We start from the raw sequence: 49,273 nt of genomic DNA, 5'->3' as shown, positions 1-49,273 counted from the left end.
GATCGAAACGGTCCTGCGCAGGCCAGCAGGTAGTAGCGCCACATCCGATGGAATTCAGGGTTTAGATGTTGCGAAAGTTCGGGCCAGGCCTGCTCGAAGTTGGCCCACCAAACCATCAAGGTGCGGTCGTAGTCGGCGCCGAAGTTGTCCCAGTCTTCGAGCACAAACCAGGGCTCCCAGCCCCTGCACAACTGCATCGCTGAAGGCAGTCGCCCATTTGGAAAGATATAGGCGTCGATCCAGGGATCAAACCAATCGCAGGTTTCGGTGCTGCCGATAGTTTGCAACAGGCAGATGCCGTCTTCCTGGAGTACGGCATCGATTCCCGAGAAGAAAGTATGGTCGTTGTGGCGCCCCACGTGTTCCATCATTCCTACCGATACCACCCGATCGAAGGGGCCCCGCTCTCGGATTAACGCTGCGCGGTAGTCGGCCAGGTGAACTTCAACCGGCAGGCCTTTGTTCAGCTGTTGGCAGGCATCAGCCTGCTGCTTCGATACGGTCACCCCCAGCACCGATACTCCGTAGTGCTCGGCGGCGAAACGGGCCAGGCCGCCCCAGCCGCAACCCAGGTCGAGCAGCCGCTGGCCTGGAGCCAGTTCCAGTTTTTCGCAGATCAGCCGCAGCTTGTGCTCCTGGGCTTCCTCCAGGGTCTGGGCCTGTTGCCAATAGGCGCAGCTGTAGATCCGGCGCCCATCGAGCATGGCTGTGTATACCCGCGGGTCGACGTCGTAGTGACGGCGTCCCACTTGGTGAGATCGCCGCGTTGACTGCCGGTTCATTACGGCGTTACCTAGGGCCTGGAGGCGGCGCCGCAGCGGGGCGGTGGCGCTTAGTCCGAACACGGCTTGTTGGCTATTGTCCTGCGAAAGCAACCGTGTGAACAGGCCATCGAGCTGGTCGCAGTTCCAGCGTCCCTGCACGTAGCCCTCACCAAGAGCCAGGCTGCCGCGCCGGATCAGGTCTCCGTAAAGAGCCGGATCTTGAACCTGCATATCCCAGGGACGGGGACCGTTGAGCTCGATGTCAGCAGCCTCGAAGTGGCGCCGGATCCGGGCCGGAGCGTGATGGGTCTGGGCTTGGGCTTGAGGGGTAAGGGCGGTTAGGGCCATGCGGCGGTAGGAAACCAACCTCAGACCATCACGCTGGGCAGGGCCCGGACGGGCCCCCCGCTGATTTGCGCCGACGCTGCCAACGATTCGCTGCAGCTTTGCTGGGTAGACGACCTCACTCAACCTTGATTTGCACGCTGGCGGCCTGGGTCTCGGGCGTTTTGGGGATCTCTACCTCAAGCAGCCCGTCATGGAAGTGGGCCCTAAGTTTATTGGGATCCACATTTGTGGGCAGTGTGAAGCTGCGGATGAAATTTCCATAGGAGCGCTCTACACGATGGAAGCGTAAACCCTTCTCCTCTTGTTCCTGACGTCGTTCACCTTGCAGGGTTAACACGCCATTTTCGAGGGTCACTTTCACATCGTCTTTACACACTCCTGGAACTTCAGCCTTGATCTGGAAGCCATTGTCGTTTTCACTGATGTCCACGCGAGGGAACCATTCGCCGTTGGCAAGGTGTTCGGATGAGCGTGCCAAGTCGGATTGCCGAACGTATGGCGTTCCCATGGAACGGCTGTAGCGCTCAAAGATGTCTTCGATATCCCGCAGAGGTTCCCATTTGATCAAGGCCATTGGAATTCTGATTGAAAGGTGCATCTCAAGCTATGGGTGCCTATTAATGTCATGTGCTGTAGCGGCAGGAGTGCGACATCCTGCTGCAATTTTTGGGCAGTTGCACATCACACCAAGGAGGCTCTCTCTCAGGAATGTTTTTCTAAAGACGCTTCCGTCTCGTTGGTCTTTGCTATGACAGTCCCCGCCGTCACAACCCAGTGCTACGCCGAACGGGTAGCGGTTCTGCAGGTTCTGCTGGGGGAAATACTGTTTAACTGCAACGCGTCAGAGTGTTCAGCTGAGCTGGCTAGCTACTTCGAGCAGGAGGCGAGGCGGCTGGGTGCTTCCATCTGGGCAATGCATGCTGAGGTGGAACTGGACTGAAAGGCCCTTTGTCAGGAAAAAGATTTGAAAACGGAGAGGGCGGGATTCGAACCCGCGGAAGCTTTCACTTCGCTGGTTTTCAAGACCAGAGCCATCAACCACTCGACCACCTCTCCAGAGGGTCGGTGCGGCAATGCCACACCGAGTCCCATCTTAATTGGTCAGTTGTTGCTTGGTTTGGCCAGGGGCAATAAGCACTTGTCTGAATCGCAGCCAGCTGGGCCTGCCTCCACCAGCTCACCGCGGTCATAGCGCTGTAGTGCTTCAAAGAAGCAGGTGGTGCTGCGCCGGGATGCCACCTCAGCGTTGAGGCGTAGGTAGGTAGCGTGGTCGATTGGCTCAAATGGCAGGCGCGGAAAGGTGGCGTTGGCATCAAAGCGGGCCAGTAGGGCAGCAGAGATGTAGCCCTCGCCTTGATCGATCGCCTGGTATATGGCATCTGCTAGTGGTTCTATTTCGTTTTCGCGGAACTCCACCGTGGCTGAGGTGTTGTGGGCTGTGTAGTGCTTCTGCACCTGCATGTAGAAGTCAAATTGAGCTAAGGCTGAGAAGTTGTTGATCTCCACCGCGTCGGCACCGGGGATGTTGGCCCAGCTCACTTCGGTGGGAATTTCCACCAGCCACTCGGTGCAGCGGGGATCAAACGGATCATCCAGCAGGCGGCCCTGTTCGTCCTTATCGCTTTGCGAGGGCACGATCGTGTAGCCGTAATCCATGCAGGCCAGCGCCACCGGATCGTTCTTGCGGAAGGTGATGCGGCGGATGAAGCGCTGGGCCTTGGGGGGGTGCCAACCAGGGGATGCTCCGGTGAGCAGGCTCTTGGTGCCGGCGGGCTGCACGGTGGTGCAGCGGTTGGGGCGGCGCAGGCCGTGGCGATCGCAGTAGTCCCAAACCGCCGTATTGACGATCTGCTTCCAGCGGCCCAGGAATTCGGCCTCCTTTGCCTTGAAGCCCAGGCCTTCGGCCGTGTTGGGACGGCCCGCTTCCCACCAGGTGAGCCAGGGAGTGCCAAAAGCGTGCACAAAGAAGTCAAACAGGCCGGTGAAGCTCACGCCCACGATCGGATCCCAGGCGCGGCTTTGGCGGTAGCGCTCCACCTCGAAGCGATGGTTGAGCAGGCAGGCCACGGCTAGGCCGGCGGCACGGAAGGACTCCTCCTGGGCGACTAGATCGGCGGGGTCGATCTGGTTGAGGTGGATTTCAGCCAGATTGCAGTGGAAGTCGGCGCCGAGGATCTCACCGCAGGGGTTGAGGCCGTAGCGGCCCAGGCGGTGCTCCAGCTCGGCGGCGCTGATCTCGGGGTGGTGGGTGGTGAGCCAGAGGCCCGCTTGCTCCCGGCCTTGGTCGCAGTAGATGCCGATGAACTCTGTGCGCAGCTCTGGGGTGGTCAGCAGGTCGGCGTTGGAGCGGGCGATGGCTTCGGGGGCGAACTGGATCGCGCCCTCACCGCTCTGGAACTGCTTAACAACCGCCTCCAGCACCGTGGCCCGGTCGGGCCGGTTGTGGAAGACCCGGGTGTGGTTGGCCATGCGCAGCGAATCCCTTTCCGGATCGATGCTCCAGTTGCCTTCGCTGTCCTGCTGCCAGAGGTTCTCCTTAGCTCCGGCTGCGGAGTTGTCGTCGGCGCAGAACTGGCGCATGCCGGCGCTGCGGCGGATGTTGCCGGCCACGATCGTGACGGCAGCCTCATCGATCAGCAGGCAGCACTCCACCGAGGTGAGCTGGCGGCCTTGGGCCTTGTTGAGGATCTGGGCCACGCGGCCATAGAGGTCCTTGAGTTTCACCGGGTTGGCCATGCCACCGAAGCCCTTGAGGGTTTCGCCCACGGGCCGCACGTCGGAGAGATCGACGCTGATCTCGATCGGGCTGGCGGGGTCAAAGCGCTCGTCGCTGCAGAGGTTGAGCAGCAACTGATAGCTGTCCACCCAGCCGCGGCGGGTGTCACCCACCTTGATAGCAACCCGGTTGGCCTCGATGCTATGGCTGGTGTGCTCCTGGCGTTGGCCAGCCGGAGTGGCACCGATATCGGTCACAGCGGCGATGCTGAGCTGGTTGCGCACCGCCGGCAAGCGGCCGATCAGGTGCGGCTCAATGATGGCGCCAGTGCCACAGCCCATCATCGCCAGGTCCATCATCAGACCGAAGGCTTCCCAGTCCACCAGGTTGGTGGAGGTGCAGTTGTAAGCGCCAGAGAAATTGTGCTGCTGCTCGATCCATTCAGTGCCGCCGATCCACAGCCAGCGCCCTGAAGGCAGAGCTTTCTGCTGCTGCTGCATGCGGCGCATCAGCTCCACCTCCGCCTCGCTGAGGTTGCCCAGCTTGCTAAGGCCGCCGAGGTTGCGCTCAGCCACCTGGTGCCAGCTTTCCCGGCCGGTCTCGGTCTTGCGGCTGTAGGTCCGGTAGAACACCGGGTTGGCAGCAGGGGCGGTGGCTGGGAAATCGAGGGCCTCGCCCGCCGGTTTGCCGCTGGCGGCGGCAAAAGCCTTTTCAGCCGCTGCAGTTTCGGCGTTCTGATTGGCGGCTGTAGGGGGCGTGGCTGAGAGCGTCACAGGCAGTACGGCCCAAGGTGAGCCGAACCATAACGCCACAGGTGGTGTGTGCAACATATGGGGCACACCAGTGGCAGTGCGCCGCCCAGTAAGACTGCGCCACAATGGATTTGGAAATCTTGAATTTCGATGCAGCGCATTCCGGAGCCGGAGCTGATGGACGAGGCAGGCCAGGTGCTGGCCTATGCCCAGGCCGATTTCGCCGCCTCCGATGCGGCGATGGTGGAGCGGCTGGCCCAGCTCTGCGGTGATGAACCCGGCACGGCCCTGCTGGATCTGGGCTGCGGCCCGGGCAACATCAGCTTGCTCCTGGCCGCTCGCTGGCCTGCAGCAAAGGTCCTAGGGCTCGACGGGGCGCCACGGATGCTGGCGGTGGCGCGGGAGCGCCTGGCGGGAGCGCCGCCGCAGCTGGCGGCGCGGCTGCGCTTTGAGGAGGCGCTGCTGCCCTTGGCAGCACCCGGATCCATGGCCGCCGGCTTCTCGGCGGTGGTGTGCAACAGCCTGTTGCACCACCTGCATGATCCGGCGGTGCTCTGGCAGGCCGTGGCCCAGCTCGGCGCCCCTGGGGCGTTTGTTTATGTCCAAGACCTGCGGCGCCCCGCCAGCCCCGAGGCGGTGGAGGCGCTGGTGGTCTCCCGGATGGAGGGAGCGCCGGAGCTGCTGCGCCACGACTACCGCGCCTCCCTGCATGCGGCCTTTAGTCCAGAGGAGGTGCAGCAGCAGCTGCAGCAGGCCGGGCTCGCTGCCCAGCTCCAGGTGGCGCCGCGGCAGGAGCGCTACCTGGAGGTTTGGGGCCGGCTTGACTAAGCGGCCTGGCAGGCTGAGTTGATGATCAGTAGCAGCAACATCACTCCAGAAATGGCGGCACTGGCGGAGGCCGTGTCCCGCCGTCGCAATTTCGCGATCATTTCCCACCCGGACGCTGGCAAGACCACTCTTACTGAGAAACTCTTGCTCTACGGCGGCGCGATACAACAGGCCGGCGCCGTGAAGGCCAAGGGGGAGCAGCGCAAGGTGACCTCCGACTGGATGGAGCTGGAGAAGCAGCGGGGCATCTCGATCACTTCAACGGTGCTGCAGTTCGACTATGCGGGCAGCACGATCAACCTGCTCGACACCCCCGGCCACCAGGACTTCTCAGAAGACACCTATCGCACCCTGGCTGCCGCCGACAACGCGGTGATGCTGGAAGATGCGGCCAAGGGCCTGGAGCCCCAGACGCGCAAATTGTTTGAGGTGTGCCGCATGCGGCGCATCCCGATCTTCACCTTCATTAACAAGATGGATCGGCCGGGGCGTGAGCCCCTGGAGCTGCTCGATGAGATCGAGCAGGAGCTGGGCCTGGCCTGCTGGCCGGTGAATTGGCCGATCGGCAGCGGCGACCGCTTTCGCGGCGTGATCGATCGCCGCAGCCATGACGTGATCCTGTTTCAGCGCGCCGAGCGCGGCCGCCAGAGCGAGGAAAAGCTGCTCACGGTGCAGGAGGCTCGCGATGCGGGGGCCGTGGAGCCGGAGCTCCTGGCTCAGGCCCTGGAGGAACTGGAGTTGCTGGAGGGGGCTGGCGCCGACCTCGACATGGAGCTGGTGCACGCCGGTGAGCTCTCGCCTGTTTTCTTTGGTTCGGCGATGACCAACTTCGGCGTGCGGCCGTTTCTTGATGCCTTTTTGGAGCTAGCCCAAAAGCCGGTGGGCCGAGCCAGCAATGCCGGTGAGATCGATCCGATCGGCCCCGGTTTCAGCGGCTTTGTGTTCAAGCTGCAGGCCAACATGGATCCGCGCCACCGCGACCGGGTGGCCTTTGTGAGGGTGTGCAGCGGCAAGTTTGAAAAGGACATGACGGTGCAGCACGCCCGCACCGGCAAGGCCATTCGCCTGTCGCGGCCCCAGAAGTTGTTTGGTCAGGACCGGGAGGTGGTGGAGGACGCCTACCCCGGCGATGTGATCGGCCTCAATAACCCGGGCATGTTCGCCATTGGCGACACCCTTTATCTAGGCCAGAAGGTGGAATACGAAGGGATTCCTTGCTTCTCGCCGGAGATCTTTGCCTGGTTGCGCAACCCCAACCCATCGACGTTCAAGAGTTTCCGCAAGGGCGTTAATGAGCTGCGCGAGGAGGGGGCGGTGCAGATCCTCTACGACACAGATGAAAGCAAGCGCGATCCGATTCTGGCGGCGGTGGGCCAACTGCAACTGGAGGTGGTGCAATACAGGCTTGAGCACGAATACGGCGTGCAGACGCGGCTTGAACCTATAGGTTTTGTGGTGGCTCGCTGGGTGGCGGGCGGCTGGCCAGCATTGGAGCAGGTGGGGCGGATCTTTAATTGCAAGACGGTGCGAGATGCCTGGAATCGGCCGGTGCTGCTGTTCAAGAACAGCTGGAACCTGGGTCAGCTAGCGGAGGAGCACCCGGAGCTGGAGCTGAGCGCCGTGGCGCCGGTGGTGAGCGGGGTTGAACCGATCGCGCTCTAGAGCTGAGCAAGCCCACGGACAGGGATTGGCCGCGCCAGACTCATATGCAACGAACCATCACAGTGATGCCCAAGCCACTTTGGCTGGTGCGTCCCCGCCCAGACGGGGGCTGCGATTACGTGAGCTTCCTGCCCGCCCAGGGACCCATTGGTGCTACCACGGTGGAAATGCGAGAGGGTAGTCACATGCCACCCCAGCTACCCCTGCTCAAACACCGCAAGCGCCTGGGGGCCGCGGAGGCAGAGAGTTGCCTCCTTCGGCTCAAATCTGAAGCCGGATTTCGTTCCAGCGAGCCCCTGTTTTAGTTAGGCCTCGATACGCTTTAACAAGGGAGGCTTTGTGATCCCCTCCGTGCCGCGCCGCGGCTTGTCATGACCCAACGCTCCGACCAGACATCCCCGGCGGCCGACCCCTCCGGTCCCTACGAAAGGTTGGGTGTGGCTGCGGATGCTGGCTTCGACGAAGTGCAGGCCGCCAAATTGGCACGACTCGATGAGGTTGGCGATGACACCATGGCGCGCTCCCGCATCGAGGCTGCCTACGACGCGGTGCTGATGGAGCGCCTCAAGGAACGCCAACAGGGCCGCGTCAGCAGTGCGGCCAAGACCGCTTCTCAGCGGGAACAACTGGCGCCACCGCCGCCCAAGTTGGCGGTGCCGGCTCTGTCCCAGTTGCAGTTGCCCCGGGTTTCTGCACCGCAGCTCAGGCTGCCTGGCCTGGCTTTGGCGACAGGGCGTGAGCTTTGGTTTCCAACGGCCACTGCCGGGGTCTTACTGCTGATGCTTCTACTTGCTCCAGGCTTTCCCCCGGACCTTGTGCTTGCCCTGGCTACCGCCATGGCAGTGATCAACCTCCAGTGGCGCAACCGTCGCTTTCTGGCGGCAGTGGGCTGGGGCTTCGGTCTTTTGTGTGTCGGATTGCTGCTGGGAGCGATCTTGGCAGGTATCCTCTCTAGCTCCTTGCCCTTGAGCCTGCCCCAGGTGCAAAGCGTGCCTGCCCTTCTGCTGTTGCTGCTTGGAGCTCTGCTGATCGCATGATTGCTTGATCTCTTGCCGTTTAGCCGCCAGTCTCCCCTTAACCAGCTGGCGCAAACTCCGCGATCAATTCCGTAAGTTCCGCTGCTTCCACGGTATAGATCTCATTGCAGAAGTGGCAGATCAGTTCGGCTTGGCCGTCTTCTACAAGCATGGAGCTAAGTTCGTCCCGTCCTAGCAGCTTCAAGGCGCTGACGCTGCGCTCCCTATTGCAGGGGCAGTGGAACAGCACTGGCGTGCAAGCCTCAGCATCGCCTAGGGGCTTGGGGTCGAGGTCGGGGAATATATCTACGAGCAGGTTGTGTAGCTGGCCCTCGCAGTCGGCCAGTCGCTGGCTGAAGTGCTGCACCTCGCGGCAGCGCTCCTCAAGCAGAGCTACCAGGGCCGGTTCCCGTGCGGCTTTGGGAAGTACCTGCACCAGCACACCACCACTGCAGCGCACGCCACTGCTATCGAGCTGCTCGCCTACGAAAACCGCTGAGGGGGTCTGTTCCGAGTGCAGCAGGTAGGAGGCAAGGTCCTCGCCGATGCCGCCGCTGACCAGTTCCACGGTGGAGCTGAAGGGTTGACCTTCGCCCAGGTCGCGAACCACGTGCAGATAGCCGGTGCCGCAAGCGGTTTTGAAGTCAAAGTGGGCCATGCCATCTGGATCTTTCAGCAGTTCGAGCTCCAGAGCTGGATAGCCCACGTAACCGCGCACTGTGCCGTTGCGGCCCGCATCCACCATCAGGCCCTTCAAGGGGCCATCGGAGGCGATGCGCAAGTTGACGCGGCCATGGGCCACCTTCATTGAGCTGGCTAGCAGCAACCCAGCCGTCATGGCGCGGCCTAGCAGGGCACCGGCAAGAAAAGAGAGGCCATGACGCTGCCTGGCGGTACGGCTGGCCTGGGTGGTGCTGACCGCCACCATGCGAATGCCGCCGGCGGCGGCTGTGGCCCGGAGAAGTTGGTCGCTCAAGGATTGTTTCCCTGGGGTGTTGCCATCGTTGAAGCCATCGTAGGCAGCGCGCTGAGGAGTTCCAACTGGCCCCGCTCCAGTCGCCAGCCGCCCTCGATTACGCCGCGAAATAGCTCAGGCTCGTGGGTGACCACCAGCACAGCTCTTTCCTGGGCCAGGGCCGCCAACAGCTCCAGGATTTCGCCCCGCACTGCCCAGTCGAGGCCTGCGGTGGGTTCATCCAGCAGTAGCACCCGGGGGTTGCGCAGCAGCTGCACGGCCAGGGCCAGGCGCCTTTGCTGGCCGCCGCTCAGCTGCTCCGGGGCCTGCTGCAGTGACAGCCCGTCGAGCCCCACCAGCTTTAGGGCCCCCTGGGCCTCTTCTGCCGTGAGCCGGCGGTGACCGAGCTTTAGCTCCTGCCCCACGCTGAGGCCGAGGAAATGGCGCTCCGGAAACTGAAAAACCAAGCCGCATAGCCAGCGCAGCTGGCGACCATTGAGCTGCTCCCCTTCCCACAGCACTTGGCCTCCCGATGGCTCGGCCAGGCCGCTGATCACCTCCAGCAAGGTGGTTTTGCCACTGCCACTGCGACCGGCCACCAGGCAAGCGCGGCCCACGGCCAGGGTGAGGCTGACACCGCAGAGCACCGGCGCCACCGCCGTGGCCGGTTGGTAGCTGACGTTGCGGAGCTCAAGCATGACCCCAGCATGCCGGCGGGCGTGTTTGATTGAGCCAGTTCTGTGCTGCAGCCAATCCGCCATGGAGGTGCGCTTTCGCGAATTCAATCCCTTCAACTGCTGGATCTGGATGCGTTTCCCCCACCCGGTGGGTTCGGGCGAACGCGGTTACCTGGAAACCGCTTTCGATAGTTGGTTTTTCTTGGGCAAGCTGGGTGGCTTCAACGCCGAAAACCTGCAGGTCCACGAGGAGGGCGCGGAGCTGGGTTGGATGGCTTACAGCCACGAGGCTGCTGCCGGCGCCCTGCCAGCCCTGATGCACAACATGGGCCCAATGGAATACCAGGAGGAGTGGGCGCGCTGCTGGGTGGACCTCGGCACCAGTGATGCCTTCGCCCTCGACGTGTTGATCAATGCCTTGGGCCAGCTCAACAACGACGTGCTCGAGATCGAAGAGTTGTTGGTTGGCGGCCTCAACGAAGACTGGCCGATAGAAGAGCAGCCCGATGCCCTCTTCCCTGGCCTCGATGAGCTTGAGGACGAAGAAGATGATGAAGCTGACAAAGATTACGAAGACCCCCAGCCCCGCGACTAGGAAGCAGCGTGACCCGGGACCTGCGCCGTCTGCTAATTACTCCCGGTCGCTTGCTCGCCGGCCCCAGTGCTGGTGCTGAGCTGGAGCTGGATCGCCAGGAGCTCCACTACCTCACCCGGGTGCTGCGCCTGCGCCCTAGCGATCGCTTTGCGGTAGTGGATGGGGCAGGCAGTCTCTGGACTGCTCTTTTGGGTCATGCCGATCAGGCTCTGCTGGAGCAGGACCCCAGCTCCCCCCTGGCGTTTGAGCCTCCAGCGGCGCCGCCACTGCAGCTAGCGGTGGCCCTGCCGAAGCGCGATGCCGACGTGTTGCTGCGCATGGCCTGTGAACTAGGTATCGATCGGTTTTTACCTTTGCAAGCCGAGCGCAGCTTCGCCGCCGACCCCCTGAAGCCGCAGCGGGCACAGGCCATCCTGCGAGAGGCGTTGGAGCAGTGCGAGCGCCTCTGGCAACCCCAGCTGGATTCGCTGCGGCCAGCTTCCGAGTTGTTGGGGGCGGGGCCGCCTGGTGGCTCATGTCGGGGGCTGCTTTGCACCACCAGGCGCCAGGGTATGCCCCTGCTCGCCCAGGCGCTGACCCGCCTAGCAGCCCTGCCTGGTGCCTCCGAACCGCTCACTGTGGCGATTGGCCCGGAGGGAGGCTGGACTCCAGCGGAGGAAGCATTGGCACTGGCCCAGGGCTGGCAGCCCGTGAGCCTGGGCAGCACGATCCTGCGCTGCAGCACCGCTGCAGTAACGGCCGCAGGCCTACTAAGCCATTGGCGGGCCCAGCTGCCCTAGTTGCGGAACATGCCGGAGGCCATCGCCTTGTAGCTCGCCAGGTTGGCGCCGGCTAGGCGACGGCGGCTGGGCAGGGCGTTGGCCGGGTTGAGGCAGTCGGGGGCGAAGGTGGCGTTGCTGGGTGGGGGCAGGGCCTCCTGGGCGGCCCGCAATTCGGCGGCGATCGCTTCAGCAGTGGTGGGTGCCGAGCCTGCTGGAGCTGGGCTCGCTGGCGTTGCGGCGGCTGTCGCTGTGGCCGGACTGGAGGGCCCAATGCCTACTTGGAAAGTTGCCGCCTGGCTGGCTTCCGATTCGCTGGGATCGGGCTTGGCCTCGGCGATCGCCACCTGCGCTGGTGTGGCACCTTCGCTGCCGAGGTCTAAGAAAAAGGAAGCCTTGCGGTTGAACACCATCACGGCAGCAGCGTCGTATGGGGATTATCCGCTGCTGCCCAGCCCAGATGCCGCAGCCGTCGCGCTGTGAAACACACTTCATTAGCCCCGCTGCCGCTCAGTGCTGATATCTGCCCCGGCCCTTGTCGTGCCGGCCCTGCTCTCTCCCGCAATTGTCGCCCCCCAGACCTGGAGCCACTGGCTGGTGGCCTTGGTGCTCAATTTCCTGCTGATCTCCCTGGCCCAGCGCCTGCCCCTGCTAACCCGTGCCGGCTGGGTGCATGCGGGCATTCTTGGCAGCCTGCTGTGGGGGTGCCTGGGCCTGCGGGGCTGGCTGGCGGTGGTGCTTTATCTGGCCCTGGGCTCCCTGGTGACGCGCCTGGGCTTTCGCACCAAGCAGGCGCGGGGATTGGCGGAGGCGCGGGGCGGGTTGCGAGGTCCGGAGAACGTTTGGGGCTCTGCCGCCACTGGCGCCCTGCTGGCTGGCTCCGCCGCCCTGGCGCCGGCAGCGGCACCGCTGCTGCTGGTTGGTTTTGCAGCCAGCTTCGCCGCCAAGTTGGCCGACACATTCGGCAGTGAAATCGGCAAGCGCTGGGGGCGCCACACGCTGCTGATCACCACCTTGCGTCCCGTGCCCCCCGGCACTGAAGGGGCGATCAGCTTGGAGGGCACCGCCGCCAGCCTGGCGGGCAGTGCACTGATGGCGGCCCTGATGCTGGCCCTGGGGCTGCTGGCTGGCAGTGGCGCCTGGCTGCTGGTGACCCTGGTGGGACTGGCAGCCACCTTGATCGAAAGCCTGATTGGAGCCAGCGTCCAACAGCGTTGGAGCTGGCTCAGCAACGAGCTGGTGAACGGGCTTCAGACGGCGATTGCGGCGCTGCTGGCGATGGCCTTCGCCTGAAGCCAGGCCAGTAGGGCTTCGCCACGCTGCCGGGCTTGGCGGCTGCTGAGCTTGAGCTCAAGGGCCAGCTCGCACCAGCCCAGACCCTCGATCCAGTGACCCAGCAGCAACCGCTGCTCGATGCCGCCGAGCCGGAATAGTTGGTTCTGCAACCAGCGGGCCTTTAAAACCTTTTCGCCAGCCACTGAATCGTCGCCTGAATCATCGCCTGGACCATCGCCCGGATCGTCGCCGGCGCTGGTTGCGGCTGCGGAACCGGCTGCCAGCTGGTCGAGCAGGGTGCCCGCCTGCTCGCCTTCGCCGCTGAGCGGGGCATCGAGACTGCGCACCTGCAGGGCCCGCTGCACTGCGGCGGACTCCTCGAGTTGGGCGGTGCTGCAACCGAGCTCTGAGGCCAGCTCTGCGGCGGCAAGCGGTGCCAGGCCCTGGCCGCGGCGCTGCTCCTGTAGCCGCCGGGCCCGTTGCTGCAGCTCCCGCAGCCGCCGGGGGGTATGCAGGGGCTGGCCGTGGTCGCGGACGTCGTGGAGCATGGCGCCACGGATGTAGGGCACCGCATAGCTGCTGAGATTGCAGGTTTGGCGCAGGTCGAAGGCCTCCACGGCCCGGATCAGCCCCAGGCAGCCTGCAGACACCAGCTCATCAAAAGATTGACCCGTGCGCTGGCTCTGGCGCTGGGCCACCATGCGCACCAGGGCCAGGTTGTGCTCCACCAGGGCGTTGCGCCACCAAAGCTTGGTTGCGGCGTCGGGGCTGGCGGCCATGGCCTCAAGCCAGCTGCGGTTGCGGGTGTGCAGCTGGGCTGGATCGGCTTGGCCGCTGCGGCGCTGGCGGGCAGATGTTTTTGGGCAGGAGGTGGCCATGGGGCGGAGGCGTCGGTGTTTTTACCGTCGCCGCGGTGCCCATGCGGCTGGCTCCCCCAGGGCGGTGAAGCGCTCTCACCCGAATGGGTGATAAGACACCGCCGCTCAGTAGCTCAAGGGGGTGGGCTCTTGGCGCAGCTGCAGATCGGCCCAGTCCAGAAGGGCCGGCCAGGAGCGCACCCGCTCAAACACTTGGCGATGGCCCTCGCTGTTGAGGTGCAGGCCGTCGTTGCTCAGCCATAGGGGCCAGTCGGAATCGGCCAGCAGCCCCTCCAGCAAGGGCAGGAACGGCACATTCGCCTCCAGACAGGCCTCTTCCAGCAGGGCCTCGTAGCGACGGATGTCTGCCAGGGAATACCAGAGCACCCCGGCGTAGGGCATGGCTCTCTCCTCCACCGGGGTGAGGCCGATCACATGCACCGCAGCGATCTCCTTGGCCTTGTGCAGCAGCTGCTGCAAGCCAAACAAAAAGCCTTCGGCATCCAGCTGGGGTCGCCCATCAGGCCGTCCCACCCGGGCGGTGTCGTTGAGGCCTATGCCGAGCAGGACCCCCTGCGGCAGCTGGCGCCGTAGCTCACCGCGGCAGCTAACCTCGCCGCTCAGGCGAATTGCCAGTCGCTCCAGGCCATCGCCACGCACGCCGAGGTTGTAGAGCACCGGGCCGCCCGGCAGTTCCATCCAGTGGCGCCGCAGCCGCTCGCACCAGCCCCCCTCAAGGGGATCGCCCCAGCCAAAAACGCCGCTATCGCCAAGTGCCACCAGCTTCCTGGGGAAGGCCATCACCATGGGGAGTCTCCAGCAGCCACTGGCGTGCGCGGTCGCTGAGATCTTCCCCCAGCAAGGTCAGCAGCGCATAGGCCAGCACCAGGGCCAGCAGTTGGTCGCCGGCAAACGAACTCAGGGCTTCCAGCAGCTGGCTGCCCAGGCCCGTGGCCCCCACCAGCCCCACCACCACCGATTCGCGCAAAATCACATCAGCCCGGTAGGCGCCATAGGCCAAGTAGGGCCTGGCCAGGCCGCTGAAGCGGCCGTAGAGCAGGGCCAGGCGCGGACCCACCCCTGCGGCCAGCAGAGCCTGCTCCTGGTTGCTGCCACTGGTTTCGGCGGCTTCTAGGAGCAGGCGTCCGAGAACGCCCAGGTTGTGGAAGCCCAGGGCAAGGGCGCCTGTGAGCACTCCGGGCTGGAGCACAAACAGCAGCAACAGGGCCGTCAGCGGTGGCGGCCATAGTCGGCCCAGGGCCCACAGCCCCCGCACCAGCGCGCCCGCTGCCGGCCAGGGCGTCGCAAGCAGCAGTAGCAGGGGCGCCAACCCCACAGCTAGGGCCGCAGCAACCAAGGTGAGCACAAGGGTGTTGCCGATCAGGCTCGGCCAGGGCAGGGAGGCCACGGCCCCCCAGTCGGCGGCGCCCAGCGGTGGCAGGCCCTGCCACTGCAGCAGGGCGGCGGGCTGCACCTCGAGGCGCCAGGCCACCAGCGCCAGCACGGGCAGCAGGACCATTGCCACAGCCACCATCTCCTGGCCCTGGCTGCCCACCCCCCGCTGGCTCAGTCCCAGCCGTGCCGGCATGGCCCAGCGCCGCCGCAGCCAGCCCATCAGGGCTTCCAGCAGCAGCATCACCGCCAGCAAAGCCCACAGGCCGCTCCAAAGCTCGTTGAAGGCCAGAGATTGCAGGGTGAGGCGCAGCTCGGTGCCCAGCCCGCCCAGGCCAAATACCCCCAGCAGGGTGGCGCTGCGCAAGGCGCATTCGAGCCTGTAGCCGCTGTAGCTGATCACCTGGGGCAGCAGGGGCGGCCCTAGGGCCGTGAATAGGGCGGTTGGCGCGGGGCTGCCGCCGCAGCGCAGGGCCTCCAGGCTGGCGGTGGGCAGGGCATCCAGCAGGTCGCTGACCACCCGGGCTACCAGCGCTCCAAAGGGAATGGCGATTGCCACTACCGCCACCACTGGTTGCAGTCCGACCACCTGCAGCAGCAGCAGCCCCCAGAGCAGTTCGTGAATCGAGCGCGGTATGGCTAGTAGGCGGCGTATCCAGCTGGCTGGAGCGGCGCTGCCGTAGCAGGTGCGCCACACCATTCTTGAACTAGCGATTCCCAGCACCAAGCCCAGCACCAGGCTGCCGGCCCAGCCCAGCAGGGCCATGCCGGCTGTGATGGCAAGGCCGCCCAGCACCGAGCCCAGCACTATTGGATCAAGGGAAGGCCGCAGGGCCGCGGCAGCAAATTGGCCCACCAGCTCCCAGCCACCGCCATGGCTGATCCCCGGCAGCAACGCCAGCAGCGGCAGCACAACTAGGGCGGGCAGCAACACCCACAACGGCGCCGCTGGTTTCATGCCCCTGGGGTCCCGGCGTAAAGCTCCTCGAGCTGGCCTGGCTCAAGGCTGGCCATGGGTTGGTCAAAGACAAGGCGGCCGGCCCGCAGCCCCAGCACCCGATCGAAACCAGCCAGCAAATCGGGACGGTGCAAGCTAAGCAGCAAGGCCCGAGGCGGGCTGGCAAGATCTAGGAGCAGCGTTAAAAGTTCGCCGGCCAGACGGGGATCAAGGCTGGCCACGGGTTCATCGGCCAGCAGTAGCAGGGGCTCCTGTCGCAGTAGTCGGGCTAGGGCAACCCGCTGGCGCTGGCCGCCGGAGAGGGCGGAGACGGGCTGGTTGAGCAGGGCTGGATCGAGATCAAGCCGCTGCAACATCGTTGTGCAGGCCTTGGTCTCTAGGGGCATCAGCAGATTGAGCAGGGCCCGCGGCCAGCCCCAGACCGCTAGCCGGGCGGCGTTGAGGTTTTGCTGCACGGTGAGCTCCTCGATCAGGCGTAGGTCTTGCCAGAGGGTGCCGATCCGGGCCTGCTGCCGTCGCCGGGCCCGTCCGCTGCGGGCCCGGGCCTCCCCCTGCCAAAACACCCTGCCCTGCTGCGGGGTCAGCAAGCCATTGGCCACGGCAAGCAAGGTGCTTTTGCCAGCACCGCTGGGACCCAGCAGGGCAATCCGTTCACCGGCATCTACCTGCAGCGACACCCCAGCAAGGCGGGGCAGGCTGCGGCCCTTGACGGTGATGTCTTGGAGTTCGAGCAGTACAGACATCGCCCTTCAGGCCAGGGTGAGGCGGTAAACGATCAGCGCCAGGATCAGCGCCACTAAGGACACCTCGATCAAGTCAGGGCCGCGGGGATTCATTGACGTTTTAGTTGCGCCGCCGCTCCAGGCTGGCAGCCGATGGCAAGGCAAGGGCCAGGGCGAACACGGGAATTTCGATCAGCAGTTGGCCGTTGCCGAAGGTGATGAAGGCCAGATCCAGAAGGGCGATGCTGCGCAGAAACAGGGACCAGGCCTCATCGCCTTCATTGTTGGCACGGCTCCAAAGCACAAAGCCGGCCAGCAGCAAAACCAGATCAATCAACCAGACCACGGATCTGAGGCGCTGGAGAAAATTGATTCTGAATGCTGCTGGAGCCAAACGCCCGCCTGTGTCAGCGAATTTTGCCGATTTGCCGCCCCACCTGTTCGATCGCCTTGTATTGATTGTTGTTGGCCGGCACGAACCGCTCGGCGCCGAACAGATCCAGAATCTGGGCCTGGCGTGGGTTGGCGCTATCGAGTCCCACGAAGGCTTTTTCCAGTTTGGCGGTGAACCCCGGGCCGAACTGCTTGTCTAGGTCAGGCTGCACCACCCAGGTGTAGTTGGCATAGCCGGGGGTTCGCCAGATCGGGATCACCTGGTCGGTGGTGACCTTGCCCTCGCGTAGACGACTCAACCACACTTCCTCGTTCACCACGCCAGCCTCGTAGGTGCCGCTCTTCACTAGATCGACTAGGGCGTCGTGGCTGCCGCTGAAGCCCGGTGCTCCGCCGGCGAAGTCGCTGAGCTGCACCCCGGCTTCGTTGAGATAAAACTGGGGCATCAGCCGGCCGGAGGTGGAGCTCTCCGAGCCGAAGGTGAAGCGTTTGCCCTTGAGCTCACGCAGCCCGTTCACGGTGCTGATCGGCTTAATGCCGCTGCGGGGGTTGGCAATGAACACGCTATGGAAGGAACGGTCGATGTCGCGCTGAGCCAGAGCCCGGGCGCCGGGCTTCTGTAGCCAGGCCTGCACGCCTGTAAGGCCACCAAACCAAACCAGGTCTAGATCGCCGGTACGAAAGGCGGTCACGGCTGCTGTGTAGTCGCTAACGGGGATGAACTTCACCGGTACCTGCAGCTGCTCGCCGAGCTCATCAACAACCAGGCCGTAGAGCCGGTTGAGTTTTTCGGGGTTCTGGTCGGGAATGGCGCTGATGCGCAGCACCCGCTTGGCGTTGGGCTGCAGCGGCTGCGCCGCTGTGTCAGGAGCCGATGCCTGGCGATCGGCGGGGTTGGTACAGGCCGTTGGCAGCAGGCCCAGCAGCAGCAGGCCGGCGAGCGCAACGGCCCAGCGTTCTCGAGTGATCAAAGCTTGCAGAAAATATCCACCAAAGATTCTCCTACAAGGTGGGCTTTAGAGATTGGTCAGAAAGCGCTGCAGGCGCTCCAAGCCATCCTCAATCGTGGCAGGGCCAACAGCGCAGGAAAGCCGAATGCAGCGGTCGTCGCCGAAGGCAACCCCTGGCACCACGGCCAGGCCCACTTCATCGAGCAGCCGGTTGCACAGGGTCATTGAATCGAGGCCGAAGCCGCTGACATCGGGGAAGGCATAGAACGCCCCCTCTGGGGGCAGCAATTGCAATCCTTCGATGGCCATCAGCCCCGCGCTGAGCAGGCTGCGGCGCTCGTTGAACTGGGCCGCCATGGCGTGCACGCAGTCGCGGGGCGCTTCGATGGCGGCCAGGGCGCCGAACTGGGCAAAACTGCAAACGTTGCTCGTGCTCTGGCTCTGCAGGGCACTGGCTGCGGCCACCACCGGCTGGGGGCCGGCCAGCCAGCCAAGGCGCCAGCCGGTCATGGCCCAGCCCTTGGCGAAGCCATTCACCGTGAAGACGCGATCGGCTAGGTCTGGCGCTACGGCGGCAAAGCTGTGGTGGACGTGGCCGGGGGCCAGCAGGAATTCGTAGATCTCATCGCACACCACTGCCAACTGGGGATGGCGACGCAGCACTTCGGCAATCGCCTCCAGTTCCGGCCGGCTCAGCACCATGCCGGTGGGATTGCCGGGGCTGTTGAGCACAAGCAACTTGCTGGCTGGAGTGATGGCTGCCTCCAGTTGGGCCGGATCGAGGCGGAAGCCCTGGGCGGCTGAGCTGGGCAGCATGGTCACCGAGGCGCCGGCGAGCTTGGCGATCTCTGGATAGCTGAGCCAGTAGGGCGCCGGCAGCAGCAGCTCGTCGCCTGGCTCCAGCAGCACCTGAAACAGGTTGTAGAGCGCCTGCTTGCCGCCGTTGGTGACCAGCACCTGTTGGGCGGTGGTGGCTATGCCGTTTTCAGTGCTGAGCTTGGCGGCTATGGCATCGCGCAGGGCAGGCTCGCCGGCGGCTGGGCCGTAGCGGGTGTGGCCTGCCTCTAGAGCAGCGGTGGCGGCCTGGCGGATGAAGGCCGGGGTGTCGAAATCAGGTTCGCCGGCGCTGAGGCTGCAGATGTCCTGACCATCGGCCTTGAGGGCCTTGGCTCGGGCGGCAATGGCCAGGGTGAGGGAGGGCTGGAGAGCCCGGGCCCGGGCAGAGAGGGCCGGAGTGGTGGTGGGCGCGGCGGTCATCCCTGTGTCCGGCATCAGGACGCGCGGCATCAGCACTAGCTGGCATCCTGCCTTACGGATTTGCCTCGTACGGTTCAAGGGGGCACGAAATGACCAGCTAGTTACACGTTGATGGTTTTACCGTGACGACATCTACCCCTGCATCGCCCGAGTCCCTGGGTCAGTTGCTGCTCGATTGCGCAGCCTGTCGCCGCTGTGATCTTGCCGCGGAGAGGCACCAGGTGGTGGTGAGTCGGGGTAATCCCGCCGCCCGGCTGATGCTGATCGGCGAGGGCCCCGGCGCTCAGGAAGACAGTGCTGGCTTGCCTTTTGTGGGTCGCTCCGGCCAGCTGCTCGATCAGCTGCTGGCTGCCGCTGGCATCGACAGCAACCGAGACGCCTACGTGTGCAATGTGGTGAAGTGCCGCCCCCCCGGCAACCGCAAGCCCAAGCCCATGGAGCTGGTCGCCTGCCGCCCCTGGCTAGATCGCCAGATATCCCTAGTGAATCCGGCCGTGATCCTGCTGCTGGGGGCAACGGCGCTGGAGGGGGTGCTGGGTATTAAGGGCGGCATCACCAGCCTGCGGGGCCAGTGGCACGCCAGCGAGGTTGAAATTTTGCGGGGCCGGCGCCTGATGCCGGTACTGCATCCCTCCTATCTGCTGCGCTTTAATTCGATTGAGAAAGGGTCGCCGCGCGCGCTTACAGCAACAGATCTTCTCCAAGTGCGCCGTTATCTGCGCGACCCGTCAGCGGCGGTGATGTTGTGACAGGCTTTGCGCTTCCTGGCCCCCACAGTCACCTAGTCATGACAGGCACCCTGGCCCGCTACGACACCCTGATTCACCGGCGCCAGACCCGCAGCGTGCGGGTGGGAGATATCTGGATCGGCAGCGATCACCCGGTGGCGGTGCAGTCGATGATCAATGAGGACACCCTTGATATCGAAGGGGCTACGGCCGGTATCCGGCGGCTGCATGAAGTCGGTTGCGAAATCGTGCGACTGACGGTGCCGTCCCTGGCCCATGCTAAGGCAGTAAAAGAAATTCGCCAGCGGCTGGAAGACACCTACCAGCCGGTGCCTCTGGTGGCTGATGTTCACCACAACGGCATGAAGATTGCCTTGGAGGTGGCCCAGCACGTTGACAAGGTGCGGATTAATCCCGGCTTGTTTGTCTTTGACAAGCCTGATCCAAATCGCACCGAATTCAGCCCCGAGGAAGTATCTGCCATCGGTGAGCGCATCGCCGAAACGTTTGAACCGTTGGTGCAATTGCTTAAGCAGCAGGACAAGGCCCTGCGCATCGGTGTTAACCATGGCTCCCTGGCTGAGCGGATGTTGTTCAGCTACGGCGACACGCCCCTGGGCATGGTGGAGAGCGCCATGGAATTCATCCGCATCTGCGACCGGCTCGACTTCCACAACATCGTGGTGTCAATGAAGGCTTCGCGGGCGCCGGTGATGATGGCCGCCTACCGCATGATGGCCGACCGCATGGATGCGGAGGGCTTCCCTTACCCCCTGCATTTGGGAGTCACCGAGGCAGGCGATGGCGACTACGGGCGAATTAAAAGCACCGCCGGTATTGCGCCCTTGTTGGCCGAGGGGCTGGGAGACACGATCCGGGTGTCACTCACCGAGGCCCCAGAGAAGGAAATTCCAGTTTGCTACTCGATCCTGCAAGCCCTGGGGCTGCGCAAGACGATGGTGGAATACGTGGCCTGCCCCAGCTGCGGCCGCACCCTGTTCAACCTGGAGGAGGTGCTGCACAAGGTGCGCAACGCCACGTCCCACCTCACCGGTCTGGACATCGCCGTGATGGGTTGCATCGTTAATGGGCCGGGCGAAATGGCCGATGCCGACTACGGCTATGTGGGCAAGATCCCTGGCACCATTTCCCTCTACCGGGGCCGCCAGGAAATTCGCCGGGTGCCGGAGGCCGAGGGAGTGGCAGCCCTGATCGCCCTGATTCAGGAGGATGGTCGCTGGGTTGATCCCTGAGCGCCTGCTCATTTCCGGTAACCCGCCCCGGTTGATGCCAGTTTGCGGCGCTAGTTTGAGAGAACGTTTCCCGCGCCGCAACGGCTTTCCCTGATGGCCAGCCCCCGCACCAGCCTGCTAGTACTAGTTGGCATTGGTGCATGTGCGGCTACGGCGGTTGTGGCCCGGGAGGTGGTGACCTCTCCCGGCGGCTCTTCTCGCATCAGCGACAGCCCCAAGGAGGTGATCGACCAGACCTGGCAGATCGTCTTCCGTGACTACCTGGATATAAACGGCAAATACAAGCCGGAGCAATGGCGCAGCCTGCGCCGCGACGTGTTGGCTAAAAGCTACGGCAGCTCCAAGGAAGCTTATGAAGCGATTCGGGGCATGCTCGGCAGTCTCGATGATCCCTACACCCGTTTCCTCGATCCACGGGAATTCAAGGAGATGCAGATCGACACCTCCGGAGAACTCTCCGGGGTGGGAATTCAGCTGAGCCTGGATAAGGAAACAAAAAATCTGGTGGTGGTGTCACCTATTGAAGGTTCGCCCGCATCTAGGGCTGGCGTGCAGCCCAAGGATGTGATTGTGGCGATCGACGGCAAGTCGACCAAGGGCATGAGCACCGAGGATGCCGTCAAGCTGATCCGTGGTCAGGCAGGCACCTCGGTAACTCTCACCCTTAAGCGCAAGGCCCAGACCCTGGAGGTGCCCCTTACGCGTGAGCGCATCGAGCTCCATGCCGTTGACCACCAGATCAACACCAGTGCCGATGGCATCAAGGTGGGGTATATCCGCCTTAAGCAATTCAATGCCACCGCCACCAAGGACATGCGCCAGGCGGTGAAGGACCTCGAAGAGAAGGGGGCCCAGGGCTATGTGCTCGATCTGCGCAGCAACCCAGGCGGCCTGCTGATGGCAAGCGTGGAGATTGCCCGCCAGTGGCTAAACGAGGGCACGATCGTGTCCACCAAAACCCGTGACGGCATCCAGGATGTCAAGCGCGCCAACGGCCGCGCCCTCACCACCAAGCCCATGGTGGTGTTGGTGAATGAGGGTTCAGCTAGCGCTAGTGAAATTCTCTCCGGCGCCCTGCAGGACAACAACCGGGCGGTGTTGGTGGGTCAGAAAACATTCGGCAAGGGCTTGGTGCAGTCGGTGCGGGGGCTATCCGATGGCTCCGGCATGACCGTGACCATCGCCAAATACCTCACCCCAAGCGGTCGAGATATTCATAAGCACGGCATCGATCCAGATGTCACGGCAAAGATGACTGAGCTCGAGGCCCAACGCCTCAAGCTCGAGGATCTCGGCACCAAAAAGGACAGCCAATACCGGGTGGCGGAAACGACGTTAGTAAAGCGGCTGCGCATTACCAACAGCTTGGAGAAGGCCTACAACCCACGCAGCGCCAATGTGCCTGCAGCAGTTGCCCCTCAGGGCTTTAGCGCGCCATAGGCGCTGTGGCTCCTGCGAATTTCCAGGTGAATACCCGGTTCGGGCTGCCAGCACAGGGCGACTTCTTCTGGCACCCCAGACTGCCGGCGATCCGCAGTTTGGAGCGTTATCCCTAAAGCTGCCGGCAGACTCCAGATCAAGCCTGGGCCAGGGAGGGCAGGGCTAGCTAAGGCCTGCAGCGGCGCGGGAGGTAAGGGTTCCTCCATCCCTGGCCTCGCCTCACTCACAACTATCAGCGATTCAAGCCTTTCGCTGCCATGGCGAATCACGCCACGGCGGCGGCGCTCACCCCACACCAGGCACAGTTCGCTCACCCAGGTCCAGGGGCCGATGCGATCGGGTCCAAGGCTCCAATGGCCCTCTGGGCTGATTTGCATTTCCGCCGGAGGCTCATCAAAATCCATTGAGCGCACCTGGCCACTGCTGACGTTTGTAAGCGCTGCCACTACTGTGCCGCCCTGGTCTTGTACTGAGAGCTGGCTTTTGAAGCGTTCCTGCTCCAGGCCCCGGCCATCACAGCGAATGAAGCAGCCATGCCAATCGCCCGAGTTGTGGGCGAGCAGGGTTTGACGCCGCATCTGGCCAGTAAGCGGCGAAGATGGCTTATTCATATGCAAATTAGGTGGCTGTGCCGCTTGATTCGCCCCCAACCCAAATGAACCAGCCTGAGTCGATTTGGGAGATGAAGCCCTGGTGGTGCCAGCCCTGGAGCATCTTGCTCACCGGTGTAGTTGTGGTGGCAGGGAGCTGGGTGCTGCTTCAGCGCTGGTGGATCACCGCGCCTGTAGCTGTAGGGGTGCTGGCTTGGTGGCTGCTTTTTTTGGTTGTGGTGCCGGCTGGTTATCAGGCCGAACTGTGGGCTGCTGAAGGATCAGACAAACCTTGATCTGGTCTTGATTTCAAGTGCCTAACTAGGCGAAATCAAGCCACCGGTTGCATCAGTCCACCGCCGGGGCCGGAATCGTCGTCATCGTTGTTGTTGCCAGCACCTGGTTGCAGCAGGGCGTACATGCCGATCGCCAGGAGGCTCACCACTCCAGAAACGAGGCTGAACCCGCCAAATAACCCCGAACCTGCCCCGATCACTTCGCCCATGGATCGCCGTTACACAACTTCTCATGAATGTAACGGATTTTTGCGGAACCTGGTTGGGTTAGGGGCCTTTGGGCCCTAGACCGCCAACACCTCTTCGTTGCGGGCCTTGAGCTGCTCGCGCCGTTGGGCTTCGGTGAGGCCATCGGCGCCTGGGATCTGCTCCGCCATCTGGTTGAGCCAGCCCATCAGCTCCTCGAGCTGCTTCTCAGCAGGCAGCACCCCCAGGCCCCGGGCCAGCACCTTGGCGGTGGCGCCCGATCCGGGCTGAAACACCAGGCGACCATGGAGGTGCTGGGGCAGGCCCTGGCGCAGTAGGCGGAAGGCGGGCTCCTCCATGGGCGTTTCCAGGGCGATGTTGGGTTTTTCCGGCTTGATGCGCGAGAAGCCGCAGCGCTTGGCCACCAGCTTCAGCTCCATCAGCTGCAACAGCGAGATCACCGGCGCCGGAATGGCGCCGTAGCGATCCACCCAGCCGGTGGCCAGCTCCAGCAACGCCTCCTTGCTGCCGCAGTCGGCAGCGGCCCGATAGGCGGCTATTTTTTCTTCGTTTTCCGTGATCCAGTCGCCTGGGATGAAGGCGGTCACAGGTAGGTCGATCTGGGTGTCTTCCACCACTGGGATGTCCTGGCCCTGGATCTCGGCAAGGCATTCCTGCAGCATCTCCATATACAGGTCGAAGCCGATGGTTTCCATCTGGCCGCTCTGCTCCACCCCCAGCAGGTTGCCGACGCCGCGGATCTCCATATCGCGCATGGCCAGCTGGTAGCCACTGCCCAGCTGGGCGAATTCCTGAATCGCCCGCAGCCGTTGCCGTGCCGCTTCGCTGAGGGAAGCATTGCCGGGATAAAACAGCCAGGCATGGGCCTGGATACCGCTGCGGCCCACCCGGCCCCGCAGCTGATAGAGCTGGGCTAGGCCGAACTTGTGGGCGTCCTCGATCAGGATCGTGTTCACCCGCGGGATGTCGAGGCCGCTCTCCACGATCGTGGTGCAGAGCATCAGGTCGGCTTCGCCGGCGTTGAAGGCCACCATGGCGCTCTCCAGCTCACCTTCGGCCATCTGACCGTGGGCGACCAGCAGCCGCAGGCCCGGGATCATTAGCCGCAGGCCGGAGGCCACGTCTTCAATACCCTCCACCCGCGGCACCACGTAAAATATTTGACCGCCGCGGTCGAGCTCCTGGCGGATGGCGCTGCGTACGGCCTCCTCGTCGAGGGCGGCCAGGTGGGTCTTGATCGGCCGGCGCAGCGGCGGTGGTGTGGTGATCAGGCTCATCTCCCGCACGCCGGAGAGGCTCATGTAAAGGGTGCGGGGGATCGGCGTGGCCGAAAGGGTCAGCACGTCTACGTCTTTTCTCAGCGCCTTGATCTTTTCTTTCTGGTTGACGCCAAAGCGCTGCTCCTCATCCACCACCAGCAGACCCAGCTGCTTGAAGCCGGTGCTTTTGGAGAGCAGCTGGTGGGTGCCCACCACCACATCGACCGTGCCTGCGCCCAACCCTTCCAGGATTGTTTTGCGTTCGGCGGTGGTGCGGAAGCGGTTTAGCAGGCTCACTTTCATTGGGTAGGGCGCAAAGCGCTCCGAAAGGCAGCGCCAGTGCTGCTGCGCCAGCACCGTGGTGGGGGCCAACATCGCCACCTGCTTGCCCGCCGTGACCGCCTTGAAGATGGCCCGGATCGCCACCTCCGTTTTGCCGAAGCCCACATCGCCGCACACCAGCCGGTCCATCGGCTGGGGCTGCTCCATATCCCGCTTGACATCGGCGATGGCCTTCACCTGGTCGGGGGTGGGTTCGTAGGGGAAGGAGTCTTCGAGCTCGTGCTGCCAGGGGCCGTCGGCGGGGAAGGCGAAGCCCGGTGCCTGGTGGCGCTCGGCGTAGAGCTTGACCAGATCTACCGCCACCTTGCGCACGGCCTTTTTGGCGCGCTCCTTGGCCTTGGCCCAGGCCGTGCCGCCCATGCGGTTTAGGTCTGGAGGCGCATCGGTGCTGGCGCGGTACCGGCCGAGGCTGCCCAGCTGGTCGGCGGCCACCCGCAATAGGCCGTCGGCGTATTGCACCACTAGGTAGTCGCGGGATTCGCCGCCGATCGCCAGTTTTTCCAGCTTCAGAAACTTGCCGACGCCGTGGTTGCGATGCACCACGAAATCGCCCGGCTGCATCTTGCCCGGATCCACGGTGCGGCTAGCTGCCTTGCGGCGCCGGCGCACGTAGCCGCTGGCGGCCAGGGCGTGCTGGCCAAAGAACTCCCGGTCGGTGATCAGCACCAGCCGCCAGGCCGGTAGCTGCAGCCCTTCGAGTTCGGCGGTGCCCTTGGTTTTCAGGGCCACCGGCGTGGCCTGCTCCACCAGTCGGTCGATGGCCGGAAAGTCGGCTGGATTGGGCACGAAGCGGGTGATGCAGTCGTGTTCCTCCAGCAGGGCTACCGCCCGCGAGGGCTGGGCCGACAGCAGCCAGACAGTGGCTTTCTCGGCCACAAAGCCCTTCACCAGCCCCGCCAGTTTGCCGAAGGCATTGGGGTAGGCCGGCACCGAGCGGGAGGCCAGGTCAAAGCTGTTGGGGTGCTGGTCGGTTTCGTGCAGCTCGGCCAGATCGAAACCGGCAAACATCTCCGCCTGCTCAAGGGCGTCTGCCGCGGGGCGATGCAGGAGCGGCGGCAGGATGGTTGGCGCCGCGCTGGCTTCTATTTCCAGCTCCTGCACGACGTCGGCGTAGTGGTCGCAGGCATGGTCAAACCACTGCTGGCCATGGGAGAGGCAGTGGCGCCGCTCATCGATGGCGATCAGGGTGTGGGCCGGCAAATAATCCAGCAGGGAGGCCGGCTGCTGCCAGGCCAGGCCCATCAGCCGCCGCATGCCCTCAGGGGTGCCCCCTTCGAGTAGCTGCTCGAGGGCCTCCGGGCTGAGCATTTGCTCGAGCCCATCGGGCATCGATTCGCGCAGGGCATCGGCGATCAGGGGGCCGTAGCCGGTGGGTGTGAGCCGCACCACCTCGATGGCGTCTAGGGAGCGCTGGGAAGCGGGATCAAATTCCCGCAGTTTCTCCAGTTCTTCGCCAAACAGCTCCAGCCGCACGGGTAGCTCGGCACTCACCGGAAACACATCAACGATGTCGCCGCGTCGGCTCCAGCTGCCCTCCTGCTCAATGGTGGGCACCCGTTCGTAGCCCAGCCGGGTGAGGGTGGTGGCGAGCTGTTCAAGATCGATCGTGTCGCCCTTGCGCAGGCTCAGGCACTGGGCCTGCAGGGTTTCGGGCGGCGGCAGGTGGGGCTGCAGTGCCCTCTCGGTGGCCACGATTGCCAGGCGGCGGGGGGCATCCAGCAGCTCGCTGAGCACCTGCAACTGGCCCCAGGTGATTTCACTGGTGGGGTCAAAGGGCTCGTAGGGGCTGCCCTCGCTTGTGGGGTAGAGCTGGCAGCTGTTCCAGCCCATCAACTCCAGCAGCGCTGCCCAGCGGCCCGCTTCCTCAAGGGTGGGGACCAGCACCAGCAAAGGTGCCTCGGCTGCCCCCGCCAGGGCGCTACTCACCAGAGCCCGCGCGCTGCGCCCGGCCCCACTCAGTCGCAGGCGGTCAGCACGCCCTAGGCGCAGCAACACCTCGCCGGTGAGGGGCACCTGCTGCAGCTGGCGCACCAGGGCGGTGAGGGGCATGGGGTCAGGGAATCTCAGAAGGCTCCGATCTTCGCAACTGGCACCAGAGTGGTGTTGGTTGCCGCCAATTTCTGGTCCGACTTCGCTGCCTGTTCAACTCCAACCAACTGTTCAACAGCAACCGGCCGCTCATGACCAACTGGCCGGGTAAGGGGCCAGCTCTGCTGGCGCTGCTGGGCGCTTGCTTGGCGACCGTGCCTGTGCGACCGACCGCCCAAGCGGCAGGTCTGCCCGCAGGCCAAGAGGCTGCCTTGCTTCAGCAATTGGCCGTAGCGGATCGGCAGTGGCTGCCGCGGGCCGAAACCCTGCCAAGCGGTGCGGTTCGATACCACTACCGCCGCCGGGCCAACGAACCCAAGCTCTCGGTGGCAGAGCTTCGGGCCCTGATCGCCAACCCGCCCAGCTTCGGGGCCGAACGCCTGGCGATCGGTGAGCTGCTCACGGTGCTGGCCAAGGCAGGGGTTCGTCTGGAGCTGGGCCAGCCCCGCAGGGCGGGGGCGGCGGGGGAATGGGACCCGGCGGCTCGCACCGTGCGCATCCAGCCCCGGGTGGTGGCGAAGGGAAGTGTCGAGTTTTTCCGGGTGCTCAATCACGAAGCAATTCACGTTGCTCAGAGCTGCAGTAACCGGGGACTGCGATCCAGCCCCCGCCCTCTGGGTCTGCCTACCGCCCTGCCCAGGAACCTATCGAGCGTGCTCAGCGAATCCGTTTACAGCAAGGCAACGGCTCTGGAACGGCAACTAGAGCGAGAGGCCTATGCCAACCAGAGCCGACTCGCTCTGGGGGCCCAGTTGGTGCGTAGACACTGCTAATCCGAGTGTCAACTCCCTTTCAATGGGAATTTCATGGATCCACATTATGGGATAGCCATTCGCTCTCCAAAAGCATGTTGAATTGCAGAAGTTGAGTGTCGCTGAGCAGTTGGCGGCTGGCTAATGCGAAGTGCTGCTCAAGGAAGGCCCGCCCCTGGACCGGATCCCATTCCAATCGGCCGAGCAACTCGTCGCACTGACTGAGCAGCTCCCGCCGCCGTAGGGGGGGTGGCGCGCTGGCGGGATCGCTGCTCTCAGCAAAGCCCTCCAGCGCCTGTAGGTAGGCCAATAAGTCCGCGTAGTTGGTGAGGCGGTTGCGGTTGGGGTGGCCGAATACCCGCTCTAGGTAGACGGCCTCCTGCTCGCGATTCCAGCCGAGGCGCTGCAGCTGCAGATCCAGGCGGGCCAGTTCGCTGCTCCAATCCTCCGGATCGGCCGTGGGCTCTTCGATTTCCTTTGCTGGAGGGGAGCTAGGTGCCGCTGGGTGCTCGAGTTGGGGTTTGGGCTGAACCTGGGGATTCGGGGCAATCTTGACGGTCGTAGGTGCTGGGATTGGGGTCGGGGTCGGGATAGGGGGCTGGGATGAAGCCGGCTGGGCTGGAGCTTGCAGGCGCTCCCCGAGGCGCTGGCGGGCCTGGTCCTCTGCTGCGTCTGCGGTTGACGCCTCGCCCAGAGCACCGTCGATGACCTGGCCGCTACGCCTTACCTGTACCAGCACAACGCGACTGCTGGCTTCGGCATGGAGCAGCTGCACGTCGAACTGCAGATCGGCCAACTGGTCTTCCAACCTGACTTTCTAGACTGGCTTCCATCCTGACCCGCTGCAGCCCGTGGAAGCGGAGTCGATCCAATCCCTCACCCCCCTGCTGAACCAGGCAGACCAGTGGCGTGAGGTGCTGTTGTTGCTGCCCCTATTGGTGGCCCTAGAGGCGGTGCTCTCCGCCGACAACGCCATTGCCCTGGCGGCGATCGCCCGGGGCTTAGAGGATCCGGCCCGGCAGCGCCAGGCCCTCAATCTCGGCCTGGCTCTGGCCCTGGTGTTTCGGCTTGGGTTGATCGTGGCTGCCCGCTGGGTGCTCAATTTCTGGCCGCTGCAACTGGCGGCGGCGTCCTACTTGCTGTGGCTGTGCGGACGCCACCTGCTGCTGGTGTGGTCTGAGCCCGAAGAGGGGGCAGGTGAGGCTGCTGCAGCCAATGGCGCCGACTCTGCTGGAGCCCAGCCCGGCTCCCTGCACCACTCCGGGCTGGGCTCAATTGTGGCCACCCTGGCCCTTACCGATCTGGCTTTTTCGCTTGACAGCGTTGCCGCAGCGGTGGCAGTGAGTGATCGGCTGTGGCTGGTGATGGCCGGTGGGGTGATCGGCGTTATCGCCCTGCGACTCACCGCCGAACTGTTTATTCGTTGGCTTGAGGTTTACAAGCACCTGGAAACGGCCGGCTATTTAGCTGTGGGTCTGGTGGGCATTCGGCTGCTGCTGCGCCTGGGCATGCCCCAGGTGGTGCCGCCGGAGTGGCTGCTGCTGCTGCTGGTGGCTGCCTTGTTTGCTTGGGGCTTTTCGGTGCGCCTGCCTCTAGCGCCGAAACCGCTGGAGCCATGAGGGTGGAGCTGCGCCAGATCGGCAGCGATCGCCTGCTCGATTGGCTTGAGGTGCCCGAGCTGGCTGAGGTGCCCCATCCGGGCCGCTGGCTTGAGGCTGGCGGCCGCAGTTTTCTGGTGCTGCAGCGTCGCCACCGCTATCAATTGCGCAATGGCTGCTACGAACTTGCCAGCGTTGCTTTGCAGGTGAAGCCCCAGCGCCAGCCCGCCGATGCCCGCTGGTGGCAAAACCAGTGGGTGATCGGCAACCCCGATTGCCGTTTCAACGCCCGCAGCCCGCTGTTGCGCTGTGCCGTGCTTCCCGATGGCCCCTGCGAGCGCTGCAGCCACTTCACCGGTCCCTAGGGTGGGGGATCACGCAACACCTGCAATCCGTCAGCCCTCTCCACGATCCGGCACCGCGATTGCCGATTCCAGTCCGGTGGCGGTGGACCCTGCTGCGCTCAGCAGCGATGCCCCTGAGCTGCTCGACTTTGCATCGTTTGGGCTGGGTGAGCCGATCTTGAAGGCGGTAGCCGAAAAGGGTTACACCAAGCCCTCACCGATCCAGGGCCAGTGCATCCCGGCGGTGCTGGCGGGTCACGACGTGATGGCGGCGGCCCAGACCGGCACGGGCAAGACGGCCGGTTTTACCTTGCCGATGCTGGAGCGGTTGCGTCACGGCCCCCACGCCCGCGCTGGCATCGTGAGATCGCTTGTGCTTACCCCCACCCGTGAGCTGGCCGCCCAGGTGGGCGAAAGCGTGCGGGCCTACGGCCGCTACCTCGATCTGCGCAGCGACGTGGTGTTCGGCGGGGTCAAGGTGAATCCCCAGATTTCCAGGCTGCAGCGCGGCACTGACGTGCTGGTGGCCACCCCGGGCCGGCTGATGGACCTCTACCAGCAGAAAGCCCTGCGGCTCGACCGGGTCGAGATCCTGGTGCTCGATGAGGCCGACCGGATGCTGGATATGGGCTTCATCCGCGATATCCAGAAAATCCTAGCCCTGCTGCCTCCCAAGCGTCAAAACCTGCTCTTCTCAGCCACCTTCTCCGGGGATATTCGCCGCCTCGCCACCGGTCTGCTGCACAACCCCGTGCAGCTCCAGGCCACTCCCGAAAACCGCACCGCTCCCACGGTGGAGCACCTGTTGCATCCCTGCGACATGGATCGCAAGGCTGATCTGCTCAGCCACCTGATCAGCAGCAACAATTGGCAGCAGGTGCTGGTGTTTTCCCGCACCAAGCACGGCGCCAACCGCATGGCCGAGCGACTCACCCGCGAGGGGATGTCGGCTTCGGCTATCCATGGCAACAAAAGCCAGGGAGCTCGCACCCGCGCCCTGGCCGACTTCAAGGCTGGTTCTTTGCGGGTGCTGGTGGCAACAGACCTGGCGGCCCGGGGCATTGATATTCACCAGCTGCCCCACGTGGTCAACCTGGATCTGCCGAACCAGGCCGAGGACTACGTACACCGGATCGGCCGCACCGGCCGGGCCGGCCACAACGGCCATGCCATATCCCTGGTGGCAGCTGAGGAAAGTGAGCTACTGCGGGCCATTGAACGCATGATCGGCACCCGTCTGCCGCGGCAGGAGGTGCCCGGTTTTGAGCCCAAGGTGCTCTCAGCTCCACCCCTGGATTTAAGCGGTGGCAGGGGCAAGGGCAGAGGCGGTGCTCGCCGGGGTGGACCGCCGCCTGCCGGGCCCTCCCGCAGCGGCAGCGATGGTGGGGGTCGCCGGGGTCGCTACAGCGCGAGCCGCTGATCGCCTCAATCCGGTCAGTTTGGCTCTAACGGCAGCAATCGACACACCGGCTTAAGTTGGTCTCCGCTCGTATGGAACACGCAGGTTTTTATCTATGTCCTACGAACCCGGATCTACTGAGTGCCGCGTCCTGATCGACTGCAAGGTTCAGATTGAGTCGATGCTGCTGGCCTTGGGGCGCATTGACAACAGCGAGCACATCCGCGACCAGCTGTTGTCTGTGCACAATCAACTCGAGGGTCTGCACGCCATCCACCGCAAGGTGGCTGCAGCCCCCCAGGCTCCGGGCTGATTCTGAAGATCAACCCGCAGCTTGAGCTGCCAGGAGCCCGTTGTCACCCTGCCCCATTTCTAAACTGCGACAGGTGGCATCGGCGCTGGTCCTAGAAGATCCCCTTCTACGCAATCCAATTGCTGCAGCAGGCTCTGGCCTTGGGACGGGGCCTTCCCCTCAAGTTGGGCTGCCCTTACCAGCACTGGGCAGCCAGCAGTTGCAACAACAAGCCCCGCCTCGGCAGCAAGGGCCAGCACGGTTCCGGGTGCCGCTGCTTCTGACAACGCCGCCGCAAACGCCCCTGGTGCTGCCAGTAAGCAGCGGGCTTCTGGGCTCAGTTGAGAAGCGAGCCTGGCGACCAGAGGTTCGCTGGCTAGAAGTTTCAGCCGCTTGCCCTGCCACTGGGTGACGGCTCCGGGGTACAAGCCCATCACTCGACGATGGATTTCCAGAGCCGACTGGTTCCAGTCGACTACCAAGTCGTCTTTGGTGAGCATGCGGGCGTAGCTGAGGCCCACTTCTCCCTGGACACGAACCCCGAGCCGGGCTAGCCGTTCGGCTTCTGGTCCCGTTCCGGTGGCTTCGATGCGCGGCAGGGCCTCCACCAGCAGCTCGGCGCTGAGCTGGGCCAGCCGCTGGCCCAGTTGCTGGGCGTTCTCCAGCAGGCCAATGGAGATGGAGCGCTCCAGCAGCACTGGCCCGGTATCGAGGCCCTCCTCCATGGCCATGATCCCTACGCCCGTGCTGCTGTCGCCCTGCAGCAGGCACCACTGGATCGGTCCAGCGCCACGCCAGCGGGGCAGTAGGGAGCCGTGGGCGTTCCAGCAGCCCAGGGGGGGCTGGGCCAGCACCTCTGGCGGCAGGATCTGGCCAAATGCCACCACCACGAATACATCGGCGCCGAGGGCGCCAAGCCGGGCCTGGAGCTCGGGCTCGCGCCGGATACGCTCCGGCGTAAACACCGGCAGGCCTAGCTCTAGGGCCCGGTCCTTGACAGGACTTGGCAATAGATCTTTGCCCCGACCCCGCCGGCGATCTGGCTGGCTGACCACCCCCACCAGCTCGTGCCCTGCCGCCACCAGGGCATCAAGGCTGGGAACCGCGTAGGCGGGGGTTCCCCAAAACAGGATCTTCAAGGCCAGATGATCAGGCCTCGCCGGTGATCGAGAGCCCTTCCACCCAGACGTAAGGGCAGAGGCCATCTGGGGTGATCTTGGCCAGGCCTTCAAAGCCGACGATCGCCTTCATCACGGTGCGGATGTCGCCGGCGACAGTGGCGGCTTCGATCGAGCGGCTGATCCCACCCTCAACCAACCAGCCGTCAAAGGGCAAGGAGAAGGAGCCCTGGCTGGCTTTAACTCCAGCATGCAGGGCCGATAGGGAGTCGATCACCACAACGGGGCCAGAATGGTTTACGCGGTCTAGACCCTGCTGGCCGCCGTCACTGCCAGGGGTAACGCCAATCTCGAACCAATCGGCCCCCACCGACACCTTTGCTCCCATGCCGGCATGGCCGGTGGGCGCCACCCCAAAGGCTCGGGCCGTGGCCTCCGAGTGCAGGAAGTTTTTCAGCACGCCGCCAGCCACTAGGTCTAGGGGCGCGGTAGGGGTGCCCTCGCCATCAAAGGCAGAGGCGCCCACATTGCCGGGGTGCAGGCCGTTATCGCGGATGCTCAGGAAGGGCACGGCCACGCTGTCGCCAAGGGAGTCGCGGTGGCTGAGGCTCACCCCATCGAGCACGGCTCGGGCATTGAACAGGCTGCTGAAGGCCCCGATTAGGTCGAGGAAGGCTTCCGGGCTGAAAACACAGGTGTAGTGGCCGGTTTCGATCGGTGCGTAGTCAAGGTGGGCGATCGTGCGCTCGGCGGCCTCATCGATGCAGCCGGCGATGTCGAGATCGGCGGTGCCGTAGGCCAAGCGCACGGCACCGGAACTGCGTGGTTTGCGACCTGCTTCCTCTGCCCTGGCGTAGAGGTAAAGGCTGGCGGTAGTCAGGGTCTGGTGGCGGCAGGCCCCCTCGCTATTGAGATAGAGGCGCTCGCTGCTGCGCTGGGCCAGGCCGTTGTAGGGGACGGTGCCGATGGCCATGTGGCGATCAAGCAGTTGCCGTTCTGCCTGCTTGAGGGTGTCCAGCAGGCTGAGGATCGGCTGGGGTTGGTGCAGCGGTTGATTTAGTGGGGCCAGGGGTGCGGTGGCCAGGGGCGAGAACGCCGGGGTTTCCTCCGCGTTGCCAAAGGCGCTGGCGTCGCGGGCGCCGCTCAGGGCTCGGGCCAGGCCGGAATCGCTGAGGTCTGAGGTGCTGGTAGTGCCTACTAGGCCGTCGCCGTTCCACACCCGCAAGGTGATAGCGCTGCGTTGGGCACCTTTCATCTGTTTGGCCTCGCCGCGATCCACCTGCACGGAGGTGTCGGTGCTGCAGGAGGCGCCGAGATCCCATTGCTGGATGCCGGCGCCTTGGGCGAGTTGCTGGAGCCGGCCGCTGAGGGCCTCGGCGTTCAGGGTCTGGATGGTGGGCTGGGTCATGGTCAGCGTCCTCCCACGGTGATTGAATCCACCTTGATGTGGGGCTGGCCGACGGTCACGAAGATGCTGCCGCTCACGGAGCCACAGAAGCCCGCTGCTAGTTCCAGGTCGTTGGCGCACATCGAAATGCGGGGCATCACCTCCTTGGCTTCGCCAATCAGGGTGGCCCCCTTTACCGGTTTGGTGAGCTGGCCGTTTTCAATTAAGTAGCCCTCCTCCACGGCGAAGTTGAACTGGCCGGTGGGGCCGACGCTGCCGCCGCCCATCGATTTGCAATAGAGCCCCTTGTCGACGGAGCCGATCAGCTGTTCCGGGGTGTGGGGGCCGGCGGCGATGAAGGTGTTGCGCATGCGGCTGGCGGCAGCAAAGGTATGGCCCTGGCGCCGGCCGCTGCCCGTGCGGCTGTGGCCGGTGCGCAGCTCGCCGGCTCGATCGCTGAGGAAGCGCTTGAGAACGCCGTTTTCGATCAGCACGGTGCGCTGGGGTTCCATGCCTTCGTCGTCCATGGAAAGGGAGCCAAAGGCGCCGTCGCTGAGGCCTTCATCGATGGCCGTGACGGCTTCGTGGGCAATGGAATGGCCGACCATTTCGGCAAAGGGGGTGGTGCCCCGCTCCACCTGGGTGGTCTCCAGCAGGTGGCCGCAGGCCTCATGAAAAATCACGCCGCCAAAGCGGTTGGCTAGCACCGCTGGCATCTGGCCGGCTTCGACGTAATCGGCGTAGAGCATGGTGCCCACACTGGAGCACACTTCTTGGGCGGCGGCATCCGCGTCCCATTGGCGCAGGTCATCGGGGCGATCGGAGGTGCCATAGCGGCGGCCGAGGCCGGCGCGGTGGTCGCCGTCGGCGGCGAGCACGTTTAAGCCGAGGGACTGGTGCAGGCGGATGTCGCGGGCAAAGGTGCCATCACTGGCAGCCACTAGTACCGACTGCCAGTCACGGGAGTAGCTGCCGCGCCTGGCCTGTAGGTGGCGGCCGTGGTGCTCGAGGCGGCAGGTGCCCTCCAGCAGCTTCAAGGTGGCTTCTGCCAGAGAGGGGCAGCTATCGAGCCAGTCCAGCTTGGCAGCGGCGAAATCGCGCATCATCTGCAGACCTTCGAAAGGACTGGAGTTGCTGCTGCTGTGGCTCAGCCCGAGCATGCCGAGGGCTTGCTCAAGGGCCTGCATCAGGCCGCGATCACTCAGGTCGTTGGTGCTAACAAAGCCATCGCGGTCGCCCAGGAACACCCGGATACCTGCGCCCATGCCGAAGGCGGGGCTGACGCTGGTGATGGTGTCCTGTTCTGCCAGTACTCCAAGGTGGTCGGTGCGCTCCAGGAAAATCTCCACCAAATCGGCACCTGCTGCCCTGCCGCTCGCCAGCAAGCCCTCCAGCCGCAGCATCCAGCTTTGATCAAATGCATCTGCCACTACCCCTGTCGACCGGGCTGCAGCCGACTGGAGAACAACCGGTTTGGAGGCAACCAAAAGAACTCAGCGAAGGAATGATGTAACTGCAGGCCAGGCAAAGGCAGGCCAGACCAAGCAAAAATGCTCAGCGCATCAAGAAATACTCAGCGCACTGAAGGCTGGAATTGCTCGCTGCGGATCGCGGGGGTGAAATAAAGCTTGACCATTTCTGCACCGTTGGCGAGCCAATAGGGCAGTTTGCGCAAAACTTTTATTGGCGCAGGAGCATTGCTTGCGTCGGCCTCGCTGAGCTTGGAATTATTGCTAACTAGGCGCTCTAGGCGAGTGTAGAACTTGGGATGGTCGACATTTAGGACTACTGGGAACACTCTGGCGGAGGTCTCGTTGGTTTTAGCAATCACGACCTTGTCGTATTCGCGAGCATCGAGGCCTAGGGCTTCGTAGAACTCTTTGCGAGCAACGTCTCGGACGTACATGGTGGCAAACACTGCCAGCAGGAAGAAGCGGCACCAAAGCCGGGCGGTGAAGCCGCGCACGGTGTCTGGCTGAGCCTTCATCAAGGCATCAAAGAAATCGCCGTGGCGATTCTCGTCTTGGCACCAATTCTCGAAGAAGTTAAAGATCGGGAAGATCTTGCTTTCTGGGTGTTGCTCTAGGTGGCGATAGATGGCGATGTAGCGCCAGTAGCCAATCTTCTCGCTCAAGTAGGTGGCGTAGAAGATGAATTTAGGCTTGAAGAAGGTGTAGGACTTACTGGCGGTCAAGAAGCCCAAGTCCAGTTGCAGCCCAAAATCTCCCATGGCTTTATTGAGGAAGCCGGCATGGCGGGCCTCATCGCGGGCCATGTGGGCAAAGCACTCGGCAAGCAGCGGGTTTTTGGTTTTGATGCGGCGGCTGAGCTCCTTGTAAAGCAGGAAGCCGGAGAATTCGGAGGTGCAGCTCTGCTCAAGAAACTCAACAAAAACCCTGCGGGTATCAGGATCTAGCTTCTCGGCTGCCCCCTCAAACTCGCCGTTGCGCACGAAGTGGTGGCGGTTGTAATCCTTGCGGAACTCCTCGCAAATGGCCTCCAGCTCCACCTCATTGGGCCGCAAATCCATCGCCGCCATGGCGTCGAAATCCGTGGTGTAAAAGCGTGGCGTAAGGATCGTGTCCTTAGCTGGATCCTTAATGGCCGGCGCATCTGGTGAGCCCACCGAAGATTGAGTGGGGTTAGTGGTTGCGCTGGCAGTAGCGGCGGGAGGCACCATCGAGGCTTGGGACTTACTGCAGTGCCTGCATCGTAGAGGGGATGGCCGTCAGTTCGGGCCGAGCCATTTCTGACCGTTGAGCCGCTGCACCAGCCGCGATACCAGCAGCGCCAGGCTCATCTTCTTCTCGTCGATCAGAAATGACTCCAGCAGGCTGGGCTGGCCGCCTGCCTCTGCCAAAGCCACGGTTTTGGCTGAATTGATGTCTGCTTTGGTGAAGCACAGCCAGAAGCGCCGCTGACCCGGCAACTCCCCTTGAACCATCCAGCACTCCGCCCCCACCACGGGCATGGCTCCTTGCACAAAGGCCAGTTCGGCTGCTGCTCCGCCGTACCCCTGGATCTCCTTGGCTAGGGCTGGGATCAGTAGCTCAGGCACAAAGCTCTCAAACGGCTGGTCCTCCGGTGCAGGCGGTTTGGCCTTTTTGGGCTGATCTTTGGCAGCTAGCTGGGCGGATTCGCTCACCGTTGCAGGCCCCTTTCGGCATTGACCTTGACTTTACGCAGGCTTTCTGTCGATGGGTTGCCGGGTAGCTCGCTCACCAGTCGTCGCTGCTGGCGCTGTTCCAGCCATCACCCACTGCAGCTGCCTGCGCCACTACAGGTTCGCTTGGTGGTGCTTCGCTGCGGCCTTTGCGAATCACCCGGAACGGCACCGCCACTGTTGGGGATGGCTCTCCAGGCGGGCGAGGCGGACCAGCGGCGGCACGAGGCGTTTGGGCTGCTGGTTCGCTCCGGTTTTGCTGCTGAGGCTCCCTCCAGACCGCCTCGGGGGCACTAGCGCCACGGCGCACCTGACGTCGCAAGCTGCCCGACCCCGTGCGCAGGGCTAGGGCGGCTCCGGCGGCGCTCAGCCCGGCGCCACCGCCGGCGGCCAGGGCAATCCAAACACCGATTGGCAGGGCCGGACTGGTCCACACCAGCAGTCGCATGGTCAGATTGGGGCGGGGGTTGAGGGCGCCCACCAGCAGTACCAGCAGAAGGGGGGCCAGCAGGGGGAGCAGCAGTAGGCGTTGCAGCAGGACCAACTAGGGGGAAGGTGCGTCGAGTGATGGAGCCTCGATTGATCCTGGCTGGTGCTGCGGCCCCTGCCAACGGCGCAGGTTGCCGAGCTCGAAGCCGAGCACGTCAAAGACGCGGATCACCAGGAAATCGACCATGTCGTCAATTGATTGGGGTTGGTGATACCAGGCAGGCACGGGTGGGGCGATGCGAGCACCAGCTTCCGCAAGAGCCGTGAGGTTGCGCAGGTGCACCAGGCTCCAGGGGGTTTCCCGGGGGCAGATCACCAGGGGGCGCCCTTCCTTGAGGTGAACATCTGCGGCCCGCTCTACTAGGTCTAGGGCCACCCCTGAAGCGATACGCCCCACCGTACCCATGGAGGCTGGCAGGATCACCATGCCGCGGGTCTTGAAGCTGCCACTGGCAATGCCAGCTGCCTGGTCGTTCCAGCGGTGGCAGCGCAGCTGCCCGGAGCTGATACCGGTGCGTTGCCGCCAAAAAGTTTCCTGGGCTTCAGGTTCTGAGGGCACCCTCAGTCCCAGTTCTGCCTGCCAGACGCCAATGGCTCCCCGCGAAGTAACCAGCTCGACCGCTTCGTCCGCTTCCAGCAGCAGCTGTAAGGCTCGCTGGGCCAAGGGCTGGGCAGAGGCGCCAGAAACGGCAAGCACCACCGGCTCGGATCGGCAGCCGTTTCTGGAGGCCCGAACCATGGCTCAGACCTCGCTTAGTACTGGAATTGGCGCGAACGGATCGATGTCGTCATGGTCCTGATTTTGGTCCTGGTTTTGGGGATAGGAGTCGGTCATCTCGCTCTCGTAGCCCTCGGGCAGCACCACGGCCAGATCGATCTGGTGGCGCAGGGCATCCACCTTCTGGATCTCAACCTCCACCTGGTCACCCAGCATGTAGGTGCGACGATTTTTGCGCCCCACCAGGCGGTTTTGACGGGAGCGGTACTCATACCAGTCGTCCTTGAGGGAGCTGACGTGCACCAGGCCTTCCACCTGGGAAGGGGGCACCTCCACGAAGAAGCCGTAGCTCTGCACGCCGCTGATTACCCCAGGGAGCACCTGCCCCACTAAGGGCTCTGCCTGGCGGGCCTGGAGCATGGCCAGTAGGTCGGACTGCAGTTCGGATAGAAAGCGCCGCCGGCCATTGAGACGCTGAACCAGACCGTGTTCCTGCACTTCCAGGTATGGAGTCAGCTGGCTGGGGGCCAGCAGCGGCCAGTCGATGGCGCCGTGGCAGGCATCCGATGCCAGATCGACGGTGGTTTTGTGGCGCACGCTGGGGCGGTCCTTGCCCTCGGTAAGAAGTAGCACCAACAGTTGCTGGTTCCACAGATCGGCATAGTGCAGGGTTGGGCAGCACCAGGGAGCAAGGGCTGTCCCCTCTTCCAGCAGGCCCGCCAGGGCGTGGGGGCCAGGGCTGGTGCTGAGTTGGATCGGTTTGAGGATGGCCTGCAGTTGCTGCTGTAGGGCCCGGCTGCGGTCGGTACCAGCGAAGGCGGCTGCCAATTCAGCCGCACTGGCATTGCCCTCTTCGCTCAGCTCGAGCGGGATGTCGAGGGCCAGAGCAGCCCGGGCAACGTCGTTGAGGTCGGCCGGGTCCGCTAGGGCGTTAGTGGCGTAGATCGCCGGTAGTGCCAGGGTCGCCAGGTGCTGGCCGAGGGCCTGTTCTGCCAGTAGCACAGCTTCCCGCATCAGGGCTAGGGGATGGTGGGGCTCCAGGTTCACAAGCCAGCCGACCAGGGCACTTTCGGGGCCAGGAACAGCCAGATCTCCCAGGCTGTCGATGGCGGGTAGGGGCAGGTTGAGATCAAGGGAGCCCGCGGCTTGGCGCCGTTGGCGCAGAAGGCCGGTCACGGCGATCAGCTGCTCAATCATGCCCAGTTGCTCCTTAAGCCCCTTCAGCGCTGCCGGCACGGTGCGGCTCTTGGGCTTGCGTTCTGCCAGAGCGTTCAGGACCTCTAAACCGGCGGACGCCACGGGCTTAATCAGGCTGCGGCTGAAGCGGAAGTGCTCAAGACTGCCATCAGTGCCCAGCTCCAAGGCGACCGATAAAGCTGCCTGAACCTCACCCACCTTGAAGGCACTTGCCTTGGCCAGGGCGGGGCTGAGCAGGGGCAGCCACTGGTTTCCGGTGCAGTAAGCGTCAGCCTGGTTGCGCAACCAGGTGTCGAGGGCGCTGCCGGGCGTGAAGCGTTCCGCTACGGCCGGGGTGTGCAGCCAGAGGGTCCAGCCACCCTCCCGCTCCTCAATTGCCATAGCTGGCAGGCAGGGCGCCTCCTTGCCGCTCCAGGGCTCCAGCAGCAGGGCGGGTTGGGCGCTGAGGTCGATGCGCTCCTTGGCGGCCAAGGTTTTGAGGGTCGCTCGGGGCGGCTGGGGGCGGCTGTGGAGCCGGTGCTTGGTCAGCAGCAGGTCTAGGTCGGCGGCTTCGCCTCCGTTAACAGGCAGGCTGCGAGCCACATGGCCTTGGGGGGCAAACTGACCCACCGGGTAGCGGTCCACCAGCACTTCCACCACCGAAGCCTGTTGGCCGTCGAGGTGGGCGGCGTCCCCTGCCGGAAGTTCCACGGCTGTGAGCAGGCGGTCGTCTAGTGGTGTGGCCACCAGGCGCTCCTCCTGCTGCTCGACCTGGGCCAGCAGCGAGGTGGTGTGGCGCTCAAGGATGCACTGCACCCCGCCCTCAGGAGAGCGACGACGGCCGCCTTCGCGGGTCACCTTCACCAGAACCCGATCGCCATTCCAGGCGTGGTTGAGCTGGTGATCGCGGATGTAGATGTCTTCGCCGCCGTCTTCGCGCAGGGCAAAGCAAAAGCCTTTGCTGGAGCAACGCAGCCGTGCGGCGATCAGCTCAGGGTCTTCGCGGCGGGCGATGCCGGCCTCACTGACCTCCAGCAGGCCAAGGCGGCTGAGGCCGTCTAGGCCGATCTGTAGCTGCTGCTTTTCAGCTTTTTGGCTGAGGCCCAAGGCTTTTTCCAGCTTTGTCAGCGGCAGGGCTTCCTGGGCGGGCAGCTGGTCGAGCAGGTCGGCGACCGTGAACTTCATCTGTTGGAGGGCTGGCTGGACTGAAGCCGGGTGATGGCGGACTGGACTCGGAGCGATGCCCACGGCCGCCAAGGCCTTCATGTCGTGATATTAGTCAGCTGACGATTCTTCGGCTTCCGGGTTGCTCGATCGCTGGATCAGGCGTACGCCGATCACCAGAAAGCCAACGGAGGCTGCCAGCTGCAGGGCATTGGTGGGGATTACGGCGGATAGGGAGCCGCCGGCGGCTGCGCCCAGCAGGCTGGCCAGCACCAGGGCAGCGGAACTGCCGGCAAACACGGCTCCAGGGCGGGTTGAGGTGCCACTGATGGTCACGATGGCCAGCTGGGTTTTGTCTCCCAGCTCAGCCAAAAACACAGTGGCGAAGGTGGAAGCGAGCAGGGCGAAGGGCATGGCGTAGCGCTGCGGTTAGGAGAGAGGAAGGTCGGAGGGGCTGGGCACTAGGCCGAGTACGGCTTGCCGGCCCAGCCACAGACCCAGGGCCACCATCAGGATTCCTGCCAGGCGTTCCAACTGCTGTGGCGGCATCACCTTGGCCAGCCAGCGGCCCAGTAATACCCCAACCAGGCTGGAGCTGATCAGGGCCAGGGAGGCACCAACAAACACCACAACCGGGCGGCCTGATTGGGCAGAGAGCAGGAGGGCGGCGAGCTGGGTCTTGTCCCCGAGCTCAGCCAGAAATACCGTAGTGAAGGTGGTGACGAAGGCGGCACCCCAGCTACCTGCCCGGCTGGCGTTGGAATCGGGTTCGCTGCTCATGGACGCTTACGAATGGCACGCTGAAAGCGCTTCATTACCCTGCCACGACCTCCGTATTCACTGCGGATCTGCTGCAGGCAGCAGCCGATGGCTAGTCGGTCGCCAGCGCTGGGATCGTCGATCGTGCCAAACAGCTGCACCAGGTTGGCCACGTTGCAGAAGTCGGGCCGCTCGGCATAGATGCGGCAGCTACGCGAGCCAGTGTCGAAATTGAGGCACCAGCCATCGGCGCCCACCATTGCCATGTACTGCTCCTGCTGCTCTGGGCTGAGCGCCTCGATTGCTTCCTGACGCAGACTGGGATCCAGCCGGCAGCAGGCTCCGCAGCCGCTGATGCATCCCCAATGGGCCCGATCGTCCCTGGCCATCCCCCTGAAGCGATTAACTCCATTCAGCCACAGGCCAAGGCGCAGCTGCTGCTGTGACAAGCCGTCACAGAGCCCGCCGGCAGGCATGGGCCGCTGGGATGGACCCCTAACCTGTGCTCACAGCGACTACTGCTCTGCGGCAGCAATCTCCATGGGTATCGACTTTCACCTGATCGCCAATTTTGCCGCCCTGGCGCTGATCACCCTGGCCGGTCCTGCCGTGATCTTCGTGCTCTTCTACCGCCGCGGCGCTCTCTGATCGCCACTTCGGCCGAGGTTCCAGAGGGCGTGATAAATCGGCTCAGGCTGGATCTGGCGGCCCACATAGGCACCCACCACGGCGCTCAGCAGGGTGCCGAAGAGCCACTGCTGATCCCCTGCCATGCGCAGGGCAAACAGCACCGTCATCAGGGGCAACTGGGTAGCCCCTGATAGGGCAGCCGCCATGCCTAGGGCCAGGCCAAGCTGGCTGCTGCCCCCCAGGAGTTCCAGGCTGCCGCTGCCAAACAGGGCACCAATGGCGAAGGCTGGATCAATCAGGCCGCCCGGTATTCCCGCTGCCAAGGCCAAAATTGGTGCCACCAGCCGGGTTGCCACCAGCAGTAGCCAGCCGATGACGCTGAGGGGTGAGCCGGGCACCGGCAAGCTGCCGCGACCTTCAAGCAGCTGAGACATCAGCGCTTCACCATCGCCACCGCTCCAGCCACCGCTGGCCACGGCGATTAGGCCAAGGGCTAGGCCCAGTCCCAGCCCCCAGGCCAGGGGCCGTTGCCGCACTCGCTGGCGCAGCAGGGCTGAGCTCCGCCAGAGGATGCGGCTGAACAGGCCGCCCAGCAGGCCGCCACCCACCCCGACGGGCAGGGCCCACAGCAGTTGCTGCCATTCCGGCTGGGTGCTTTGAACCATGCCCAGGGTGAAAAGTGGTATGCCAGCGAGGTTGCTCACCAGGGCTGCCGCTGAGCAGACCACTACCGCCGGCCAGAGCACGGCTGTTTGGAAGCGTCCGGTAAGTTCCTCCACCACAAACACAGCTCCCATCAGAGGGCTGTTAAAGCCCCCCGCCAGGCCAGCGCCAGCGCCGATTGCCATCAGGCTCTGGGTGCTGAGTTTGGTCAGCAAGCGGGGGAAGCGTTGTCGCAGGCCGTGGGCCACTGCCGCACCCAACTGCACTACGGGTCCCTCGCGGCCGAGGGGCAGCAGGGCCAGGCTGGCCGCCGACCAGAGGCAGAGCCGCGCCACGGTGGCGAAGGGTGCCATCAAAGCGGCGGCCTGCTCGGGATCCTCGAGGCTCTCGATCGTTTGGGGTATGCCCGAGCCCGCACCCCGGGCCCAGGGGCCGGCCTGAAGCCAAAGCAGGGCTGGCATCACCAGCACCGGCGCCAGGGCGATCGCCAGGCCCTGCAGCGTCCAAGCCCCGCCGACAAAGTTGGGCAGCTGCAGCAGCAGCTGCTCCTGGACGTGGTCCACCAGATTCAGGGGCCAGCAAGCCAAGCCCACCAGCAGCCCCAACAGCAGGAGCTGCAACAGGAAGTAGAGCTGGCCGCGGTTTAGGGGCAAGGCCATCTCAGGCGACCAGTCCCAGGGCCAGGGCCGCATCTTGCATTAGGGCGCGCACGTAGGGGTGGTCGTGGCTGGCGCCCTCGGCGCTGGTGAGTTCGTCGCCGGCCGCATTGCGCACCACCAGCCCCGCACCCTCGCGGCGACACCAGTAGGTGCGGTTTTGGTGTTGCAACACCACCTCACCACCATCAATGGCGCCACCAGAGCTGGCTCGCAAGCCCGCCAGCTCCAGCTGGAACCGCTCCTCCCCCTGCCAGGAGTCGAGCCGCAGGCGGTAGGCCACATCCACTAGGGCCGGCAGGTTGGTTTCACCCTGCCAGCGCCAGCCCATGGCCCGCAGGCTCGCCTCGCCCTGGCGCAGCTCCAGTTGCAGGTGGCCGCCGCGCAGCAGCTTCTGGGCCGCCACCTGGCAGCCCTGGCTCCAGAACACGGGCTGGGGGTGGCCGATGCCGAAGGGCTCGAGCCGTTGCAGCTGGCGGTAGAAGCTGCGGTTGATCTGCGCGAAGCTGAGCAGGGCTTCCGGTTCTACCGGGGTGCCATGGCCTGCCTGCAGCAGCCAGGTCTGGGCCAGTTGGTTTAGCTGCTCGTGCAGGGCGGCCACCTGCTCGGCGCGCACGGTGAAGCCCCCGGCGGCGGGGTGGCCGCCGAAGCGCTCCAGTAGGGGCGCGCACTGCTGCAGGGCTCCATCCACCGCAAAGCCCCGGGGCGCCCGCACCGAGGCCCGCAGGCGGCCGTTGCCCTCGCCAGCGAGCAGGGCGGCGGGCAGGCCGAAGCGCTCCACCAGCCGGGCGGCCACGATGCCGATCACGCCGTGGTGCCAGTGGTTTTGGGCCAGCAGCAGGAAGGCCGGGCGCTGGGGACCATCGGCCTCGAGCAGGGCCAGGGCCTCGGCTTCGATGGCGGTGCAGAGGTCGCGGCGCTGGCGATTGAGCGCCTCGCAATCGCGGGCCAGGGCCAGGGCCCGGCTTGGATCTTCGGTGGTGAGCAACTCCACCACCAGCTGGGGATCACCAAGCCGGCCCACGGCGTTGATCCGCGGCGCGATCTGGAAGCCCACCGCCTGGGCATCGAGGGGCCTCTCGTCGAGGCCAGCGAGCTGTTGCAGGGCCTGGAGCCCCACCAGGGGGCTGCGGCCCAGCTCGGGCAGGCCGTCGATCAGCCAGCGCCGGTTCACCCCCACCAGCGGGGCCATGTCGGCGATCGTGCCGATGCAAAAAAGGTTGAGGGCAATCTGCTGGCCATCGGTGCGCCGCAGGCTCTGGCAGAGCGCCGCCGCCAGCACGTAGGCCAGCCCCACCCCCGCCAGGCCCCGATAGGGGGATCCGTCCGGGGTGCGCTGGGGATGCAGCAGGGCCAGGTGGGGCGGCAGCGGATCGGGAATCGTGTGGTGGTCGGTGAGGATCGCCTCGATGCCAAGGGCTTCGGCTCGCTCCAAGGCCTCCAGGGCAGAAACTCCGTTGTCGACGGTCACCAGCAGGGCGACCCCCTGCTCTGCCAGCCGTTCCACCATGGCGGCGTTGAGGCCGTAGCCGTCATCCATGCGGCTGGGGATCGCCGCGATCGGCCGGGCGCCTAGGCGCTGCAGCACTCCCACGAGTAGGGCCGTGCTGGTCATACCGTCGGCGTCGTAGTCGCCGCAGATCGCCACCGCTTCCCCCTGGCCGCAGGCGCGCTTCAGCCGCGCCACGGCCTTGGCCAGGTCGGGGAAGTGGCGCCCGGCCGCCGGTGCCGCCTCCGGATCCAGTAGGGCGTCGATGGCCTCAGGGCTGGTGAAGCCACGACGACTTAGCAGCGCCAGCAGCGGCTCGGGTAGGGGATCGGTGGCCGGGGCTTGCGTTAGGGCTCCCAGTGCCAGAGGGGCAGGCAGGTGCCAGCGTTGTTCGTGGAGGGCTGGCAGCAACGACTTAACAACTGCAACTAGATCATTGTGCGGGCCATGCCGCTACGCCGCATCCCCTACCGAAATGGGCGCTCTAACTTGAGTGGCTCTGGCTCGAGCAGCTGATGGCCCTGCAAGCCCTGCTCTGGGATGTGGATGGCACGCTGGCGGAGACCGAGCGGGACGGCCATCGCCTGGCCTTCAACCGCGCCTTTGCCGAGGTTGGTGTGCCCCTGCATTGGGATGAAGCCCGCTACGGCGAGCTGCTGGCGATTAGTGGAGGCCGGGAACGCATCACTGCAGCCCTCGCGCAGCTGCTGGGCGAGCCGCCGCGGCCCGAGTTGGTAGCTGAGCTGCAGGCCCGCAAGCAAGTCCATTACGAAGCCCTTGTGGCTGCTGGCGAGCTGCGCCTGCGACCCGGGGTGGCTGAGCTGATCGCTGCAGCTGGGGCGGCTGGCCTGAGCCAGGTGATCGTGACCACCAGTGGTCGCGCCGCGGTGGCTTGCCTGGCCGAGCATCTGCTGGGGGGGCTCTGCCAGCACTTCGCCTTCTGGGTGTGCGGCGAAGATGTGGCCCGCAAGAAGCCCGATCCTGAGGCCTACCAGCTGGCCCTGCAGCAGCTGGGCTGCCCCACCAGCACGGCGCTGGTTTTGGAAGATTCCGGCAACGGTCTTGTGGCCGCTGACAGCGCTGGGCTTGCCTGCCTGGTCACCCTTAGTCACTACGGCAGTGCGGAGCCGCCGCAGCGCTTTGCGCGGGCGCGGGCGGTGGTTGATCAGTTGGGGCTCGGGGCGGCTGTGGTGCGGGGCCCCGCTTGCCAGGGCAGCGAGATCACGCTCTCCTATCTGCAGGCCTTGCTGGAGAATTGGCCCTCGTGACGCGTTCGAACCTGCAGCCCACCCGCTTCAATCAGGCCATCGAGCGGTTTGGAGCCCAGCTGCTGGGCAACCTGCGTGGCAACTGGCGCCACCGCAGCAGCGTGGTTTTGTCCCTGCTACTGGGTTTCTACGCCGGCAGCAATCTCACGGCCTACGTGCTGATGTCGATCCCTGGTGGGCGCCCGATGGCGGTGCTAGCAACGGTGCTAACTGTTGAGTTGATCGTGCGCTTGCGCGGCCGTCTGGTTCGAGCCACGCCTGGGCTCAGCTGGGTCGTGGTCGACAACCTGCGCATCGGGGTGGTGTATGCGGTGGTGCTCGAGGCCTTCAAGCTCGGTACCTGATGGATCCCCAATTGGATAGCAGGCTGGTGCAACCTCTTCTGGCCCAGATGCAGGCTCTGGGCCTCAGCGGTCAGCGCACGGTGGTGGCCCTCAATGGGCCGGTGGGCGCTGGTAAATCCACCATGGCTCGGGTATTGCAGCAGCGGGCCGCCGGCCTGGGCCTGGGGCTGGCGGTGGCCTCGATCGACGACTTTTACCTGCCCTGGGAGCAGCGGCAGCGGGCGCTCGCGGGTAATCCTTTCGGTGTATCCCGGGTGCCGCCAGGCAGTCATGACGTGGGCCTGGCGCTGGCGTGTCTCGATGCCTGGCAGGCCGGCAGTGCCCTGCGACTGCCTCGCTTTGACAAGACCCTGCGGGGCGGCCTCGGTGACCGCTCTGCTGAGGAGCTGGTGGAAGCGGAGGTGCTGCTGCTGGAGGGCTGGCTGCTCGGTTGCCGCTCCCTGGGCAGGGAAGCCCTTGCCAATATTCAGCCTCCGGCTGGGCTCAACGCCGAGGAGCTGGCCTGGCTGCCCCACTGGGACCAAGCTCTTGAGGCCTATCAGCCGCTTTGGCAGCGCTGCGCCCAGCTGTGGTTGCTGCGTCCTCAGAACTGGCAACTACCGCGCCGCTGGCGCCTGCAGGCTGAGGCAAAACAGCGCCGCCGCGGCGCTGCCTGGCTCCCTGTGACTGAGCTGGATCGCCTGGTGCGCGCCAGCCTTTGTTCCCTGCCTCCGTCCCTCTATCAAGATCCAATGCGGGGCTCAGCCAGTGGTTACGGCTTGCTGGACAGCCGCCGTCGCTGGATTGGCGGCAGCTGCGTTAGCTGAAAGTCGTAATTAAACGTCTGGGACGATCAGCTATCGCTGTCGTCACCCTCCTCATCCACTGGATAAACAAAACCTTGTGCCTTGCCGCTCAGCACTGCCTTGCCGATGGAGAAAGCTTTCTGGGCTGCCACAACAGCTTTGCCCTTCCAGGTGGCATGGCGCTGATTGCGCTTGCCTTTGGAAGTTTTCTTCTTAGGAACAGCCATCCTGGCCCGCTACATCAAACAATGATCTTCCGTTGTCGCCTGGCCTTTCGTCAAATAGCTAAGCTCAGCACAAAGACAGAACCTAGTGAGCGACAGCATTCCTCCAATTGGACAATCCATGCGGTTGAACGGACTATCGACTCGCGACCCTGCCCCTTCCTACAGCCAGCTCTTGAAGGATCTGCGAGCGGGCAAGGTCAAAGATCTTGAGCTGTCTTTGCGGCAGCGAGAGGCGCGAGTGCGTTTCGACGACGGACGTCAAGTCACGGTTCCGGTCTTCAGCAATGACCAGCTGCTGCTGCGCACCGCCGAGCAGGCGAAGGTGCCCCTCACCGTGCGCGATGACCGGGCTGATGGCGCCATGGCTGGTCTAGTAGCCAATGGCTTGTTGGTGCTGTTGCTACTGGGTGGACTAGCCCTATTGATCCGTCGCTCGGCCCAGGTGGCCAACCGGGCCATGGGCTTCGGCAGCAGCAAGCCCCGGTTGCAGGAGGAGGGCGGTGTGGCGGTGCGTTTTGAGGATGTGGCCGGTATCGGTGAGGCCAAGGAGGAGCTTCAGGAGGTGGTCACCTTCTTGAAGGAGCCAGAACGCTTCACGACTGTTGGCGCCAAGATCCCTAAAGGTGTGCTGCTGGTGGGCCCACCAGGTACGGGTAAAACCCTTTTAGCCCGCGCCATAGCGGGAGAGGCAGGCGTGCCGTTTTTCTCGATGGCCGCCTCCGAATTCGTTGAAATGTTCGTGGGGGTGGGTGCCAGTCGGGTGCGAGACCTATTTCGCAAGGCCAAAGCCAAAGCGCCCTGCATCATTTTCATAGACGAAGTAGATGCGGTTGGTCGCCAGCGAGGAGCTGGTATCGGTGGCGGCAACGATGAACGGGAGCAGACCCTCAACCAGCTGCTCACAGAGATGGATGGCTTCGCAGACAACTCCGGCGTCATTTTGCTGGCGGCCACAAATCGTCCTGACGTGCTTGATAGCGCACTGATGCGGCCCGGCCGCTTCGACCGCCGCATAACCATCGACCTGCCGGATCGCCGCGGCCGTGAGGCGATCCTGGCGGTGCATGCCCGTAGCCGCCCCCTGGCTGGGGCGGTGTCGCTCTCGGCCTGGGCTAGCCGCACCCCGGGCTTTTCTGGCGCCGATCTGGCCAACCTGCTCAACGAGGCCGCCATCCTCACGGCACGCCATCACCAGAGCGAGATCGACGACGGCGCCTTAGCCGGTGCCCTTGAACGCATCACCATGGGCCTGACGGCAGCACCGCTGCAGGACAGCGCCAAAAAGCGCCTTATCGGCTACCACGAAGTGGGCCATGCCCTCCTCACCACCTTGGTGCCAAAGGCCGATCCCCTCGACAAGGTGACCCTGCTGCCCCGCTCCGGAGGAGTTGGCGGCTTTGCCCGAATGATGCCCGACGACGAGATCCTCGATTCCGGGTTGATTAGCAAGGCCTACCTGCAAGCCAGGTTGGTCGTTGCATTGGGCGGCCGCGCTGCCGAGCTGGTTGTGTTTGGTCCCGCTGAGGTGACCCAGGGTGCCAGTGGCGATCTGGACATGGTCACCCGCATCTGCAGGGAGATGGTGACCCGTTATGGCTTCTCCAGCCTTGGACCGGTGGCCTTGGAGGGGGAAGGGGCTGAGGTTTTCCTTGGCCGCGACTGGCTGCGCTCCGAGCCTCCCTACTCGCGGGAGACCGGCAATCGAATCGATGCTCTGGTGAGGGACCTGGCAAGCTCCGCACTCGCCCACGCTGTAGCTCTGCTACAGCCACGC

52 protein-coding genes and 1 tRNA gene (1 of these 53 only partly in view) are annotated in these 49,273 nt (G+C 64.5%); 21 read left to right on the top strand and 32 right to left on the bottom strand.

The window, feature by feature from the left end:
• The 4 genes from cfa to nrdJ form a co-directional block, all read right to left on the bottom strand.
• The coding region (cfa, locus tag AC01FP_RS01365; RefSeq protein WP_474477182.1) for a cyclopropane fatty acyl phospholipid synthase at nt 1–1,235 on the bottom strand (1,235 nt) is incomplete at its 3' end.
• Nucleotides 1,228–1,686: an Hsp20/alpha crystallin family protein gene (locus tag AC01FP_RS01360; RefSeq protein ID WP_474477179.1), complete on the bottom strand. Its 459-nt coding sequence runs from the start codon at nt 1,684–1,686 to the stop codon at nt 1,228–1,230. The genes AC01FP_RS01360 and cfa, both read right to left, overlap by 8 nt.
• Before the next feature lie 397 nt (nt 1,687–2,083).
• Nucleotides 2,084–2,168, bottom strand: a tRNA-Ser gene (locus AC01FP_RS01355).
• A 45-nt stretch (nt 2,169–2,213) separates the two neighbouring features.
• Complete coding sequence (nrdJ, locus tag AC01FP_RS01350; RefSeq protein WP_474477176.1) at nt 2,214–4,601, bottom strand: ribonucleoside-triphosphate reductase, adenosylcobalamin-dependent; 2,388 nt, start codon at nt 4,599–4,601, stop codon at nt 2,214–2,216.
• A 129-nt stretch (nt 4,602–4,730) separates the two neighbouring features.
• On the opposite strand from nrdJ, the gene AC01FP_RS01345 reads away from it, so the two are divergent.
• From AC01FP_RS01345 to AC01FP_RS01330, 4 genes are all read left to right on the top strand, one after another.
• The gene (locus AC01FP_RS01345; RefSeq protein WP_474477174.1) at nt 4,731–5,408 is read left to right on the top strand and encodes a class I SAM-dependent methyltransferase; all 678 of its coding nucleotides are present in this window, start codon (nt 4,731–4,733) and stop codon (nt 5,406–5,408) included.
• Nucleotides 5,409–5,429: 21 nt separating this feature from the next.
• Entirely contained in the window at nt 5,430–7,070 is a 1,641-nt protein-coding gene (locus AC01FP_RS01340; RefSeq protein WP_474477171.1) for a peptide chain release factor 3, read from the top strand.
• A 65-nt stretch (nt 7,071–7,135) separates the two neighbouring features.
• On the top strand, nt 7,136–7,375 hold the full coding sequence (locus AC01FP_RS01335) for a hypothetical protein (RefSeq protein WP_474477168.1): 240 nt from the start codon (nt 7,136–7,138) through the stop codon (nt 7,373–7,375).
• 66 nt (nt 7,376–7,441) lie between these two features.
• Nucleotides 7,442–8,107, top strand: a complete 666-nt coding sequence (locus tag AC01FP_RS01330; RefSeq protein ID WP_474477165.1) for a CPP1-like family protein — start codon at nt 7,442–7,444, stop codon at nt 8,105–8,107.
• A 37-nt stretch (nt 8,108–8,144) separates the two neighbouring features.
• Here AC01FP_RS01330 and hslO read toward each other — a convergent pair whose 3' ends face one another.
• A complete protein-coding gene (hslO, locus tag AC01FP_RS01325; protein WP_474477162.1) occupies nt 8,145–9,062 on the bottom strand; it encodes an Hsp33 family molecular chaperone HslO in 918 nt (305 codons plus the stop codon).
• Nucleotides 9,059–9,739, bottom strand: coding sequence for an ABC transporter ATP-binding protein (locus AC01FP_RS01320; protein ID WP_474477159.1), 681 nt, complete (start codon nt 9,737–9,739; stop codon nt 9,059–9,061). Before AC01FP_RS01320 ends, hslO begins: the two co-directional genes overlap by 4 nt.
• Nucleotides 9,740–9,800: 61 nt before the next feature.
• On the opposite strand from AC01FP_RS01320, the gene AC01FP_RS01315 reads away from it, so the two are divergent.
• Both AC01FP_RS01315 and AC01FP_RS01310 read left to right on the top strand, forming a co-directional pair.
• The gene (locus AC01FP_RS01315) at nt 9,801–10,313 is read left to right on the top strand and encodes a DUF3531 family protein (protein ID WP_474477156.1); all 513 of its coding nucleotides are present in this window, start codon (nt 9,801–9,803) and stop codon (nt 10,311–10,313) included.
• Between the two features lie 8 nt (nt 10,314–10,321).
• Nucleotides 10,322–11,092 carry a 16S rRNA (uracil(1498)-N(3))-methyltransferase gene (locus AC01FP_RS01310; RefSeq protein WP_474477153.1) on the top strand — a complete coding sequence of 257 codons (771 nt, stop codon included), beginning with the start codon at nt 10,322–10,324 and terminating at the stop codon, nt 11,090–11,092.
• On the opposite strand, the gene AC01FP_RS01305 is transcribed toward AC01FP_RS01310, so the two are convergent.
• Nucleotides 11,089–11,484, bottom strand: a complete 396-nt coding sequence (locus tag AC01FP_RS01305; RefSeq protein WP_474477150.1) for a hypothetical protein — start codon at nt 11,482–11,484, stop codon at nt 11,089–11,091. The two genes, AC01FP_RS01310 and AC01FP_RS01305, sit on opposite strands and share 4 nt — an antisense overlap.
• A gap of 136 nt (nt 11,485–11,620) precedes the next feature.
• Between AC01FP_RS01305 and AC01FP_RS01300 the strand changes: the two genes are divergently transcribed.
• Nucleotides 11,621–12,364: a TIGR00297 family protein gene (locus AC01FP_RS01300; protein WP_474477215.1), complete on the top strand. Its 744-nt coding sequence runs from the start codon at nt 11,621–11,623 to the stop codon at nt 12,362–12,364.
• On the opposite strand, the gene AC01FP_RS01295 is transcribed toward AC01FP_RS01300, so the two are convergent.
• The 7 genes from AC01FP_RS01295 to AC01FP_RS01265 all read right to left on the bottom strand — a co-directional run bounded on the left by AC01FP_RS01295 (nt 12,322) and on the right by AC01FP_RS01265 (nt 18,890).
• Complete coding sequence (locus AC01FP_RS01295; RefSeq protein ID WP_474477147.1) at nt 12,322–13,224, bottom strand: sigma-70 family RNA polymerase sigma factor; 903 nt, start codon at nt 13,222–13,224, stop codon at nt 12,322–12,324. The two genes, AC01FP_RS01300 and AC01FP_RS01295, sit on opposite strands and share 43 nt — an antisense overlap.
• Nucleotides 13,225–13,329: 105 nt before the next feature.
• A complete protein-coding gene (locus AC01FP_RS01290) occupies nt 13,330–14,010 on the bottom strand; it encodes a GDSL-type esterase/lipase family protein (protein ID WP_474477144.1) in 681 nt (226 codons plus the stop codon).
• Complete coding sequence (locus AC01FP_RS01285) at nt 13,967–15,553, bottom strand: PhnE/PtxC family ABC transporter permease (RefSeq protein ID WP_474477141.1); 1,587 nt, start codon at nt 15,551–15,553, stop codon at nt 13,967–13,969. The genes AC01FP_RS01290 and AC01FP_RS01285 overlap by 44 nt, the downstream gene beginning before the upstream one ends.
• Entirely contained in the window at nt 15,550–16,296 is a 747-nt protein-coding gene (locus tag AC01FP_RS01280; protein WP_474477138.1) for an ATP-binding cassette domain-containing protein, read from the bottom strand. The genes AC01FP_RS01285 and AC01FP_RS01280 overlap by 4 nt, the downstream gene beginning before the upstream one ends.
• A 100-nt stretch (nt 16,297–16,396) precedes the next feature.
• On the bottom strand, nt 16,397–16,621 hold the full coding sequence (locus tag AC01FP_RS01275; protein ID WP_474477135.1) for a hypothetical protein: 225 nt from the start codon (nt 16,619–16,621) through the stop codon (nt 16,397–16,399).
• Nucleotides 16,622–16,682: 61 nt separating this feature from the next.
• Entirely contained in the window at nt 16,683–17,639 is a 957-nt protein-coding gene (locus AC01FP_RS01270; protein ID WP_474477133.1) for a putative selenate ABC transporter substrate-binding protein, read from the bottom strand.
• Between the two features lie 45 nt (nt 17,640–17,684).
• Nucleotides 17,685–18,890: a pyridoxal phosphate-dependent aminotransferase gene (locus AC01FP_RS01265; protein ID WP_474477130.1), complete on the bottom strand. Its 1,206-nt coding sequence runs from the start codon at nt 18,888–18,890 to the stop codon at nt 17,685–17,687.
• A 107-nt stretch (nt 18,891–18,997) separates the two neighbouring features.
• Here AC01FP_RS01265 and AC01FP_RS01260 point away from each other — a divergent pair, with 107 nt between their 5' ends.
• From AC01FP_RS01260 to AC01FP_RS01250, 3 genes are all read left to right on the top strand, one after another.
• Complete coding sequence (locus AC01FP_RS01260; RefSeq protein WP_474477126.1) at nt 18,998–19,624, top strand: uracil-DNA glycosylase; 627 nt, start codon at nt 18,998–19,000, stop codon at nt 19,622–19,624.
• 38 nt (nt 19,625–19,662) lie between these two features.
• Complete coding sequence (gene ispG, locus AC01FP_RS01255) at nt 19,663–20,856, top strand: (E)-4-hydroxy-3-methylbut-2-enyl-diphosphate synthase (protein ID WP_474477123.1); 1,194 nt, start codon at nt 19,663–19,665, stop codon at nt 20,854–20,856.
• A gap of 93 nt (nt 20,857–20,949) precedes the next feature.
• On the top strand, nt 20,950–22,296 hold the full coding sequence (locus AC01FP_RS01250) for a S41 family peptidase (protein WP_474477120.1): 1,347 nt from the start codon (nt 20,950–20,952) through the stop codon (nt 22,294–22,296).
• Here AC01FP_RS01250 and AC01FP_RS01245 read toward each other — a convergent pair.
• Entirely contained in the window at nt 22,275–22,874 is a 600-nt protein-coding gene (locus AC01FP_RS01245) for a DUF3598 family protein (RefSeq protein ID WP_474477118.1), read from the bottom strand. The two genes, AC01FP_RS01250 and AC01FP_RS01245, sit on opposite strands and share 22 nt — an antisense overlap.
• Before the next feature lie 77 nt (nt 22,875–22,951).
• Between AC01FP_RS01245 and AC01FP_RS01240 the strand changes: the two genes are divergently transcribed.
• Complete coding sequence (locus AC01FP_RS01240) at nt 22,952–23,182, top strand: DUF6737 family protein (RefSeq protein ID WP_474477115.1); 231 nt, start codon at nt 22,952–22,954, stop codon at nt 23,180–23,182.
• A gap of 35 nt (nt 23,183–23,217) precedes the next feature.
• Here the strand turns inward: AC01FP_RS01240 and AC01FP_RS01235 are convergent, their stop codons facing one another.
• Together AC01FP_RS01235 and mfd are read right to left on the bottom strand one after the other, a co-directional pair.
• Nucleotides 23,218–23,391, bottom strand: coding sequence for a hypothetical protein (locus tag AC01FP_RS01235; RefSeq protein WP_474477113.1), 174 nt, complete (start codon nt 23,389–23,391; stop codon nt 23,218–23,220).
• Between the two features lie 75 nt (nt 23,392–23,466).
• The gene (gene mfd / locus AC01FP_RS01230) at nt 23,467–27,039 is read right to left on the bottom strand and encodes a transcription-repair coupling factor (RefSeq protein WP_474477111.1); all 3,573 of its coding nucleotides are present in this window, start codon (nt 27,037–27,039) and stop codon (nt 23,467–23,469) included.
• Between the two features lie 131 nt (nt 27,040–27,170).
• Between mfd and AC01FP_RS01225 the strand changes: the two genes are divergently transcribed.
• Nucleotides 27,171–27,851 (top strand): hypothetical protein, encoded by a 681-nt coding sequence (locus AC01FP_RS01225; RefSeq protein WP_474477108.1) that lies wholly within the window; start codon nt 27,171–27,173, stop codon nt 27,849–27,851.
• A gap of 31 nt (nt 27,852–27,882) precedes the next feature.
• Here the strand turns inward: AC01FP_RS01225 and AC01FP_RS01220 are convergent, their stop codons facing one another.
• Nucleotides 27,883–28,638, bottom strand: coding sequence for a hypothetical protein (locus tag AC01FP_RS01220; RefSeq protein ID WP_474477105.1), 756 nt, complete (start codon nt 28,636–28,638; stop codon nt 27,883–27,885).
• Nucleotides 28,639–28,681: 43 nt separating this feature from the next.
• Between AC01FP_RS01220 and AC01FP_RS01215 the strand changes: the two genes are divergently transcribed.
• The 4 genes from AC01FP_RS01215 (at nt 28,682) to AC01FP_RS01200 (ending at nt 31,484) form a co-directional block, all read left to right on the top strand.
• Nucleotides 28,682–29,449, top strand: a complete 768-nt coding sequence (locus tag AC01FP_RS01215; RefSeq protein WP_474477102.1) for a TerC family protein — start codon at nt 28,682–28,684, stop codon at nt 29,447–29,449.
• Nucleotides 29,446–29,793 carry a DUF6464 family protein gene (locus AC01FP_RS01210; RefSeq protein WP_474477099.1) on the top strand — a complete coding sequence of 116 codons (348 nt, stop codon included), beginning with the start codon at nt 29,446–29,448 and terminating at the stop codon, nt 29,791–29,793. Before AC01FP_RS01215 ends, AC01FP_RS01210 begins: the two co-directional genes overlap by 4 nt.
• Before the next feature lie 118 nt (nt 29,794–29,911).
• Nucleotides 29,912–31,192 (top strand): DEAD/DEAH box helicase, encoded by a 1,281-nt coding sequence (locus AC01FP_RS01205; RefSeq protein WP_474477212.1) that lies wholly within the window; start codon nt 29,912–29,914, stop codon nt 31,190–31,192.
• Nucleotides 31,193–31,286: 94 nt separating this feature from the next.
• On the top strand, nt 31,287–31,484 hold the full coding sequence (locus AC01FP_RS01200) for a hypothetical protein (RefSeq protein WP_474477096.1): 198 nt from the start codon (nt 31,287–31,289) through the stop codon (nt 31,482–31,484).
• Nucleotides 31,485–31,543: 59 nt separating this feature from the next.
• On the opposite strand, the gene fmt is transcribed toward AC01FP_RS01200, so the two are convergent.
• The 11 genes from fmt to AC01FP_RS01145 form a co-directional block, all read right to left on the bottom strand.
• Complete coding sequence (gene fmt, locus AC01FP_RS01195; RefSeq protein WP_474477093.1) at nt 31,544–32,602, bottom strand: methionyl-tRNA formyltransferase; 1,059 nt, start codon at nt 32,600–32,602, stop codon at nt 31,544–31,546.
• A 10-nt stretch (nt 32,603–32,612) separates the two neighbouring features.
• Entirely contained in the window at nt 32,613–33,989 is a 1,377-nt protein-coding gene (locus AC01FP_RS01190) for a TldD/PmbA family protein (RefSeq protein WP_474477091.1), read from the bottom strand.
• A gap of 2 nt (nt 33,990–33,991) precedes the next feature.
• Nucleotides 33,992–35,371 carry a TldD/PmbA family protein gene (locus AC01FP_RS01185; RefSeq protein WP_474477209.1) on the bottom strand — a complete coding sequence of 460 codons (1,380 nt, stop codon included), beginning with the start codon at nt 35,369–35,371 and terminating at the stop codon, nt 33,992–33,994.
• A 170-nt stretch (nt 35,372–35,541) separates the two neighbouring features.
• Nucleotides 35,542–36,648 (bottom strand): magnesium-protoporphyrin IX monomethyl ester (oxidative) cyclase, encoded by a 1,107-nt coding sequence (acsF, locus tag AC01FP_RS01180; protein WP_474477088.1) that lies wholly within the window; start codon nt 36,646–36,648, stop codon nt 35,542–35,544.
• Nucleotides 36,649–36,696: 48 nt separating this feature from the next.
• Entirely contained in the window at nt 36,697–37,113 is a 417-nt protein-coding gene (locus AC01FP_RS01175; protein ID WP_474477085.1) for a DUF2996 domain-containing protein, read from the bottom strand.
• A gap of 73 nt (nt 37,114–37,186) precedes the next feature.
• Nucleotides 37,187–37,675, bottom strand: coding sequence for a hypothetical protein (locus tag AC01FP_RS01170; protein ID WP_474477082.1), 489 nt, complete (start codon nt 37,673–37,675; stop codon nt 37,187–37,189).
• On the bottom strand, nt 37,676–38,359 hold the full coding sequence (locus AC01FP_RS01165) for a flavin prenyltransferase UbiX (RefSeq protein WP_474477080.1): 684 nt from the start codon (nt 38,357–38,359) through the stop codon (nt 37,676–37,678).
• A gap of 3 nt (nt 38,360–38,362) precedes the next feature.
• Entirely contained in the window at nt 38,363–40,699 is a 2,337-nt protein-coding gene (locus AC01FP_RS01160; RefSeq protein WP_474477077.1) for an RNB domain-containing ribonuclease, read from the bottom strand.
• Nucleotides 40,700–40,789: 90 nt separating this feature from the next.
• On the bottom strand, nt 40,790–41,092 hold the full coding sequence (locus AC01FP_RS01155) for a TMEM165/GDT1 family protein (RefSeq protein WP_474477074.1): 303 nt from the start codon (nt 41,090–41,092) through the stop codon (nt 40,790–40,792).
• A 15-nt stretch (nt 41,093–41,107) separates the two neighbouring features.
• On the bottom strand, nt 41,108–41,458 hold the full coding sequence (locus AC01FP_RS01150; protein WP_474477072.1) for a TMEM165/GDT1 family protein: 351 nt from the start codon (nt 41,456–41,458) through the stop codon (nt 41,108–41,110).
• Nucleotides 41,455–41,826 (bottom strand): YkgJ family cysteine cluster protein, encoded by a 372-nt coding sequence (locus tag AC01FP_RS01145; protein WP_474477206.1) that lies wholly within the window; start codon nt 41,824–41,826, stop codon nt 41,455–41,457. The genes AC01FP_RS01150 and AC01FP_RS01145 overlap by 4 nt, the downstream gene beginning before the upstream one ends.
• An 85-nt stretch (nt 41,827–41,911) precedes the next feature.
• On the opposite strand from AC01FP_RS01145, the gene psb30 reads away from it, so the two are divergent.
• On the top strand, nt 41,912–42,085 hold the full coding sequence (gene psb30 / locus AC01FP_RS01140; protein ID WP_474477069.1) for a photosystem II reaction center protein Ycf12/Psb30: 174 nt from the start codon (nt 41,912–41,914) through the stop codon (nt 42,083–42,085).
• Here psb30 and AC01FP_RS01135 read toward each other — a convergent pair.
• Nucleotides 42,064–43,389, bottom strand: coding sequence for a chloride channel protein (locus tag AC01FP_RS01135; protein ID WP_474477066.1), 1,326 nt, complete (start codon nt 43,387–43,389; stop codon nt 42,064–42,066). The two genes, psb30 and AC01FP_RS01135, sit on opposite strands and share 22 nt — an antisense overlap.
• 1 nt (nt 43,390) lies before the next feature.
• Entirely contained in the window at nt 43,391–45,286 is a 1,896-nt protein-coding gene (gene recJ / locus AC01FP_RS01130) for a single-stranded-DNA-specific exonuclease RecJ (RefSeq protein ID WP_474477063.1), read from the bottom strand.
• Between the two features lie 104 nt (nt 45,287–45,390).
• On the opposite strand from recJ, the gene AC01FP_RS01125 reads away from it, so the two are divergent.
• From AC01FP_RS01125 to AC01FP_RS01115, 3 genes are read left to right on the top strand one after another with little or no spacing between them, the layout of a single operon-like run.
• Nucleotides 45,391–46,143 (top strand): HAD-IA family hydrolase, encoded by a 753-nt coding sequence (locus AC01FP_RS01125; RefSeq protein WP_474477060.1) that lies wholly within the window; start codon nt 45,391–45,393, stop codon nt 46,141–46,143.
• Nucleotides 46,140–46,487: a DUF565 domain-containing protein gene (locus AC01FP_RS01120; protein ID WP_474477058.1), complete on the top strand. Its 348-nt coding sequence runs from the start codon at nt 46,140–46,142 to the stop codon at nt 46,485–46,487. Before AC01FP_RS01125 ends, AC01FP_RS01120 begins: the two co-directional genes overlap by 4 nt.
• A gap of 26 nt (nt 46,488–46,513) precedes the next feature.
• The gene (locus tag AC01FP_RS01115) at nt 46,514–47,293 is read left to right on the top strand and encodes a hypothetical protein (RefSeq protein ID WP_474477055.1); all 780 of its coding nucleotides are present in this window, start codon (nt 46,514–46,516) and stop codon (nt 47,291–47,293) included.
• 26 nt (nt 47,294–47,319) lie between these two features.
• On the opposite strand, the gene rpmF is transcribed toward AC01FP_RS01115, so the two are convergent.
• Nucleotides 47,320–47,499, bottom strand: coding sequence for a 50S ribosomal protein L32 (gene rpmF, locus AC01FP_RS01110; RefSeq protein WP_474477052.1), 180 nt, complete (start codon nt 47,497–47,499; stop codon nt 47,320–47,322).
• A gap of 118 nt (nt 47,500–47,617) precedes the next feature.
• On the opposite strand from rpmF, the gene ftsH reads away from it, so the two are divergent.
• Nucleotides 47,618–49,273, top strand: the 5' portion of a protein-coding gene (gene ftsH / locus AC01FP_RS01105; protein WP_474477050.1) for an ATP-dependent zinc metalloprotease FtsH. Its footprint extends 177 nt past the window's final position; the window shows 1,656 of its 1,833 coding nt (coding positions 1–1,656); its start codon is at nt 47,618–47,620; the stop codon falls past the right edge of the window.

The sequence above is a fragment of the Cyanobium sp. NIVA-CYA 375 genome (genome assembly GCF_056108345.1).
This window is presented reverse-complemented; position numbering and strand designations above follow the sequence as displayed.

Excerpts from the sequence above, each read along its gene's own strand:
- AC01FP_RS01305 (WP_474477150.1), bottom strand. The coding sequence starts at position 11,484 with ATGGTGTTCAACCGCAAGGCTTCCTTTTTCTTAGACCTCGGCAGCGAA.
- AC01FP_RS01295 (WP_474477147.1), bottom strand. The coding sequence starts at position 13,224 with ATGGCCACCTCCTGCCCAAAAACATCTGCCCGCCAGCGCCGCAGCGGC.
- AC01FP_RS01340 (WP_474477171.1), top strand. The coding sequence starts at position 5,430 with ATGATCAGTAGCAGCAACATCACTCCAGAAATGGCGGCACTGGCGGAG.
- AC01FP_RS01265 (WP_474477130.1), bottom strand. The coding sequence starts at position 18,890 with ATGCCGGACACAGGGATGACCGCCGCGCCCACCACCACTCCGGCCCTC.
- rpmF (WP_474477052.1), bottom strand. The coding sequence starts at position 47,499 with ATGGCTGTTCCTAAGAAGAAAACTTCCAAAGGCAAGCGCAATCAGCGC.
- AC01FP_RS01210 (WP_474477099.1), top strand. The coding sequence starts at position 29,446 with ATGAGGGTGGAGCTGCGCCAGATCGGCAGCGATCGCCTGCTCGATTGG.
- AC01FP_RS01245 (WP_474477118.1), bottom strand. The coding sequence starts at position 22,874 with ATGCGGCGTCAAACCCTGCTCGCCCACAACTCGGGCGATTGGCATGGC.
- AC01FP_RS01200 (WP_474477096.1), top strand. The coding sequence starts at position 31,287 with ATGTCCTACGAACCCGGATCTACTGAGTGCCGCGTCCTGATCGACTGC.
- AC01FP_RS01320 (WP_474477159.1), bottom strand. The coding sequence starts at position 9,739 with ATGCTTGAGCTCCGCAACGTCAGCTACCAACCGGCCACGGCGGTGGCG.
- AC01FP_RS01165 (WP_474477080.1), bottom strand. The coding sequence starts at position 38,359 with ATGGTTCGGGCCTCCAGAAACGGCTGCCGATCCGAGCCGGTGGTGCTT.
- AC01FP_RS01240 (WP_474477115.1), top strand. The coding sequence starts at position 22,952 with ATGAACCAGCCTGAGTCGATTTGGGAGATGAAGCCCTGGTGGTGCCAG.
- AC01FP_RS01155 (WP_474477074.1), bottom strand. The coding sequence starts at position 41,092 with ATGCCCTTCGCCCTGCTCGCTTCCACCTTCGCCACTGTGTTTTTGGCT.
- AC01FP_RS01345 (WP_474477174.1), top strand. The coding sequence starts at position 4,731 with ATGCAGCGCATTCCGGAGCCGGAGCTGATGGACGAGGCAGGCCAGGTG.
- AC01FP_RS01285 (WP_474477141.1), bottom strand. The coding sequence starts at position 15,553 with ATGAAACCAGCGGCGCCGTTGTGGGTGTTGCTGCCCGCCCTAGTTGTG.
- AC01FP_RS01190 (WP_474477091.1), bottom strand. The coding sequence starts at position 33,989 with ATGACCCAGCCCACCATCCAGACCCTGAACGCCGAGGCCCTCAGCGGC.
- AC01FP_RS01145 (WP_474477206.1), bottom strand. The coding sequence starts at position 41,826 with ATGGCCAGGGACGATCGGGCCCATTGGGGATGCATCAGCGGCTGCGGA.
- AC01FP_RS01135 (WP_474477066.1), bottom strand. The coding sequence starts at position 43,389 with ATGGCCTTGCCCCTAAACCGCGGCCAGCTCTACTTCCTGTTGCAGCTC.
- AC01FP_RS01225 (WP_474477108.1), top strand. The coding sequence starts at position 27,171 with ATGACCAACTGGCCGGGTAAGGGGCCAGCTCTGCTGGCGCTGCTGGGC.
- AC01FP_RS01315 (WP_474477156.1), top strand. The coding sequence starts at position 9,801 with ATGGAGGTGCGCTTTCGCGAATTCAATCCCTTCAACTGCTGGATCTGG.
- acsF (WP_474477088.1), bottom strand. The coding sequence starts at position 36,648 with ATGGTGCCTCCCGCCGCTACTGCCAGCGCAACCACTAACCCCACTCAA.
- mfd (WP_474477111.1), bottom strand. The coding sequence starts at position 27,039 with ATGCCCCTCACCGCCCTGGTGCGCCAGCTGCAGCAGGTGCCCCTCACC.
- AC01FP_RS01280 (WP_474477138.1), bottom strand. The coding sequence starts at position 16,296 with ATGTCTGTACTGCTCGAACTCCAAGACATCACCGTCAAGGGCCGCAGC.
- AC01FP_RS01185 (WP_474477209.1), bottom strand. The coding sequence starts at position 35,371 with ATGCTGCGGCTGGAGGGCTTGCTGGCGAGCGGCAGGGCAGCAGGTGCC.
- AC01FP_RS01360 (WP_474477179.1), bottom strand. The coding sequence starts at position 1,686 with ATGGCCTTGATCAAATGGGAACCTCTGCGGGATATCGAAGACATCTTT.
- AC01FP_RS01160 (WP_474477077.1), bottom strand. The coding sequence starts at position 40,699 with ATGAAGTTCACGGTCGCCGACCTGCTCGACCAGCTGCCCGCCCAGGAA.
- psb30 (WP_474477069.1), top strand. The coding sequence starts at position 41,912 with ATGGGCCGCTGGGATGGACCCCTAACCTGTGCTCACAGCGACTACTGC.
- AC01FP_RS01330 (WP_474477165.1), top strand. The coding sequence starts at position 7,442 with ATGACCCAACGCTCCGACCAGACATCCCCGGCGGCCGACCCCTCCGGT.
- ispG (WP_474477123.1), top strand. The coding sequence starts at position 19,663 with ATGACAGGCACCCTGGCCCGCTACGACACCCTGATTCACCGGCGCCAG.
- AC01FP_RS01335 (WP_474477168.1), top strand. The coding sequence starts at position 7,136 with ATGCCCAAGCCACTTTGGCTGGTGCGTCCCCGCCCAGACGGGGGCTGC.
- AC01FP_RS01150 (WP_474477072.1), bottom strand. The coding sequence starts at position 41,458 with ATGAGCAGCGAACCCGATTCCAACGCCAGCCGGGCAGGTAGCTGGGGT.
- AC01FP_RS01290 (WP_474477144.1), bottom strand. The coding sequence starts at position 14,010 with ATGGTGATGGCCTTCCCCAGGAAGCTGGTGGCACTTGGCGATAGCGGC.
- AC01FP_RS01250 (WP_474477120.1), top strand. The coding sequence starts at position 20,950 with ATGGCCAGCCCCCGCACCAGCCTGCTAGTACTAGTTGGCATTGGTGCA.
- AC01FP_RS01125 (WP_474477060.1), top strand. The coding sequence starts at position 45,391 with ATGGCCCTGCAAGCCCTGCTCTGGGATGTGGATGGCACGCTGGCGGAG.
- AC01FP_RS01235 (WP_474477113.1), bottom strand. The coding sequence starts at position 23,391 with ATGGGCGAAGTGATCGGGGCAGGTTCGGGGTTATTTGGCGGGTTCAGC.